Raw genomic sequence first — 56976 nt, 5'->3', positions numbered from 1 at the left:
CAGCCCATCTCGGTGATCAGGATGACGGTGAAGACCAGGATGCCCACGCCGACCAGCCCGAAGACCGGCCGGAGGATGGTGTACTGCTCGACGCCGTAGCGCTGGCTGGCGACGACGCTGGCCAGGATCATGAACCCGAGGCCGATCGCGTTGCCGATGATCATGGCGGCGATGCCCTGCTGGAAGCCGACGAGCAGCGCCGTCGACCCTCCGACGAGGAAGGCCCAGGTGGCGATGGCGAGGCTGATGTTGACGCCGGTGAAGTCGGCGCCGTTCCAGATGCGCTCCTTGCGCAGGAGCGGCAGCGAACCCAGCGATCCACTCGTCTCACCGGCGACGTCGGTGGATCCCTGGTGGTTCCGGCTCACAGCGCCAACACCAGGAAGCCCAGCAGGGTGATCCCGAGGGTCACCAGGGTGTACATGCCGAGGTCCCGGCCGGTGAGTGCGGCCCGTGAGGCGTCGCCCTGTTCACGGGCGGAGATCTCCTCGAGCCGCCGACGCAAAGCGGCTGCCGTAGACGCATCTGCAGAATCCATCGTTCCTACCCTCACTAATCGAATGTCATTCGGTTCGGGTCAATAGTTGTGCCTACCATGGGGCCTGTCAATGGATCGGTGCTGGGAATCTGCACCGCCGAGAGCGTTGATCGCCGTTCGAGAGGGAGGGCTCATGCCTGGACTGGCTGTACTGCAGGCCGACGGAGCCACCGGCGCCGTCGAGGAGAACCTGCGGCGCATCGATGCGCATGCCGCCCGCGCCGCCGAGCACGGCGCCGGAATCCTCGTGACGCCCGAACTCTTCGCCACGGGCTATGCGCCCGCCCTCGTGGCCGATTCGGACGGTCCCGGTATCCGGTCCGCGCTCGCCAATATCGCTCGCCACCACGGCATCGCGCTGGTCGGATCGACGGTCGACGCCAGTCCTGAGGGCCGCCACATCAGTGCCTCGCTCTTCGACCGGCAGGGCGCGGAGCTGACCCGCTACCGGAAGGCGCACCTGTTCGGGGCCGAGGAACAGTCCATCTTCCTGCCCGGCCACGAGCTTCCGGAACTGGTCCCCCTCCTGGGACTCACCGTGGCGCTCGGCATCTGCTACGACATCGAATTCCCGGAGTTCGCGCGCAGCGCGGCGCAGCGGGGCGCGGACGTGCTCCTCATCCCGACGGCCGTGCCGACAACGGGCGACGTCGGCGGTCGGGCGCCGGAGCACACCTACAACGCGGAGAGCATCTCGACCCTGCTCGTACCTGCCCGGGCCCTGGAGAACGGCGTTTACGTCGCCTACGCGAACCACACGGGCCCGGACTTCACGGGACTGAGCTGCATCGCCAGCCCCTACGGGACGTTCCTCGGGATGGCGGGGCACGACGAGGAACTGCTGTTCGCCGACGTCGACCCGGCGGACGTGCAGCGCGCCCGGGAGATCAACACCTATCTCACCTGCCGGCGGCCGGACCTCTTCATCTGACCGCTCCTGTATCCCCACGGGCGCCGCCACGCTGGAGACGCTGGATGTCCGGGGGTCTTGCTACATTCTGAGCAGCGCGGGAGCCGTCCCCGCGCACCACTGATGCCGGGGGCACCATGTTCTTGCTCGACCCGATCGCGCCGGCCCCTCAACCGGACCTGGTCTTCTCCGCGACCGACCTCGTCGCGGCGAGCGAGTGCGAGTACCGGACCCTGCGGATCCTCGACGAGAAGCTCGGCCGTGCCCCGAAGGCGGAGTTCGCCGTCGACGAGCTGCAGCAGCTGGCGGGTGCGCTGGGCGACGTCCACGAACTCCGGGTACTGGAGGACCTGACCGCGCAGTACGGCCACTGGGACGCGGAGCGGAACACCGGGGTGTACCGGGTGGAGCGAGGAGAAACCCTCGACCGCGCCGCACTGCTCGCCAAGCACGAGGAGACCGCCGCCGTCCTCACCGCGGGTGCCGACGTCGTCTTCCAGGCCACGTTCTTCGACGGCGGGTTCCTCGGCTACGCGGACTTCCTCGTCCGGCAGCCCGTTGATGCCAAATACGCCGGGCGCTACGCCGTGTGGGACACGAAGCTCGCGCGGCACGCCAAGGTCGGCGCGCTGCTGCAGCTGGCGGCCTACGGTGACCAGCTGATCCGCCTCGGCCTCGAACCCGCGCCGCAGGTCACCCTCGTGCTGGGCGACCTCGAGCGCAGCGTCCACTCCCTCACCGACTTGCTGCCCGTCTACCGCGAACGCCGGGACCGGTTCCGCTCCCTCACCGGTGCACACCGCGCGACGGACACGGTGCTGGCCTGGGGTCAGGACGGCATCGTCCACTGTGGGCGCTGCGCCTACTGCGCTGAGCAGGTGACGCTGCACCGGGACCTGCTGATGGTGGCCGGGATGACGTCGTCCCGGCGGAGGCAGCTCCTCAGCAAGGGCATCACCACGATCGACGCGCTCGCAGAGCTGCCCGACGCCGACACCCGCGGTCCCCTCGTGCGACTGCGGGACCAGGCCCGGATGCAGACGGACACCGCCGTCGTCGACGGTTCGCGCGCGTTCGTCAAGAAAGGCGTCGAGCACACGATCGGCTATCGGGTGCTCGCCGAGCACACGCTCGCGACGCTGCCTGCGCCGAGTGAGGGCGACATCTTCTTCGACTTCGAGGGCGACCCCCTCTGGCAGGACGCGGCCACCGGCAGCTGGGGGATTGAGTACCTCTTCGGCGTGATGGAGCTGGCCGCCGCGGGAGAGGAGCCAGTGTTCCGGCCCTTCTGGGCGCACTCCCGCTGGGAGGAACGGCAGGCGTTCCTCGCCTTCCTCGAGTACGTGGAGAAGCGCCGGAGTGCGCACCCGGACATGCACATCTACCACTACGCGCCGTACGAGAAGACGGCGCTGCGCACCCTCTCGCTGCGGCACGGCGCCGGTGAGGACATCGTCGACGACTGGCTCCGCGGCGGCCTGCTGGTGGACCTCTACGCGACGGTGCGGCACTCGCTGCGGGTCTCCGCCGCCTCCTACTCCATCAAGGAACTCGAACCCCTCTACATGGGCGACCATCTGCGCACCGGCGACGTGGCCGACGCCGGTGCCTCCGTGGTGGCGTACGCAAAGTACTGTGCGGCACGGGACGACGGCGACGAGGCAACCGCCGCGACGATCCTCGCCTCGATCACCGACTACAACGAGTACGACTGCCTCTCCACGTTGCGCCTGCGCGACTGGCTGCTGCAGCTCCCCCGGCCCGATGCGCCGACGGGTCCCGACCTTCCCGACAGGGTGCAGGACGTGCTTACAACGCCGGAGCCGAGGCGTGAGGATGAACCGACCCCGGACGAGCTCCGACTGCGCGACCACCTCGCCCAGCGTGCAGCGGACCACGCACCGACGGCGGAGGACCAGGCCATCGCGATGGTCGCCGCCGCCACGGGCTACCACCGCCGCGAGCGCAAGCAGTTCTGGTGGGAGCACTTCGATCGGCTCGAGAACGACCGGGACAGCTGGTCTGACCAGCGGGACGTCTTCCTCGTTGAGTCCGCGACCGTGCTGGAGGACTGGGCGAAACCAACATCGAGAGCGCGGACGGAGTCTCGGACGATCCAGTTGCGGGGCGTCCTCGCGGACGGCTCGGACTTCCGTCCGGGCTCGACGTGGTTCCGCATGTTCGATGCGCCGGTGCCCGATGGCGTGCAGACCTCGACAGGCGGCCCGCTCGGCCGGGGTGGGTGCTTCGGGACGGTGGTCGAGCGCGTGGAGACGGACCCGGACGTTCCCGGCAGGACGCTGATCACGGTCACGGAGAAGTCATCGGGGAACGTCCCGCCGTACCGTCAGCTGCCTAGTGCCCTGACGCCCGATCAGCCGGTGGCCACGGTGAGCCTGGAGGCGTCCCTCGCCGAGTTGGCGAACTCGGTCGGCGCCGCGCTACCGGGTCTCCCGCGGCACCCTGGGCTCGATGTCCTCCGCCGCGCGTCGCCGCGGTTGGCGACGCGGGACGCACTGCCCGTCGTCGCGCATGACGGCTTCGGGCAGGCGGATTACGTCACCGCCGTGACCGACGCCTTGCTCGACCTCGACTCCTCCTACCTCGCGGTGCAGGGTCCTCCCGGCACGGGCAAGACCTACGTGGGTTCGCGCGTCATCGCCCGGCTCGTGGCGCAGGGGTGGAAGGTCGGCGTCGTCGCGCAGTCCCATGCCGTCGTCGAGCACTTCCTCACAACAGCCGTCGCAGCGGGCGTGGACCCGGAACGGATCGGCAAGAAGCTGCAGAAGGAGCATCCTGTCCCCTGGCCGCATACCTCGGACAGTGCCATCGGTGCCCTGCTCACGGGGGATGATGGCTGCCTGATCGGCGGGACGTCGTGGTTCATGACCGGCAGGTTCGTAGCGCCCGGGTCGCTGGACCTGCTCGTGATCGACGAGGCCGGACAGTTCTCGCTCGCCAACACGCTTGCAGTTTCCCGGGCGTCGTCACGCCTGATGCTGCTGGGTGACCCGCAGCAACTGCCGCAGGTCACGCAGGGTTCGCACCCGGAGCCTGTGGACGAGTCGGCTCTGGGCTGGCTGTCCGCCGGACACGCGACGCTCCCCGCCCGCCTCGGCTACTTCCTCGCCGACTCGTGGCGCATGCACCCGGATCTGTGTGGCGCCGTGTCACGGCTCAGCTACGACGGGAAGCTCGCCGCCGCACCCGCTGCCGCGGAACGCCGACTCGAGGGGTTGCCGGCCGGGGTCGATGTCGTCCTCGTCGACCACACCGGCAATGTCGTGGCGTCGGACGAGGAGGCGGCGGAGGTCGTGGTGCAGGCGCGCGGGCACCTCGGTCTGCCGTGGCATCCCGGCGAGGACGAGTTGCCCCGGCCGCTGGCGCAGGGCGACGTGCTGGTGGTCGCCGCCTACAACGCGCAGGTGCAGAGGATCCGTGCTGCCCTCGACGCCGCGGACCTCCCGGACATCCGGGTGGGGACGGTCGATAAGTTCCAGGGGCAGGAGGCCGCGGTGGTGCTGGTCAGTATGGCCTGTTCCTCGGTGTCCGAGGCGCCGCGCGGCGTGGAGTTCCTGCTGAACCGCAACCGCCTCAATGTGGCCGTCTCGCGGGGCCAGTGGCGTGCCGTCGTCATCCGCTCGCGTGAGCTGACGAACTTCATGCCCGGCCGTCCCTCCGGCCTCGAGGAGCTGGGCGCGTTCATCGGCCTCGGCGCCGGGACTGCACACCAGGTCACCGCAGCGAGCGGCTGACGCCCGAAGGGCCGCCTAGGCTGAACCCGACCGCCAGTTCCCTCTTTAAGGAGAGCCATGACCTACGAACTTCGCACCTACACCGCCTCGCCGGGCAAGATGGACGCCCTGCTGAACAGGTTCCGCGACTCCACCATCAACCTGTTCATCGAGCACAACATGAAGAGCCTGGGCTATTGGACGCCCGTCGACTCCCCCGACGTCCTCGTCTACCTGCTTCAGCACGACGGCGATCCGAAGGCCAACTGGAAGGCATTCGGCACGGACCAGCGCTGGATCGACGCGAAGTCGGCATCGGAGACGGACGGGCCGCTCGCGGCCAAGATCGAATCGGTGATGCTGGAAGGGACGGACCTCTACCCCATCGCCGTCGCGCGGTAGCCGGTTGAAGGACATAAGCGTCGATAGACGTGTCCTACACCTCGAGCCACGGTTCGGCGCCTATCCGGCGGCGGGTGGTTGCTCGATGCCCGGTATTGGCTGAAAAGGATTTGTATAGGACTCTGCGAAGCTCTGCAGGGCTCCTACCCCAATCCAAAGCACCAGGACTGTCACCACCAAACGCCACATGGCACCGAAACAGCTCAGTTGATTCCCTCGGCGCGGCCGCCGGGCGGGTGTAGCTGGACGCATCGTCGTCGCCGGTCGAGACTGAACGACAGGAGCGGGCCTCGCTGCTGCCACACGCCGGGCTGCAAGGGCGGAGGACGCAGCGTTCGACGGGTCGAGGAGCGCAGTCGTTGCCACAGCAGGGCTGCTCGGTCCTGCCAGTAGCCCCTCGAGGTAGTCGTGAATGGCGTTGACGAAGGGCTGCTCGAGTACCGGCGGTAGAGCGAGCACCGCCTCAACCAGCCTGTTGATGCCTGCGACGGTTACGCCGGCGGTCGTCGGCCCTGCGAGATCCGGCTGTCCCACCAAGCAGATCCACGCCTGCACCATACTGCGATGTTGCGGTTCGAGAAGAACAGCGACCGCGCTGCATTGTTCGAGCGACGATGACGCTTCACGCTTACGCGGGTAGCCGTTCTGGTACAGCTCGCCGTCACGCAGTCGCACGTCCCCTGACCAGTTCTTGGCATCGATCACCAGGACACCACCAGGACCCACCGCAATGTGGTCGATGTTCGCCTTCGGTCGGCCGGGCCAGTGCACGTCGTGGAGGATCCTCCAGCCATGAAGCTCGAGTTGGCGTAATTGCTCGCCGACACGCGCCTCACCTTCGGCTCCGGCTTCCCAGGCCTGCTGTGCCTTGCGCGCTTTCTCAAGCTCCTCTTCGAGCCGAGAGACCCGTTCACCTAACCGCCGTGCCTGTTCTGCGGCGCCCTGCCCTGCTTCCATGCTTCCCCCCCAAATGGCTGCTGAATCAGCCTAGGGTTCAGGACAGGAGGGCGGGCGAAGCATTGGCGAAGTAGTGCGGCAGGGTTTACCGACCCGATCTCGACACGGAGCCGGAATGAGCGTCCTCCGCACCGGTGGAAGTTCACCGTCACGCGCCACACGGATGCCAGGTGCGCGTCATCTGCGGCACCGGCCGTTCCGCACCGCCAGCCCGCAGATCTACAGTGATGCATGGCCGGGATCGTCCTCCAGCTTCTCGGGCCTCCCTCCATCACGCACCCCGATGGGGAGGGCCGTCAGCCGCGCGGCCGGAAGTCCTGGGGACTGCTCACCCACCTCCTCCTGCATTCGACCCCTACCGCCCGTAACCACTTGGCAGCCCTGCTGTTCGCCGGCGCGGACGACCCGCTCGGAGCCCTCCGCTGGCACCTCGCCGACCTGCGGCGCGTACTCGGACCGGATACCGTTCTCAGCGGGAACCCCGTCGCTCTCGCGTTGCCGCCGGGCTTCCGGCTCGATACCGATTTGAGGGCCCCGCTGCTCGGCGAGGTCGATGCCGAACTGCTCGACGGCCTCGACTTCACGGACCACCCGCCCTTCGACGCCTGGCTGACCATGGAGCGGCACCGGCTGCGGCACGCGGTGGAGACGCTCGTGTACGAGGGCGGACTTGAAGCGCTCGCCGACGGTGACACAGGAACGGCAGTGCGACTCGGAGCCCGCGCGGTGGAACTCGACCCGCTGAACCCCGACTTCCATGCCCTGCTCGTCCGCTCGCTTGTGGCCGCGGGCGACCGCGCCGCTGCACGGACCGCGGCGGCCCACTGCGGCGACGTCTTCGAGGAGCAGCTCGGCATGGGCCTGCCCGCCGAGGTTCAACACGCGCTCGCCGCCCCGGACACCAGCACCGCCGGACTCCCCGCCACGCCCACCGCCGTCGCGTCCTATCTCGAGGCGGCACAGGCATGCCTCTCCGCGGGTGCGACCGCCACCGCCCTGACCCATCTGCGGGTCGCCGGAAATCTGGCGGAGCGGCTCGGCGACCGGACCCTGCAGGCGGAAGCCCTGCTGGCCCTGGCCGGGGCGCTCATCCACGGCGCCGGTGGCCGAGGCGCGGAGGTCGCCGACCTGCTCCACCGCGTGGTGTCCCTATCGGGCGGCGGCTCGCCGGCCATCCGCTCGGCGGCGTACCGCGAGCTCGGGTTCCTCGCCGTCCAGCGAGGCTTCCCCGACAGTGGAGCCCGATGGCTGGCCCGTGCGACGGCGGCTGCCGAAGACCTCCCCGACGAACGCGCCAGGGCGCTCGGCGTGTCCGGGATGCTCGCGACCGACACCGCCGACTACCCGGGCGCCGTCGTCGCCCTCGAGGAATCGGTGCGTCTCAGCGCCGCCCTCGGGCGGACACGAGAGGAGGCCTTCTCGCGGGCGATGCTCGGTCGGGTCCACCTCCTGACCGGGGACCGCGAGCGCACCGCAGTCGAGCTCGATACAGTGCTGGCCCTTGTCGCCGCCGAACACTGGACGGCGTTCACGCCGTTCGTCGAGGCCCTCCGGAGTGAACTGCACCTGGCCACGGGAGACGAGTCGGGCGCCGACGAGATGGCGGATCATGCCACCGCACTGGCATCGTCGTTCGGTGACCGGTGCTTCCTGGACGCGGCGGCACACGCCAAGGCCCAGGTGCTGCTCGCGCGCGGAGACACCGATGGAGCGAACACCTGGATCCGCCGTGGTGTGCAGCCCAACCCCTGGTACCGCTGGTTCCGTGGCCGGAACCTCGACCTCGCGAGCACCGCGGCACTCGCCACGGACCCGTCCCGCGCATGGGACTTCGCGCGGGAGCTCGGCGATCGGTCCAGCAGGTACGGGCACCGCGAACTCGCGGTCCGCGCCTATTCTGCGCGCGCCGCGCTCGGTGATGACGCCGTCCTGCCGGCCTTGACGCTGCTGGCCCGGAGCATCGAGAACCCCCTGCTGAACGAGGACCTTGCCGCGCTGCACCACCTGTAGGAGGGAGCCGTCACACGCCCGTGCACACGGCCCGCGAGAACACTGGTGCCGTCAGGAAGACACCGCGCCGCACGCTTGAGCGGCCCAGCACACGACAGGATCCACCATGACCGACACCACGACCTCCACCGACGCGGACAAGGCGCTGAAAGCCAAGCACCGCGCCATGTGGGCGCAGGGCGACTACGCCGCGATCGCGTCCGAGATCATTCCCAGCCTCGGGCACGTCCTCGTCGACGCCCTGGGTGTCACCGAGGGCCAGCACGTCCTCGACATCGCAGCCGGCACGGGCAACGCCGCCATTCCCGCGGCCCAACGCGGTGCCCACGTGACGGCATCGGACCTGACGCCCGAACTCCTCGACATCGGCGGGCACCTCGCGCAGGAACGGGGTGCGAACCTCGACTGGCGCGTCGCCGATGCCGAGGCCCTCCCCTTCGACTCGGCGTCCTTCGACACCGTGATGTCCTGTGTGGGCGTCATGTTCGCGCCGCATCACCAGCTGACGGCCAACGAGATGGCGCGGGTCTGCCGGTCGGGCGGGAGCATCGGCCTGATCAACTGGACGCCCGAGGGGTTCATCGGCCAGATGTTCATGACTATGAAGCCCTACGCTCCCCCGCCGCCTCCCGGTGCGCAGCCACCGCCGTTGTGGGGCAACGAGAACCATGTGAGGTCGCTGTTCGACGGGCAGGTGTCCGACCTGCAAGCCGAGCGGCGGGTTGTGCGGGTGGACCGTTTCGACTCCTCCGAGGAGTTCCTCGACTTCTTCAAGTCGAAGTACGGGCCGACCATCAGCGTCTACGCCTCGCTGGGCGGCGACGCGGATCGGGCGGCAGCGCTCGACGACGACCTGAAGGCGCTGTTCACGCGGTTCAGTAACGGCGGCACTGCCGTGGACATGGAGTACCTCCTGGTCCTGGCCCGGCGGAACTAGGGTCCGTTTCCAGGCCCTTCGCACCCCATGACGATGTCCGGTACTTCGGAGCCGGGCCTCGTCATGGGCGGTGGGTTACCGGCCTGAGGACGAGACTCGAAGTGCCCGGGATTCCTTGACAGGACGGAGCGGCGACTTCATATTCGGCGTGTACGTCGAACGAAGGAGCGACCGTGGCCACCCTTGACCCTCGTGACAGCCTGGTGCAGAGGCTTCGGGACCTGCTGGCCTCGCACCGGAACGTGCGTGAAGTACGGATGTTCGGACTCCAGTCGTTCATGGTCGACGACAGTCTGGCGGTCGGCGTCGGCCGGAACGGGGACCTGCTCGTCCGCACCGATCCTGGCCAGTACGACGATCTGCTGGAGCGAGGCGGTATACCGGCCCAGATGGGCGGCGACCGGCCGATGGGTCGCGGGTGGCTGACCGTGCCGGGTGAGCGGATCACGGACGATGCCGACCTCGCCTTCTGGCTCCGGGTGGGCACCGACTCCCGCCGGCCACAGACGTCGTCCGGCACGCAGTAGCACCCGACATACGGGATGCCGGCAAGGGCGGAGTGCATCAGCCCCCGGCCCGGGATACGACGATGCCCGGCACAGCGTGCCGGGCATCGTTGCTACTGGTCGGGATCAGCGTGCGGTGACGTCCCCGCCCCGACGGCGCCGCACCAGCAGCAGCGCCCCGCCGAGCAGCGCGAGCACCACACCCGCTCCGGCGATCAGCAGCACGTTTGCACCGGTGTCGGCGAGGTTTCCGCTGACTCTGTAGGAGCCGCCGTCGTTGCCGGAACCGGACCCGGAACCGGAGCCGTCGCCGCCGCCCGGACCGCCGCCGCCCGAACCGTCCGAGTCGCCGTCGTCCGCTATGGGATCACTGGTGGGACCGGGAGGAGGAGTCGGCGTCGGGGTAGGAGTAGGCGTCGGCGTCGTGCCCGGGTCCGCCCCCACCACCGCACGGCCGACCGCCCCCGGCTCCACCGGGCTGAATGCCTCGAAGTACTCCACAGCGGCGATGAGGTCGATCTGCCCCGAGTCCGCCGGGTTGGCGCCCTCGGTGAAGACCGTGAAACCGTCACCGCCGCCCGCGAGGAACGAGTTGGTGGTCACGCGGAACACCTGCTCGTCCGTGATCGCCGCACCCTCGAAGCTGATCGAGGTGATGCGCTGCCCCAGCGGGGCCTCGGGCTGGTAGGTGTAGCCGAAGCCCTCCGAGACGCCGAGGTGCAGCTTGTCCGCCGGATCCTCCGACCGCCACTGCTGCTCCAGCAGCTGCTTCAGCTGGGCTCCCGTGAGGTCCAGGGTAAAGAGTGTGTTGCCGAAGGGCTGCACGGCTGCAACCTCCGCGTAGGTGACCACACCGCCGTCGTCCCCGAACAATAGGTCCGCGCGGACCCCGCCCGGGTTCATGAACGCGATCTGTGCGGGCTCACCGCCGAACGCAGCGTTCGACGTCGCCTCCAGCTGGATGTCCGCGATCAGGTTCGAGAGGGACGACTCCGTGGCGCGGTCCGCGGCCCGCGTGATGTCCGCCGTGATGGAGCCGACCGGGACGGCTCCCTCGACATCGGCGGCAGCCTTCGCCTCGGCGACGATCGCTGCGACCTCGGGGTCCGCCGGGTACAGCGGCACATTGTCCGCGGTCAGCGGCAGGAGTGCCGCCTCGACCGAGACGACGTCCCGGGTCTCGCGGTCCACGCGCACCTGCAGCTGGTCCAGCATGGTCCCGTACTGACCGGCCTGCAGCACCGGACGCTCGCGGCCCTCCAGCCCCGCGACCGGGAACGAGCAGTTGTACGCCTGGTGGGTGTGCCCCGAGAAGATGGCGTCGATGCCGGCGGTTGCGCCGCGGACCAGCTCGCCGTACGGCGACTGCTCGGCGCCGATGGTGGCGCAGTCGGTGCTACCTGAGCCGTCGTGTGCGAGGAGGACGACGACGTCGGCCTCACCGTTCGCATCGTCGCCGTCGCGCAGCTGGGCGGCCACGCGGTTCGCGGCCTCCAGCTGGTTGCCGAAGTCGAGGTCCGCGATGCCCGCCGGGGAGACGAGCGTCGGCGTGGCCTCGGTGACGGTGCCGATGAAACCGACCCGGACGCCGTCGACCTCCTCCACGTGGTACTCGTCCAGCACAGGGTTCTTGGTGCCCTTGGCGTACACGTTGGCGCCGAGGCCGTAGCGTGTGTCGCCGTAACGAGGCAGTACGCGGTCCGTGAGGTCCGCGAAACCGCGGTCGAACTCGTGGTTGCCCACCGCGGAGACATCGAGGCCCGCCGTGACGAGCGCGTCGATGGTCGGGTTGTCCTGCTGCGAGAAGGACGTGAAGGTGGATGCGCCGATGCTGTCGCCCGCCGAGACGAAGAGGGTGTTCGGGTTCTCCGCCGTCAGGGTGTTCACCGCGCCACCGATCACGGCGGCACCCGCCTCGGCCCGGTTCGGCTCGAGGCGCCCGTGGAAGTCGTTGATGCCGAGCACCTGCACCGTGGTGGTGTCCGTCGTGATGTCGAACAGCGTGGTGGTGCCCGAGACCTCGTTGCCGACCGCGATCATCGGCTTGCCCGTGGGCGAACCGTCCGCCGGGATGAAGGTGAGGCCCTCGGGGCCGAGATCGCCTGCGAGCGCCAGGTTGCCGCCGTCGCCCACGGACTGCGAGAAGTCGCGGTTGTTCACATAGGTGACGAAGGTGCTGGTGGCGGGGTCGGTGATGTCGTACACCATGATGCCGCCGACGCGCTCGAGGCCGATGAAGGCGTAGGTGTGGCCGTCGATCACGCCGATGGTGAGGTTCTCGGGCTCGGGGCCCTTGTCGTCACTGCGGCCCTCGAGGTTGGACTCCGTGTGGTTGGAGTTGAAGAAGCCGGGGTTCGCGGCGGCGGTGATGCGCTCGAAGTCCTCCCCGGAGTCGAAGACCTGCTCGCCGCCGGTGGTCCAGATGGAGAAGCTGCGGCTGCCGAAGGCGAAGAGCTCGTCGTAGCAGCCCTCCGGGGTGAGGCCGCTGGCCGTGCTGATGTTCAGGCGGCCGAGGTCGGCGTCGCCGGTCAGCCCCGCGAGGGGGCTCGTCCCGCAGAGCGGTGCCAGACCGTCCGTGCCGAGGTCCTTCACGCGGGCGGGCTCCGCGTAGTCGCCCCACTCACGGGCGTCACCCTCGTTCGCAGTGACGAGGTACGTCTGCTCACCTGCGGTGTAGGCGTTGATGCCGTCCGGCATGTACAGGCCGTTGAGGCCCTCGTACGTGCGGATGTTCACGGTCGGCGCGTCCCGCGGATCGCGGTCCGACGCGTCGAGTCCGTTGCCGGGAAGGCCGTGGTCCTTCGTGCCGAGCGGCCAGATTTCTGTGACCGTTGCGGACGCGAGATCCACGACGGCGACGGCGTTCGCCTCCTGCAGTGCGGCGTACGCGGTGCCGCCGTCGATCGCGATGTACTCGGGTTCGAGCCCCTCGGACACGGGTCGCGTGGAGCCTTCGACGCCCGCGAAGACGCGGACGCCGTCGGGCAGTACCCTCGTGCCGCCGTTCTCCGGTGCCTCGAACGCCCCGAAGCCCGCCGTGCGGACGGCTTCCTGGGCAGGTGCGGCCACCGTGGCGGGCAGCGAGACGACGCTGATCGAGCCTTCGGGGTCCACCGTGTAATCGTCGTTCGGCTCGCCCTCGTTGGCGACGACGGCGAGCGTGCCGTCCTTCGAGATGCTCACCATGTCCGGCAGTGCACCGACCTGCACGGAACCGAGGATGGCACCGTTTCCGGCGGCGTCGAAGAAGACGAGGGATCCGGCGTCGGTCTTGGTGGGCGATTCCAGCGCGATGACGCCGAGGCCGTCGGAGCGGATGGCCACGGAGTTCGCGACACCGGCTCCCGCGATGGTGAAGAGCTTGACCGGTGTGGTGGGGTCGGCGACGTCGAGCACGTCCACGGCACCCGCCTGCGCGTTGACGACGAACAGGCGCTTGCTCGCAGCGTGGTAGGCGACGATCTCGGCCGCGGATTCGTCGAAGACCCCGCTCTCGTACGAGCCGATCGGGGTGAGGCTGAGCGCGGCGTCGGGTGCCGAGGAGCTGATGGGCTCCGGGACGACGGCGGCGCTCGCGGGTAGTGCCAGCAGCAGGGTGCCGGTCACGGCGACGGCGGCGACGGCGGCGACGGCGGCCTGCGCGCGCAGTCGGCGGGTGGGACGGGACGGAGTCATGGTTCTCCCGGGCGGACGAGGTGGGTGCGAACCTCTCCTGTCTACGAACCGAACGTGGCGGTGTGGTGAACGCACGGGGGTTTCGGGATGTCGGTCGCGGGGCGATTCGGCCGCGCTACGGCCGTCGGCCGGTACGGCTCCACAAACGGGCCCGCGGAGGCCCAGTGCTGAAGGCTCAGCCCTTGTTCCGCCTCACGCCCGTCGAGGACGGCCGGAGCGTCCGGCGGTCCCGCCACGCCGCCGTCGACCACAGCGTCCAGAGCACCAGTACCGGCTGGAAGAACAGGCGGGCGAGCCGCGCACCGTCGGAATCCAGCCCGAAGGCGCTGACGCCGTCGACGTACTGGGCGATGTTGCCCGGGAAGACGGCGATGAAGAACACCGCGACCACCCACCCCACGAGCACGCGGTACCTGCCGAGGAGCACCAGCGCGGCACCCAGCACCAGTTCGACGACGCCGGACGCCAGCACCACGACGTCGGCGTCGAGTGGCAGCCACCCGGGGACCTGCGCGGCGAACTCCGACCGCGCGAATGTCAGGTGGGCTGCGCCGGCGAACAGCAGGAACGCCCCGAGCACCAGCCGGGCGGCGGTCCGGGGCGCCGAGGTACGGGCTGGAGGCGTCATCTAGCGCACAATAGCGGCAATGCGCAGGACTCGGATAAAGTCGGGGTGCTGTCATCCGCAGTCTCCAGCATCGTCGAGCCCGACCAGGTAGGAATCCGTCCCGTGGGACGGCGTCCTCCGGGTGCGGACTGCAGGGGCATGGTGGACGACGGATTGCCGCCCGCCCCACGAAGGAGACCGCCATGGCCCCCCGGAACCGCACCAACGACCGACTGCGCACCACCCTCGCCCTGCTCGCCGCCCACCAGGCCGCGGGCACCGTCGTCGCACCCTCCGAGCTGATGGCGCAGGCCGTGGCCGAGGTCCCGTTCGACGACAAGGAATCCGAGCTCCTCGCCGGCGGCGTCCCCCGCGGCTTCAAGGCGCTCACGACGGCGACGTCGAAGCTCGTCAAGGCCGGCTGGCTCGTCAAGGGCCGCGGCGGCTGGACCGCCACCGACGAGGGCGTCCGCGCGGTCAGTGCGTTCACCGACTCCGAACAGTTCATCAACGCCATGATCAGCGGTGCTCCCGTGCCCGAGACGGCTCCTGCAGCTCCGGTGCACGCGCCGGCGGCTCCCGAGCAGCTGGGCGAGGAGTCGCAGGCCGTGCAGGCCGAGGTGGAGGTCGATCCGACGGAGGTCGCCCAGGCCAAAGCTGCCCTCGCCGAGGACGCCGCGCCCGCCGAGGACACCACGCCGCCGGATGTCACGCCGACCCTCGAGGTGACCTCGGACGGCGTCGTCTCGCCCGCAGAGGGAACCGCCGACGACGCCTGGCACGGTCAGCCGCAGTCCGTCGCTCTCTCCGGCGACTTCGACCCGCTGTTCGGCGAGGCCGGGCACTGGAGCTCGGACCTCCGAGAGCTGCAGCTGGACTACGACGCCGCCTCGAACACCTGGAAGCAGACGCTCCAGCTGCCCGCCGGCACCTACCAGTTCAAGATCCTGGTCGACGGCTCCTGGGAGGAGAACTACGGCCGCTTCGGTGTGCGCGACGGCGCCAACCACGAGCTGCACCTGCTCTCCGACACCTCGGTGACGTTCCGGTTCGACTACGCCTCGAAGGACATCGAGACCTCCTAGGTCCTGGTTCCCTCCTCGGCCCCGCCGGTTGCCCTCGGGCGGCCGGCGGGGCCGTCGTCGTTCCCGGCACGTGTCCGTCTCCGGTTCCCGGCAGCCTTCGCGCAGCATTGCCCAAGGACCCCTCAAACCACGACGGGACCCCCTTGCCCGTGCCGCACGATGGACCTGGATCTGCCGGGACGGGGGAAGCGCAGCACATGGGGACACTGGATCGCGAGTGGTATCACGAGCGGGGCGATGCCGCGCGGGACGTGCGGCGGTCGCCGTCGGGCCGAGTACCGCGGTGGGCGATGGACGAGGCGTCCGGTCAACCGACAGCACCACCGCTGTGGTGTGGTGGGGCGCCGACCGGTCGACACCCGCGGCGGGGCGCGCGGAACCACCCGGGGTGCACATCGCCGAGGCGCAGGGGCCGCATACCACCGCGCCTGAGGCTGCGGCTCGGCACCGCTGCCGTCCTCGCGCTCGTGGTCTTCCTCTATGCGACGCCGTCGCTGTTCGATCGTTTCGTCCTGCCTGTCGCCCTGCCGCACCTGCCCGGCGCGAACGTCCCGCCCCGCGGTGTCGGAGCGAACGAGGTGCCGCTCGGCACCCCGCCGCCCGCTCCGGCGTCGACGGCGTACCGGCTCTTCGAGTCACCGGTGGAGGATCAGGAGTGGATCGCCTACGACCCCTGCCGCCCGGTGCACTACGTGGTGCGTCCGGACAACGCACCGTCGGGGTCGGAGGGACTGGTGCAGGAGGCCGTGGCCGAGGTGTCCGCGGCCACGGGGCTGCAGTTCGTGGACGACGGCACGACGACGGAGGCACCCTCCGAGGAGCGCGACCTGTATCAGCCGGAGCTGTACGGCGAGACGTGGGTGCCGGTGCTCATCACCTGGAGCAGTCCGGCGGAGATCCCCGGACTCGCCGGCGATGTCGCCGGATTGGGTGGAAGCGACTACGCCCAGTCGCCCGGCCAGCCCCTCGTCTTCGTGGGAGGGCAGGTGCAGCTCGACGCACCCGATGCCGTCCAGACCCTGCTGATCCCGGGCGGTCGCGCATACCTGAAGGCACTCGTCATGCACGAGCTCGCACACGTTGTGGGACTCGACCACATCGATGATCCACACGAGCTCATGTTCGAGGAGAACACAGGCCGGATCTCCTTCGGCGAGGGCGACCGCGCCGGGCTCGCACTCCTCGGCACCGGACCCTGCGCGCCCGGGCTCTGACCCCGTGATCACCGGAGATGGGACTTCTGTCAAGAGGCACCCAAGTGGGTGCCCGGACCGGTTTCCGCCGCAGCCTGACCACCGCGTAGATTTATTCAATGAGCAATGACGCCCCCTCGACTGTCATCCGTCCGTTCGATCCCGACGGCGGCAGCGACCAGCCTGCGGAAGCACTCGAGGCGCTGATCGCGAAGGTCGAGGGCGAGGTCGCCGAACTCCAGTTCACCCGCTTCACCAACGACGACGCCGTGGCCCTCGGACAGTTGCTCGTCCAGCTCGGAGTAGGGCGGAACCTGCCGATCGCCGTCAGCATCTGCCGGCCGGACCACATCCTGTTCCGGGCGGCGCTCGACGGCGCCACCCCCGACAACGACTTCTGGCTCGACGCGAAGGCCCGCACCGCACAGCGCTACTACGTGCCGTCCCTGCTCGTGGGTCTTCGTGCGCGACGGAACGGCGGCCGCATGGAGGACAACCCGATGTTCGACGCCACCACCCACGCCGCCCACGGCGGCTCGTTCCCGCTCTACATCCGGGGCGTGGGACCGGTGGCCACCGTGACGGTGTCGGGACTGCCGCAGCTCGAGGACCACAGGCTCGTGGTGGAGGCGCTCCGCACGTTCCACGCGGCGGACGGCCTGTAGGCGCTCCGGCGTCGACCCCGGCCGGGTCTGTCCACACCCCCTTTCTATGTGGACAACCCGGCGCACTTCCCCTCCACATTCGCCTCCCAGACGCACGAATAGTACGGGTGTTCTATAAAATCGGGACATGGCCATTGCACCGCTCGAGAACCTCCCCGACGCCCCTGCGGCGTTGGACTCGGCATGTGAGGCGCTCGCTTACTGCGGCCAGCGGCTGAGCGGGAACCACCGTCTTCTGTCGGGGAGCGAGGCACTGCAGGTGATCCTCGACGTCGAGCGTGCCTCCAGACTGGTGGATCACCTGAAGATCGTCGCCGCCCGATTGGCCGACGAGCATCGTTTCGCCTCCCCTGACGGCTTCGGCGACCGCCCGTCCCCCGGCGCTCCGGCGTGCTCTCCGGGCGGAGACGGCGTCGTGGACATCGACCCGGCCGATGCCGCCGCGGCTGGGTCGCCTACGGCGGCTACGACGGTGGCAGCGTCGGCGGTGGCAGCGTCGGCGGTGGCAGCGTCATCGGCTTTGGCGGCATCCTCACCTTCGTCGGCGCTATCGGCGTCATCGGCCTCGGCGGCGTCCTCAGCTTCGGCGGCGCTATCGGCTTCAGCGGCGTCCTCACTTTCGGCGGGCGCCGGCTACAGGGACTGTGCCGACTTTCTCCGCGCCACGCTCGGCATCGGCCGGACCGAGGCGAAGCGCCGACTGAAACTCGCTGACGTGGTACTCCCCACGATTTCACCGACGGGGGCAGCGGTTCCCCCTCGATTCAAGGTCCTGTCGCGAGCGGTCGGGTCGGGTGCGATCAGCGGGAGGGCTGCCACGCTTGTCGTGCAGTCGCTTGAGCGCGTGCACTCCTTCGCAACGCCACGTCAGCTGGAGGGGATGGAGCGCCACCTGACGAAACACGCTGTGGAGTCCGATGAAGACATCCTCTGGGCGCTCGCACGGCGCTGGGAGGGTGTGCTCGATCAGGACGGACAGGAGCCCACGGAGAGGGTGCTGCGTGCACGGCAGGGCGTGTTCCTGAAAGGACGACGCAACGGACTGCATCTGCTGGAGATCGGCGCGACCGACGATCAGTTCGAGCACCTCGTGACCGTCATGAATTCGACTGCCAACCCCAGGCTTCAGGACGGCAGGTCCAGGGGATCCATGGGAGGTGCTTCCCGGGACTCGGCAGCGGGACCCGGCACACCTGCGTCAGACGCAGACGAGACGACTGACCCTTCCGCTCCCACGAGACCCCAGCGGCTTCTCGATGGCCTCGTCTCCGCCTGCAGGATCGCCCTGACGACAGGTGCCCTTCCAGCGACCGGCGGTCACCGTCCGCAGGTCATGGTCACCATCGACTACAAGGATCTGATCGGTGAGACGCAGCGCGCAGGGCACGCCGTGTTCGGCCAGCAGATCAGCGCCAGGACCATCCGCAGGATGGCGTGCGACGCCGACATCATCCCGTTGGTGCTGGGCGGACAGGGCCGGATTCTCGACGTCGGGCGGGCGCAGCGACTCTTCCCACCCCATCTCCGGCGCGCGCTCGTAGCCCGGGACAAGGGCTGCGCCTTTCCCGACTGCTCCATCCCGGCCAGTTGGTGCGAAGCGCACCACATCAGACCCTGGACTCGAGGTGGCCCGACCAGCATCGACAACGGCGTACTTCTCTGTTCCCGGCATCACCACATCATCCATCAGGGAACATGGGTCGTCGAAGCACGCAGCGGCATTCCGTGGTTCACCATGCGAGGTAGACCGGGCCGGGCAGGCGCCCCACGACGAAACACCTACTGGCAGGCAGGGCTATCGGTCGAACAGGAAGTCGTGCGTCACGGCGTCGAAGCCCCTGCATCCCGCCGGAGCCGGTCCACTGGATGAGCAGCGCCAGCAGCCGACGGGGAACGGGAGCGCTACAGCGAAGCCTGAATGGCCTCCGCGATGGGGGTGTTCCCGTTGTTGAACCGGATGGTCTTGTCCACCGTCCCGAGCTCACCGAGGACCACGGCCACCACGTGTGCTACGTCCTCGCGGGTCACGGAATCCTGCTGCGGCTCGTCGGAGACCTCGATCTTCCCGGTGCCGGGGTCGGTGGTGAGTCCGCCCGGACCGAGGATGGTCCATGCGAGCTCCGAAGTGCGCAGGTGCTCGTCCGCCGCGGCCTTGGCCTCCGCGTAGTGGAAGAAGCCGTTGTGCTCGGGGACCCCGTGATCCTTGCGGGAACCGATGTAGGACACCATGACGTAGCGGCCCACCGACGCTTCCTGCGCAGCATCCATCGAGCGGATCGCCGCATCGCGGTCCACGGCGTAGGTGGCCTCCACACTGCTGCCGCCTGCACCGGCGGACCAGACGACGGCGTCGTGCCCGCGGAAGACGTCGGCCATCTGTGCCACGGACAGTTCGGCCACGTCCACCACCACGGGGGTGGCGCCGAGCTCCTCGATGTCGGCCGCGTGGTCCTTGTTGCGGAAGATCGAGGTGACCTGGTGGTCCTGGCTCGTCAGGATCTTCGTCAGATGCAGTGCTACTTTTCCGTGCCCACCGATGATGGCTACGCGTGACATGGGAACTCCCTCTTCTCGTCGGATGTCTTCCCTTCGACGCTAGCCCCTGGGCCCGGCACTGGCCACCGGTCATCCGGTGTTCAGCCCCCAGCGCAGGCCTATTCCCGGCCCGCGGCGGAAGAGTGCGAGGACGGGAACGCATCTACCGGAGGTATGACGCCCCGTTGGCATCGACCACCGTACCGCTGACCCAGACCGGTGCGTCAGTGGCAAGCCAGGCCACGGCCCGAGCGATCTCCTCCGGCGTCGCCACGCGATTGAACGGACTCTGCGCCCTCACGGCGTCCCCGCCCGGACCGTCGAGCACGGTCCTGCCCATGTCCGTCTCCACGAAGCCCGGAGCGACCGCCGCGGCGAGGATCCCATGGGGCGCGAGCGCGACGGCCAGGGACTGGGTCATGGAGTGCAGCGCCGCCTTGCTGGCGCCGTACGCGGGGTTGACGGGCTCGCCCCGGTAGGCGCCGCGCGACCCGACGCTGACCAGCCGGCCACCCTCCGGGCCGGCCTCCCGCTGCAGGAGGTGACGCGCCACGAGCCACGCGAGGTTCGCGGGTCCCATCAGGTTCACGTCGAGTGTGCGCCGCCACGCGTGCTGCCAGTCCTCGTAGGACGTGCTCGCGATCGGGTGCGCCTCGAAGATCCCGGCGTTGTTGACCAGCACATCGATGCCCCCGAGGTCCTGCACGGCGGCGTCGACGATACCCCGGCACGCCTCCGGGTCACCCACGTCCCCGACCACGACGGCATGCCCGGACCCGGGGAGATCCGCCAGGACGCCCTGAGCCGCTGCGGCATCGCGCCCGGCGTGCACCGCGATGTGATGACCGCGCCCCGCGAGTTCCCGAGCGATGGCAGCGCCGATGCCGCGGCTCGCTCCTGTCACCAGAATGCTCAAAGTCATGCCATGACGCTACCTCCTGCATGTCAGAGCGGGCGGGCGTGGACAGGACTCCGGCCGCGCAGCCGCTGCTTGGTACGCTGTCAAGCCATTACCCATGCCACTTCCCGTGAAGGACCGAGATGGACCCGTTCAGTGCGCACCTCGACAGGGGCGTCCTCACGCTGCGCTGGAACCGCGGCGTCGAGATCACCCACGCCGTCGCCGTCGCCGCCGCGCGTGCCCTGGCCAAATTCCACGGCCCTGCCGCCCTCCCCCTCCTTGTGCACATGCATGGTATTTCCGGTGTCACTCCGGAGGCCCGCGTGGGCATGGCGTCCTACCGCGGCTTCTCGAGGGTCGCACTGGTGGGTGCCGACGCCGTCGACGAGGTGATGTCGGGCTTTTCGCACCGCTCCCCCACTACCACGCGCTTCTTCACGTCCGAGATTGAGGCCCTCACCTGGTTGCGCAGCAGCGCGGGCGAGCAGGACGGGGTCGAGGAGGGCACGGTCGAGCGGGGCACGACGGCATCCCGGTCCGACTGACGGCTGTCAGATCCGCGTGGGAGGGAAGCGTTGACCGCCCTGCGCGGCGGGTGCCACAGTGACATCATGAGCACCGAGAACACCACCGACAGCGATGTACAGGTCAGCAACAACGAGGCCAAGAGCCGCTACGTCGCCACCCTCGACGGCGAGCAGGCCGGCATCGCCGCCTACGAACGCTCCGGGAGCACGATCACCTTCACGCACACCGTGGTGGACGAGGCGGTCGAGGGCCACGGCGTGGGCAGCACCCTGGTCCGGTACGCGCTCGACGACGCACGTACCGAGCACCTCACCGTGGTGCCGCAGTGCGAGTTCGTCGCGGCGTTCATCGAGGAGCACCCCGAGTACCAGGACCTGGTGGGCTAGGCCGCCCTGCTGCTCCTGCCGCCCAGCGCAGTATCGATCAGCACCTCGGCCGCGCTCCGCGCCTGCCGTGCGGCGTCGGTCGTGCCGGCGATCGCCGCCGTGGTCTGGGCGCCCTCCGCGAGGATCGAGAGCTGTGGCGCCAGGTACGGCGGCGCACCCGCCTCATTCGCGAGGCGCACAACGTAGTCCTGGAATGACGCCTTGTGCTCCCGCGCGTACTCGGCCACCTCGGGACTCACGGCGCCGAGCTCGGCGAAGCTGTTGATGAATCCGCACCCGCGGAACGAGTCCTCACAGAACCACTGGGCGAGGTAGTCGAAGATGGCGAGGAGGCGCTCGCGCGGTGTTGCGGCCTGACGGACCGTGGCCTCGAGCCCCTCGGCCCAGGACCGGTGACGGCGTTCGAGCACTGCCATGACGATGCTGCCCTTCGACGGGAACTCCTGGTACAGCTTCTTGAGCGAGACGCCTGCCGCCGCACGCAGCTCGTCCATCCCGACGGCCTGGATGCCGCGCGCGTTGTAGAGCTCGTCGGCGGTCGCGACGATGCGGGTCCGCGCCTCGGAGATATTCATCCGTCCATTCTACTTGAAAAGAGAACGAGCGTTCTATACGCTGTGAGCACCGAGCGAGAACGAACGTTCTCCCCTCTCGAGACAAGGACTGCATCATGGCTTTCATCACTGTCGGCACCGAGAACAGCACGGACATCGAGCTCTACTACGAGGACCACGGAGCGGGCCAGCCCGTGGTCCTGATCCACGGCTATCCCCTGGACGGCGGATCCTGGGAGAAGCAGACCGCGGCACTGCTGCACGCCGGGTACCGCGTCATCACGTACGACCGCCGCGGGTTCGGCAAGTCCAGCAAGCCCACCACCGGCTACGACTACGACACCTTCGCCGCGGACCTCAACACCGTGCTCGAGACCCTCGACCTGAACGACGTCGTCCTCGTGGGCTTCTCGATGGGCACCGGCGAGGTGGGCCGCTACATCGGCACCTACGGCGAGGCACGTGTGGCGAAAGCGGCCTTCCTCGGCTCGCTCGAGCCCTTCCTGCTCCAGACCGACGACAACCCGACGGGTGTGCCGTCCACGGTGTTCGACGGCATCCGCAGTGCCGCGATCGAGGATCGCTACGCCTGGTTCAGCAACTTCTACAACGACTTCTTCAACACCGACGCCTTCCTCGGGAACCGGCTCAGCGAGGAGGCTCTGCGCAACGCGTGGAACGTCGCCGCGGGCTCGTCCTGGTACGCCTCCTTTGCTGTCGTCGACTCCTGGCTGACCGACTTCCGCTCCGACGTCGAGAAGGTGACCGTGCCGGCCCTGATCGTCCACGGCACGGAGGACCGCATCCTGCCGATCGACTCGACGGGCCGCGAGTTCACCAAGCGCCTGCCCTCCGCCGAGTACGTGGAGATCGAGGGCGCACCGCACGGCATGCTCTGGACGCACGGCGCTGAGATCAACGAGATCCTGCTCCGGTTCCTCTCCAAGTAACCGACCGAATCCAGCAAGCGAACCGAACGAAGGGCGCCGGTGCATCCGGCGCCCTTCGCCGTTCGGCATGCGGCGTGCAGCGCGTCGTCCGGCATCCGGCGTGCAGTGCCAAACGCCAAGCACCAAGCACCAAGCACCAAGCACCAAGCACAGGGTCTACAGCTGGATGCCGCGGGTGAGTCCGCCGTCGACCAGGATGTTCGCGCCGGTGGTACGGGCCGACCGCGGGCTGGCAAGGAACACGACCGCGTCCGCGACCTCCTGCGGCGTGCCCATCCGGCCGGTCGGGTTCAGCTCCATCGCCGTGGCGAAGAGCTCCGGGTCCCCCTGCTCGATCCCCTCCCAGACGCCGCCGGCGTGGTAGGTGTTCCCGGGCGAGACGGTGTTCGCCCGGATACCCTGCTCCGCGAGCTGGAAGGCGAGTCCCGCCATGTAACCGATGAGAGCCGTCTTCACCGTGCCGTAGGGGCCCGAGGCGAAGTCGACCTCGCGGCCGGACACGCTCGAGATCGCCGTGATCGAGGGCAGGGCGCTTCGGGCGAGATGGGGCAGAGACGCCTTGACGAGGCGCACGGTCCCCATGAGGTCCACGCGGAGGCTGGCCTCCCAGTTCTCGTCGGTGTCGGCGATCGCGAGGGCGCTCACGTTGCTCACGACGGCGTCGATCCCACCGAATTCCGAGGCCACGGTGTCCACCCACGCGGTGAGCGCCGGTCCGTCGCCGACGTCGATTACGTATCCCGTGACGCGTCCCGGCAAGGAGGCGAGCGCCGCCTCGGTGGCCGCCACCTCAGCGGCATCACGCGCGCAGAAGGCGACATCCGCTCCTTCCCGGGCGAAGGACTCGACGATGGCGCGGCCGATGCCCTTCGTGCCACCCGTGACGAGGGCTGTCGCGCCGGTGAGGTGCAGGTCCATGGGTATCCTTCGGTCGGGATCGGGAGTCAGCGCAGTTCCGCGGCCTGCCGCCGGAGGTGGGCGTGGAGCCCGCCGTAGGCATCCGCCGTGGGGAAGAGCGCCTTGGGCGCCTTCACCACCACGCTGTAGTTGACGTCGACGGCGTTCGCGATCGGCGCGAGCGCCGTCTGGGTGAGGAGCTGGTAGGCGTCGAGTGGGTGCAACCCGAAGAGGTCACCGAACCAGCGGACCATCTCCAGCTGTCCGATGCGCCAGGAATCCTCCATCGGACGCGAGGACCCGACGGCCATCCAGTGGTAGTCGGTCTCCAGGCGCGGCCATGCGGGAGCGCCGCCCTTGATGAGCTCCACGATGATGGTCGAGTGCATGGCCCCCTCGACGGCGGTGCCGCACGCCTCACCCTCGCCCTGGCGGTAGTGCCCGTCGCCGATGGAGAACAGGGCGCCCTCCACGTTGACGCCGAGGTAGACCGTGGTGCCGGCTTTCACATCGGGGGCGTCCATGTTGCCGCCGAACCGTTCGGGCACGAGGGCGGAGCGGACCTCTCCTCCGGGCGGAGCCACCCCGATGGTCCCCAGCATCGGCTCGAGCGGCAGAGCCACCTCGAAGTCGCCGAGCCGCGACTGGAAGCCGACCGTCCGCCGCTCCGTGTCGACGTGGTAGATCCAGGTGATGTCCGGCAGGGGCTCCTGCAGGGTGGCCGTGCGGTCCGTGCCGGTCAGTCCGCCGAAGAAGGGGATGGTGGCGGAGGCACCGTAGGAGCGAGCCGGCGTGAGGTCCACGACATGGAGGGCGAGGGTGTCACCGGGCTCGGCGCCCTCCACGTAGAACGGGCCGGTCTGCGGATTGACGAAGTTGAGGTCCACCTTCTCCCCGGACACATCGTCCACGGAGGTCAGCGCGTTGTTGAAGGCGTCCTCGGTCCAGAGCCTGAGCGCCGTGCCGGGCTGCACCGTCAGGACGGGCGCACTGCCTCCGAAGGTGTACACGAGTTGGTCACGCCGCGGGTGATACTCGATGATCTCCATGACGGGATGCTACGGGGAGGCCCCAGCCCGGACAAGGGCCGGGACCGCCCCACGCTCGCGCATCAGGTCGTGTGCCGAGCCGCCCCGGCAGCCCGCTTCTCAGCTCGTCACGGAGAGTGAGGACAGCACGACGTCGAGCCGCTCATAGCCCTCGTTGACCCCGACCTCCATGCCGCTGCTGATCATCGCGTCACGGGCCTCGGGGGCGAGGAAGGCAGACCGGCCCGAGCACCGCGTCCGGCCGTCCCCCAGGTCCTCGAAGGTCATGCTCTCGAGACTCACCTGATGCGGAGCGCCGTCGAACTCGAAGGTCTGGATGATCCGCTCGGGGGCCACGACGGTGTGGAAGATGCCGCGGAAGCCGTAGGCGCCGCCGTCGTCGTCGCGGTGCACGTAGGAGTAGGCGCCACCGGTGACGGCGTCGAACTCGCGGATCTCCGTGGTGATCCGGTGGGGGCCGAGCCACTGGCGCACGAGCTCCGGTTCCGTGAAGGCGCGGAACACGAGATCGCGGGGTGCGTCGAACTCCCGGACGATATCCACGAACGACTGGCCGGGCTGTGCGGTGATGGTGGTGGGATTGCTCATGACTGATCCTTGCTGTGCTGGTCCTTCAGGGTTGCGAGGACGCCGTCGAGCCGGCGGTACTGCCGCTCGGCCTCCAGGCGGTAGGTGTCGATCCAGCCGGTCAATGCTTCGAGGGCAGCCGGGTCGAGATGGCAAGGGCGGCGTTGCCCGTCCCGCGTGCGCGTGATCAGGCCGGCCTGCTCGAGCACCTGAATATGCTTCGAGACGGCCTGCTTCGTGATGGTGAAGGGTTCCGCGAGCTCGTTCACGGTCGCGGAACTGCGCGACAGCCGCGCCACGATGGCCCTGCGTGCCGGGTCGGCGAGCGCGGAGAAGGCGGCATCGAGAGCCTCGTCCCGCATGATCCACCTCCTTGTTGATCAACTTATCGGTTGATTATCTGAGTTTAGACCCGCCGTTCAGGTGGGACAAGGGGGCGGACTCGACGACGGCGGCGCCTCAGCGCCGCCGTCGTCCCTTCGCGGGCGGTCAGTTGGCGTAGACGTCGACCAGGCGCAGGTCCGGCGACCACAGGCCCAGGGAATCGCCCGTGTTGTTGAGTACCGACGCCGTCAGCCCGTTGAAGTAGGCCGAGGACGAGCTGGTGCCCGGGCCGGTGTGGACGCGCAGTTCGGTGCCGGGCTGCAGGGTGTACCCCTCCCCTACCCGGAGGATGTTGTTCGCGGCGTCGCGGAGGAAGTAGCCGCTGACATCCACGGCCGAGCCCGACACGTTCCGCAGCGTCACGTACTCGCCGCCCTCGGGCCGGACGTCGTCGCCCGCCGGGTTGTTCACGGCTCCGCTGATCTCGACGGCCGCTCCCGGGAAGACGGGGATCCCGCGGAGGTACCGGCCGTTCTGGATGGGGAAGTCGGTGGTCACGGCGTCGACGCCGAGGTCCACGACGGCCTGCACGGCCTCGGGTGAGTTCACGGTGTAGACGCTCATGACGAGTCCGGCGTCCTTGACGCGGGCGACGTCCTGCGCGGTCAGGCCACGGTAGTTCGCGCCCACGGAATCGACGGAGCCGGCCCACCGGGCCAGCACCTCGGCGCCCGGCACCACGCCGGTGAGCTGCTGCAGCGGCACCTCGGGGGCCAGTGCGGCGAACGTCCGGTTCGAAGCCTCGTCGAAGCCGATCACCTGCACCTTATCGGCGGCGACGAGCTTCTGCCATGCGGGGTCGGTGCGCAGCTCGTCGGCCACCAGCGCCTCGACGCCCGGCGAGTTCCGGGGCGACTTGATCTCGATGTACACGCCGGTGGAGCGGGTCGCGATGGCCGCGGCATCGTCGAGGTGCGGGATCCGCTCGCCGGTGAAGCGCACGTCGAAGTAGGAACCGGCGTCGAGCTGCTGCAGTTCGGCCCAGGTGAAGGACGTGATGGGATCGCCGGCGCGACCCGGGAAGACGTCCTCCACGTTGGTGGTGCGGGCGGGGGTGTCGTCGTGGAAGAGGAACGGGACGCCGTCGGCGCTGAGCTGCACGTCGATCTCGATGAAGTCGGCCCCGGAAGCCCGGCCGTCCTTGAAGGCGGCCACGGTGTTCTCGGGCGCCGTCCCCCCGGCGCCGCGGTGCCCGACCAGGACGGGTCCGGCTGCGGGCTGCTTCGTGGCGGACCGGGCTTCCGCCGTGGAGGCGGTCGTGGGGACGGCGAGCAGCGAGAGTCCGACGGCGACGGCGGCCGCCGAGCGGATGGAGCGGACGATACGGGGCATGGGATGTCCTTCGGGTGGAGGATGCGGGAAGCGCTGCGCGCTCGCTCCGATCCAACCGGCCGGATCCGACGTGACCGTCAACGGCGGGTGAACGCCCGGTGTCGGCTCGTCTACCCACCGGCACCCGACCCACGCGGCCGGCGGTGCCTCAGCGCATCAGGCGCGGCCCTTGAGGATGAGGTTCCAGTAGACCTTGGGCAGCACGATCCGGTCGGCGACGTACGTCAGCCTCCGCTCGCGCGCCAGGTTGTTCCAGCCCGGGATGGTGGGCATCGGCGAGTACTTGTCGTCGAACTCCGAGAAGACCACGGTGCCCCGGCTCACCACGAAGGGGCACGCGGAATAGTGGTTGTACTTCGCGGTGGGCTTCCTGCCCTTCAGCACGGCCTTCAGGTTCTTCGCGAGGACCTTGGTCTGCATCCTCAGCGCAGCGCCGGACTTCGAGTTCAGCGTGGACGCGGCATCTCCCAGGGACCAGATCTCCGGGAACCGCGTATGCCGCAGGATGACGGGGTCCACCTCCACGAAGCCGCCGGGGTTGCCTGGCGACGGCAGGTCCGTGGTCTTCAGCCACTCGGGGGCGGACTGCGGCGGGACGGCGTGCAGGACGTCGTAGGCCAGGGTCTCGGAGGCGCCGCTCACGGTGTTCGTGAGGTCCACCGTGCGACCCTCGGGGTCCACGGACGCGAGCTCGGTGCTGTACCGGACCTCGATCCCGTACTCCTCGATCTTCCGGCCGAGTTCCTCGTCGATGATCTCCATGCCGAAGATGGTGGGGGTGGAGACGGCGAGGACCACCCGGATGTCCTTCAGGACGCCCTGGCGCCGCCAGTAGTCGCACGCGAGGTACATGGGTTTCTGCGCGGCACCGTCACATGATGCGGGTCCTGGCGGCTGCGTGAACACGACGGTGCCGTGCGTGAGGTCCTTGAAGAGCTTCCAGGCCTTCGGTGCGAGCTCGTACTCGTAGTTCGACGCCCCGTGCGGCCCCTCCATCGCCTGCTTCAGGCCCGGGATGGCGGTCCAGTCGTTCTGGATCCCGGGGCAGACCACCAGATGGTCGTAGGTGACGGCGGAACCGGACTCCAGCAGCACTGTCCGCGCGTCCGTGCTGACATCCGTGGCCTTGTCCTGGATCCAGGTGATCCCGCGGGGCATCACCGCGGACTGCAGCCGGACGGCCTCGAGGGCGTCGGCGGTGCCTCCGGCGATGTGCGAGAACAGGGGCTGGTAGAGGTGGCGGCTGCGCGGCTCGATCACCGCGATGTCCTTGACGCGGTACCGGCGGAGGCGCCCGGCGAGGGACACTCCGGCATTGCCGCCGCCGATAATGAGCACCCGGTGGTGCCGCTTCTCGCCGGGCGCGGGGATCACCGGCACCGTGCGGGCCGCTGGAGTGGTGCTCGTGCTGGAACCGATGGCAGCTACCTCTTCCGTGTCGCCCTGTCTGTTCCACGACAGTACAGCGCGGCACCGACGCGCGACAGGAAGTGTTCACCGGGCTGCACCTGTCTCCGACGAGGGATGCGATGCGGTACGCACCCACCGGATACGGCGCGGACTGTAGGGCGGGACTCCTACGCAGCTGGGGACGGGAGCGAGACGGATGCGATGCGGTACGGACCCGCCGGATACAGGGCGGCCCGTAGAAGCAGACTCCTACGCAGCTGCGGAAGGAGGCGGGACGGACGCGGGCAGGTATGTAGCGGGCATGGCAGGCACGGACGGAGAGACGGACGGGTGCAGCAGGTCACCCGCGGCGGTGACGTCCGGGGTCCCGTGCGCGAGGGCGACGAGCAGCAGGTAGAAGGCGACGAGGCAGAGCCCGACGGCGACACCGGACGGCCCTCCGCGGCGCCGGACTTCCCCGCGCGGGGACCCAGGGGCGGGATCGGCCTCGGCAGGCTCCTCGGAAGGGACCGGCCGGCGTTCGAAGAGCTCGAGTTCGATGCGCGCCCGCGTCAGTTCGGCACGCAGCTGGTCGGCACGTTCCGCTGCGCGGTCCGCCTGCTCCTGCTGCGCCTCCCGCTCGCGCCCTGCGGCCTTCATCGCCCCTGATCACCCACTCCTCGATCGTAGGGTGCATAGGCGCGGACGACCCTCAGCTTTGCGACAGGATCAGCGCAGACCGGTACACCGCAGGCGCAGGCGCTCGCGGTGTACCGGTGACCGTCAGTCCCGGGCGTACCGCGTGACGAACGTGCGCAGGATGACGTGGGGCTGGTCCACCACGGTGGCGCGCGCCCGCTCCATGTACTCGTCGGCCTGCTCCGCCGGGAAGTACCCCGCATGCCGATAGGTGTCGATCCTGCCCACGAGCGCCTCGACGTCGAGCTCCGGATGGAACTGCGTGGCGTACACGTTCCGGCCCACACGGAACATCTGCACGGGACACGTGGCCGACGACGCGAGTAGCACCGCCGATCCCGCCAGCGTGGCACACGCCTCCTTGTGCCCCACGTAGGCGGCGAACGACGACGGCAACCCGGCGAGCAGCGGATCGGTGGCACCGTCCGCGGTCAGCGTGACCTCGACGGTACCCACCGGCTCCGCATAAGTGGTGTCGATGACGGCTCCCTGGTGACGACCCAGGGTCCCGACGCCGTAGCACGCACCGAAGAACGGGAAGTCCTCGGCGACCACCCGGTCCAGCAGCAGCCCGAGCTCGGCCTCCACCCGCAACTGGACGGCGCTCTTGGACTCCTCGGGATCGGAGGAGTTGAAGGGACTCCCGCCGAGGAAGATCCCGGAGTAGTCCGCGAGGTCCAGGGCCGGAAGTGGCTGCGCTTCCACGCGGATGCGCCACAGGTCGTCGTCGTCGAGCCCGCCGTAGCGCAGGAAACTGCGGTATTCGGCGTCGGCCGCATAGTCTTCGGCACGGGTACCCAGCAGGAGGAACGGTTTCACCCTCCGATGCTACTGGTCCCCAGCTCCGCGGCGCCGTCGTCGGACGCCACCTCCCCGCCCCCGGCGAGGCGGGCGCGGAACGCGCTGCCGTCCGGACCCGTGATGCGATAGCCCGTCGCGGAGCGCGACACCCGGAACTCGCCCCCGGTCCCTGACGGGGTGGCCACGCGGACAGTGGTGCCGTCGGTCGCACCCGGGTAGACGGTGATTAGAGGGTCGTCCAGGTAGTCGTAGTCGGGGCGGTCCGAGGTGCTGCCGGTGACGAGGACGGCGCCCCCGCGCACCCACAGGGGCAGGCTGTCGAAGCCGTGCGTCTCCCGCCGCCATGCACCACCGGTGACCACCTCCCCGGTGAGCAGTTGCGTCCACGTCCCGGCGGGGAGGTAGTACTCCACCACGCCGTCCGCGGAGAACACGGGGGCCACGAGCAGGTCGGGGCCGAGCATGTACTGCCGGTCGAGGTGGGCGACGGCGGGATCGTCGGGGAAGGCGAGCTGCAAGGGCCGCATGAAGGGCGTACCCCGCTCATGCGCCTCGAGGCCCACCGCGTAGAGGTAGGGCATGAGGGAGAGCTTCAGTCGGGAGAAGACCCGGGTGACGTCGACGGCGCTCTGACCCTCGGGCTCGCCGCCCGTGTCGAACAGCCACGGGACGCGGTAGTTGGTGGAGCCGTGCAGGCGTGAATGGCTCGAGAGGAGGCCGAACGCGAGCCACCGCTTGAACACGGCCGGATCCGGGGAGCCCTCGAATCCACCGATGTCATGGCTCCAGTACCCGAAACCGCTGAGTGCGAGGGACAGCCCGCCGCGCAGCGTCTCGGCCATCGATTCGAACGACGACGAGTTGTCGCCGCCCCAGTGCACCGGCATCTGCTGCCCGCCCGCAGTCGCGGACCGGGCGAAGAGGACCGCCTCCCCCGTCCCGCGGACCTCCTCGAGGACGTCGAACACGGCCCGGTTGTAGAGCTGAGGGTAGAGGTTGTGCATGGTCTCCGCCGGCGTGCCGTCGTGCCAGCGCACACCGAGCGGGACGCGCTCTCCGAAGTCGGTCTTGATGGCATCGACGCCCTGGCCGAGCAGTGTGCGGATCTTGTCCTGGAACCAGGCGGTGGCGTCCGGGTTCGTGAAGTCCACGAGGCCCATGCCCGCCTGCCACAGGTCCCACTGCCACACCGTGCCGTCGTCGCGCTTCACGAGGTAGCCGGCGCGTGCTGCCTCGTCGAACAGCTTCGAGCGCTGGCCGATGTACGGGTTGAGCCAGGCGCTGACCCGCAGGCCCTTGCCGTGCAGCCGTGCGAGCATGCCCTCGGGGTCCGGGAAGACCCGCGGGTCCCACTCGAAGTCCGTCCAGTTGAACTCCCGCATCCAGAAGCAGTCGAAGTGGAAGACGCTCAGCGGCAGATCCCGTTCGGCCATGCCGTCGACGAAGCGCGACACCGTGGCCTCGTCGTAGTCCGTGGTGAAGCTCGTGGACAGCCACAGCCCGTAGGACCACGCGGGCACCTGTGCGGGACGTCCGGTCAGGCGCGTATAGCGCTCGAGGATGTCGGCCGGCGTGGGACCGCAGATCACGAAGTACTCGAGTGTCTCCCCCGGCACCGAGAACTGCACGCGTTCCACGGCCTCGGAACCCACCTCGAAGGACACGTGCTCGGGGTGGTTCACGAACACCCCGTACCCGCGATTGGTCAGGTAGAACGGCACGTTCTTGTACGACTGCTCACTGGAGGTGCCACCGTCGGCGTTCCAGATGTCCACGGTCTGCCCGTTCTTCACGAGTGGGCCGAAGCGCTCCCCCAGGCCGTACACCAGTTCGCCCACACCGAGGGAGAGCTGGGCGTGGAGGTACGACGGCGACGGCGCGCGCCCTGTCTCGGTCACCCCGGCGACGCCGGCCGGCTCGGCGGTCACGGGGGCGTCCGGCGCGAGACCCATACGGCCCACCGACTTGTGGCCGCTGGAGGTGAGCGTCCGCCCGTCCGCCTCGAAGGACAGGTTCCACGGCGCCCCGCGGCTGATGCGTGCAGTCAGTGGCCCGGCGGTGAGGACACCGCCGTCGTCGTCCGCCTTCGCCGCGCCGAGCCCGTCCACCGCACCGACGAGCTCGAAACCCCGGTGCGGGGTGTCGCCGCGGTGGTTCTCGATCCGCACGCCGATCACGCCGTCGAGCGGGGTGCTGAGCGTGACCGTCAGCAGGGCTCGGTTCAGCGTATCGCCGCGGCGCCCGATGACCCTGGTGGGGGCCGAGACGACGAGGCGCCGGTAGTCCACCGCCTCGATGTCGTAGGCCTCCTGCGCGTACTGCGCGTCGACGCCGGGGCGGACATGCCAGAATCCATCGGTGAATTTCATGGTTACTTGACTGCTCCTGCGGTGATGCCCCGGGTGAGGGTGCGTTGGAAGATGAGGAAGAAGATGAGCGTCGGAAGAAGTCCGAGGAGGGCTGAGGCGCTCGTGGTGGTGACGTCCATGAGGCGATCGCCCTGCAGGACGGTGATCGCCACCGGGACGGTCTGGTTGTCGTTGCCCACCAGGAACGTCAGCGGGATCAGGAACTCGTTCCAGGTCCAGATGAAGAAGAAGATGAGCAGCACGCTCAGCGTGGGCCGCGAGATGGGGAAGATGACCCGCCACAGGATCTGCCAGCGGCTCGCGCCGTCGAGCGACGCCGCCTCCAGCAGCTCCTTCGGGAACGTCCCGTACACCGACGCCAGCAGGTAGGTGCCGAACGCGCTCTGGATGACGGTGAAGATGATGATGACGGCCCATACGCTGTCGTAGAGGCCCACCTGCCGGAACATGAAGTACAGCGGGTAGAGGAGCACCTCCTGCGGCAACATGTTGGCGAGCAGGATCAGCAGCACCAGCCAGGTCCGTCCGCGCACCCGTCCGATGCCCAGGGCGAAGGCGTTGAACATCGAGATCCCGACGGCGAGCACCGCCACGACGGCGCTGATGAAGAAGCTGTTCCAGAGCTTCCGGGGAAAGTCCACGCGCTCCCAGAACGCGGTGATGCCGTCGAAGTAGAGAGCCGAGGGCAGGGACAGCGGACCGCCCTGCGCGTAGTCGGTGGGCGACTTGAAGGAGTTGGCGAGGATCAGCAGGAACGGGACCGCGATGAGCAGCCCGATCAGGACCGCCACGGCCAGGATGAGCCAGTCACCGACGGTCTTGCGGGACCGGCCGGAACGCCGTCGTTGGCGGGGTGGTTCCTGGACCACCTCAGGGGCGGTCAGGGTGGGAACGGCCATCAGCGTGCCTCCTCGCTGCGCTCGAGCCTCGTCTGCACGAGGACGAAGATGATGCTGACGGCGGCGATGACCACTGTCAGTGCGGTGGCGATCGTCGCCCCGTAACCCACCTGCTGGGACTGGAAGAACTCGCTGTACGCGTAGTACGCGGGCACGATCGTGGAGGTGCCGGGTCCGCCGCCGGTCAGGGCATAGATGGGACCGAAGACCTTGAGTGCGGCGATCGCGCACGTGAGGGTGACCACGAAGATCTCGGGCCGGATGATGCTGACGGTGATCGCGCGGAAGCGCTGGAACCAGTTGGCGCCGTCGAGCTCGGCGGCCTCGTAGAGCTCGGGGTCGACGCGCTGCAGGGCCGCCATGAAGATGACCACGGGGTAGCCGAGCTGCACCCAGACCATGATGACCATGATGCTCGGCAGCGCGGTGTCGGGGTCGCCGAGCCAGTTGCCCTGCAGGCCGCCGAGACCCATGGCGGCGAGCACCTGGTTCAGCGCGCCGTTCTCGGGCCGGAGGATCCAGCCGATCACGATCGCCGCGATGACGCCGGGGAGGATCTGCGGCAGGTAGTAGGTGGCCCGCAGGAAACTCGCGAGGCGCCCGCCGAACTTCCGACCGATGAGGTCGAACAGCATCGCCGCGAGGACGAGGCCGAGCACCGTGGGCACCACCACCATCGCGACGATCATGGCGACGGAGTTGCGGAACGAGGTCCAGAACGTGGTGTCACCGAAAAGCTCCACCCAGTTCTCGAGGCCGATGAACTCCGGCGGGCGGATACCGCGGTAGGAGGTGAAGGTCAGGTAGACGTTCCACAGCAACGGCACCACGATGACGAGCGTGAGCAGGGCGAGACCCGGCAGCAGGTAGAACCAGAAGGAATTGCGGCTGGAGCCGGGGATGAGACTGGTGGTCGGGCGCGCAGTGCGCTCCTTCGACCGGGTTGCGATCGCCATGGGCGTGCACCTTCCAGGGCAGGGGTCAGGGGCCCGACCGCGCCGCCGCCGGGAGTGACGGGGCGCGGCCGGAGGGATGCTTCGGTCAGCCGACGATGTCGTCGACGCCGCTCTGGTACTGCTCGCCGATCTGCTGCTGGAACTCCTCCGGCGACTTCGTGCCGTTCATCAGCTCCTGGAGGCCGGCGTTCAACTCGTCGTAGAAGGTGGGCGTGGGCCAGTCCGGGTAGAAGGCGATGCCGTCCTTCTCGGTGAGGGCGTTGAAGTTCGAGATGAGCTCCGAGCTCTTCTCGTCGGTGATGTCCGCCGGATCGGCGGCGACCGGGACGCCGCCGTTGTTGCCGATCAGGTTCTGGATCTCGGGGCGCATGGTGATGTCGATGAACTCGTAGGCGAGGTCCTTGTTCGCCGCGTTCTCCGGCACGGCCCACATGTTGCCCGCGGACCCCGGGGCGAGCTCGGCCTCGGGGAAGAGGAATGTGCCCCATTCGAAGCCGGTGGCCTCGGTGGTGAACCGGTTGTGCCACCAGCTGCCCGAGAAGAAGATCGGGTTGGTGCCGTTGATGAAGGCGGTGCCCGCATCCTCCGCCGTCGAGCCGGTGGCGTTGGTCGAGATGTAGCCCTTGTCGGTCCAGTCCTTCACCGTCTCCGTGGCGAACGAGACCTCCTCGCCCTGCCAGTCCACCGGGTTCTTGTAGAGCTGGTAGTCCTCGACCCAGCCGCGGTCCGCCTTCGTCAGGGCGAGCTGGTACCAGAGCTGGCCCAGCGGGTACTCGGCAGCTGACTGCGCCATCGGGGTGACACCCTGGTCGGTGAAGGCCTGCAGCACCTGCTCGAATTCGGCCAGCGTGGTCGGTACCTCGAGGCCCGCCGCGGTGAACATGTCCTGGTTGTAGTAGACCTCGACGAACTCCCCGTAGTTGGGGACGCCGAACCAGCTGCCGGAGCCCATGATGCCCTGCTCGTCGTACTTCGCCGTGGTCTGCAGCGAGGGTGCGAGCTTGTCGTCCCACCCGTACTGCTCGACGGCGTCGTCAAGGTTGGTGAGCAGGCCCTGGCTGGAGAGCAAGCCGGCCGTCGCGTTGCCCTTGTTGTACTCGAGGAGATCCGGGGCCTCGTCCGAGTTCAGGACCTGGCTCGCGGTGGAGCGGATCTGCTCGAAGCTGCGTTCCTCGAACTCGACCGTTGCGCCGGTCTCCTCCTCGAACACCCTGATGGCCTCGGCCCAGGCGATGCCCATGGCGCTCGTCTCGCTCTCGAAGTGCCAGAGCTTGAGGGTGTCCCCCTCCCCTCCCGACCCGGGGTCCGAGCCCGAGCCGGAGCTCGAGCAGCCCGACAGGGCGAGGGCTGCGGCCGTCAGGGCTGCCCCCAGGATCATTCTGCTGTTCTTCATCGCTACTCCCTTGTAGTGGCCGGACGCCCTCTGGCGGGCGGCGCTTGTCGAAACGTTTCGATAGATGGACGCAGGACCCTCGGAGCGGAACCTGACAGTGGACAGGAGACCGGCCCTAGGGGCCCGGTCGGGGTGCCGCGACCGAGCCGTGATCGCGGTATCTGGGCGCGACGAGCTCGACGCGCGGGGCGACGGCGCCGTCGAGCTGCTGGACTGCGAGCTCGACCGCACGGGTGCAGGAATCCGCCGGGATGAGCGGTATGACGTTCAGTGGCGGGGTGAAGGCGGAGGTGTCGAAGGTCGGCACACCCGCGATGATGGACAGGTCGCCGGGGATGGACAGGCCACGCCCCGCTACGGCGTCGAGGAGTGTCTTATGGACGCCCTCCTCCGCGTGGACCACGAGTCCCGTGGGCGCCGGATGGGCGTCGAGGAGCTCGGCCAGGGCGGAGCGGACTTGAGCCGCCTCCTTCTCGACCATGGTGAAGGACGCGGCGACCTCGCGTTCGGCCGCCCGGCGCAGGAACCCGTCCCGGAAGCGCATGAGGAAGTTGGAGCCTCGCTCATAGACGGCCGCCGGGTGTCCGAGGAGCGCCAGGGAGGTGTGCCCGGCATCGACCAGCCGATCGACGGCGAGACCCGCCGCGGCCTCGAAATCCAGGTCCACGCAGACCAGGCCCTCCGCGTTCCGGGGCACCCCGATAAGGGCCGCAGGGACACCGAGCGATCGCACGAGATCTGCGCGCTCGTCGTTGATAGAGACGTCCAGCACGATGATGCCGTCCACGAGCCTGCTCGAGGAGACACGACGGAGCCCGTCCGTCGCCTCGTCCTCGGTGAGGAGCAGGACGTCGTAGTCGTACTTCCGGGCCGCCGTGACCACGGACAGGACGAATGCCATGTGGGCGGGCGCATAGGTGTCGCTCCTCAGCGGCGCCGTGAGCGCGAAGATCCGGGTACGCGTCCCTGCAAGCATCCGGCCGGCAGCGTTCGGCATGTAGTCGAGTTCGCGCACCGCGTCATCGATGCGCAGCCGGGTCTTCTCACCGATGGGGCGCTTGCCACTCAGAGCGTAGGAGACGGTGCTGATGGACACACCGGCGACGCGCGCGACGTCGTGGATATTCGCCATGCCGACTCCTGTGTCCGCTGGGATGAGGGCGTCGCACCTGCTCCGACGACCGGTCGTCTAAACGTTTCGACGACCGATGGCCAGTACGCTACGGCACACTGACCGACAGGGCAAGGGTTTTGCAGCCCTGCGGAACAAATAGTCCCGGGTCGGCACACGAACAGGCCACCGGGATCTCCCGGTGGCCTGTTCCGATCCGAGGACGAGCGACTAGCGGCGGGCGTCCGCGCGATCCGTGAGTTCGGCCTCGAGCTCGGTCAGCTCCCGGGCCACGCGGTCGACGTCGGCCTTCGAGATCTCGAGGGGTCCGGCACTGTGCCTGCCGTGGGACGGCTGCACGGCGACGACGTCGGACTGTGCGTGCCGCGCGCTCTCGACGCCTGTCTCATCGGCGGGGCGGGCAGCGGCGGTCGAGGACTGCGCCTGCGTTGCCGGGGCACCGGCGGCCGGCGACCCTGCGCCACCGGGCTCCGTCCCGGTGGCGGCCGGGGACACGGATCCGGCAGGACCCGCGGGGGCCGTCGGGGCGAAGTCGACGGTGCGGCGCAACGGCGACTCCTTGATGAACAGGACGCACACGAGGCCGATCACCGCGATCACCGCCGTGATGAGGAAGATCATGGCCGTGCTGTCGCCGTAGGCGGCGCGCACGATGTCGGCGATGGGCGCGGGGAGATCGACGAGGTCGAGCGAACCCCCTGCAGCGCCGCCGGTCGTGGGGATCCCCGCAGCCTCGAGGCCTTCGGTGGTCCTGTTCTCCACCTGCGTACCGAGGATGGCACCGAGGACGGCGACGCCCGCGGCACCGCCCATCGAGCGGAAGAACGCCACCGAGGCGCTGGCGGAGCCGATGTCCTTCACGGCCACCGTGTTCTGGACGGCGAGGACGAGGTTCTGCAGCATGAGGCCGAGTCCCAGGCCGAAGACGAAGGTGTAGATGCCCACGAGCCGGAGGTCGGTCAGGTGGTCGATGGTGCCGGCCAGGCCGAGGCCCGCGATGAGGAACAGGGCGCCGGCGACGATGTACCGCTTCCACTTCCCGAACTTGGTGACGAGCATGCCGGCACCGATGGAGCCGAGCAGGTTGCCGGCGATCATGGGCAGCGTGAGCAGGCCGGCCTCGGTGGGCGTGGCGCCGCGGGCCACCTGGTAGTACTGGCCGAGGTAGCTCGAGCTGGCGAACAGCGCGATGCCGACGGCGATCGAGGCGATGATCGCCAGGGCCGTGGTGCGCTCGGAGATGATCTTGAGCGGGATGATGGGCTCGGCCACCTTGGACTCGACCACGAGGAGGAGCGCCAGCAGGATGACGCTGCCGCCGACCATCAGGGCGGATTCTCGGGAGAACCACTCGTAGTAGCCCTCCTTGCCGGCGAAGGAGACCCAGATGAGCAGCAGGCTGACGCCGGCGGTCAGGAGGATGGAGCCGAGCCAGTCGATGCGTGCCTTGCGGCGCGTGTCGGGGAGCTTCAGCGTGACCTGCAGCAGGACCAAGGCGATGATCGCGAGCGGCACGCAGACGAAGAACGTCCAGCGCCAGCCCAGCGGGGAGTCGACGATGAAGCCGCCGAGGAGAGGCCCACCCGCGGTCGCCACGGCCATGACGCCGCCCATGTAGCCGGAGTACCGGCCACGCTCGCGTGGCGCGATGATGGTGCCGATGATGGCCTGCGCGAGGGCGGTGAGGCCGCCCATGGCCACACCCTGGATGACACGCGCCGTCAGCAACAGCGGGATGGTCTGCGCGAGGCCCGCGAGGACGGAGCCCGCCACGAAGATGACGATGCTGGCCTGCACCAGGATCTTCTTGTCGAACAGGTCGGCGAACTTGCCCCAGATGGGCGTGGTGGCCGCATTGGCGAGCAGCGCGGCCGTGATGACCCAGGCGAAGTCCGTCTGGGAGCCGTTGAGGTCGCTCATGATCGTGGGCAGGGCGTTCGCCACGATCGTGCTGCTGAGGATCGCCGTGAACAGGCCCGCGAGCAGACCCGTGAGCGCCTGCAGGATCTGCTTGTGGCTCATGGGTTCACCGGCCGGGGGTTGGGGTGTCGATGCCGGTTGCGGCCCGGCGGCCTCGGCGGTCCTCGTCGTGGTGGGATGGGTGGCCATCAGCGTTCTTCCTTCGTGATCTCGGACGTGGGGTCCAGGTGATGACGGCCGTCATTGCCCGTGCGGTCTTCGGTGGTGCGGCGTTCGGTGGAGCGTGCTTCGGTGCGGTGTGCCCTGGGTGGTCCCGCACGGCCCGTCTGCCCCGTCCCGAGCGGGGCCGTGGAGCGGAGGGCGAGGGTGAGCTGCTGGACCGATCGCGACGCCGCCTCGGCCTCGCTCTCGGTCCAGTCGGACAGGACCTCCCGCAACGTCTCCGCCCTGCGCTCGTAGGTGTCCGCGAGGTACCTCTGCCCCTCCCCGGACAGCGAGAGCAGGCACGCCCGGCCGTCCAGGGGATCCGGGGTGCGCAGCACGAACCCGTACTGCTCGAGGTCCGCGAGCTGCCGGCTCAGGGCGGACGGCCCGATACCGAGCTTCGCCGCGAGGGCCGACGCCCGCAGGGGGCCGCCCTCCCCGATGAAGAACAGGACGCCGGTGTGCGCCGGACCCAGCTCGGAGTACTTCATGCCGGCCGCCGTGACCCCGCGCAGGGCGCGCTGCAGGTCAAAGATGTTGTGCACCAGCTCAGCGGCGGTGTGCTGCGCGACCGACATGAAGGGCTCCCGGGCTCGAATACTTTGTTGCTCTAAGTAACAGTACGCTTCTTATTTCGTTAGGTCAACTAAATAAGCCGCGGGCGCCCCTCGCGCTCCACCACCCGCCGGACCCGCCCGGATCGCCGGATCGTGGGTCTGCCCGACTCGCATACCGCGCCGTTCAGGAGCGCCGCCCGCCGCGCGGACAGGGCATCCAGGCGTCAAGCCGCCGTGGAATCTGCTCAGGATGCTTGCGGTTTGGACCGACACCCTGTTAGGCCTGATACACAAGGGCAGTTGGATCACCTGTCGAGGAGCGCCCGGGCCGGGCCGCGGAGAAGGACGTTCGCCATGACACGCAAGGAACCCCGGGTAGTCGAGCCGGACGAGAAGAACCTCACGGTCGAGGACCGGCCCAAGGAGTGGGCGGCGGGCCTGCCGGGCGTCTACTACTCCATGAAGCCCGCCATCGAGCACATGGGCGTGGAGCGCACGCTCAAGACCGTCCTCAAGATGAACCACAAGGACGGTTTCGACTGTCCCAGCTGCGCCTGGCCGGACCCCGCCAAGCGCAAGACCTTCGAGTTCTGCGAGAACGGCGCCAAGGCCGTCACCTGGGAAGCAGCCCCGGTGGTCATCTCCCCGGAGTTCTGGGCCGAGAACTCCATCAGCGATCTCCGTGAGCGGTCCGAGTTCTGGCTGGGCATGCAGGGCCGTCTCGTCGAACCCGTCTACAAGCCGGCCGGTGAGGACCACTACCGGCCCGTCAGCTGGGACGAGGCCTTCGAGATCATCGGCAACAAGCTGAAGAGCCTCGACTCCCCCGACGAGGCCGCCTTCTACACCAGTGGCCGCACGTCGAACGAGGCAGCGTTCCTGTACCAGCTCTTCGCGCGCGGCTTCGGCACCAACAACCTGCCGGACTGCTCCAACATGTGCCACGAGTCCTCCGGCTGGGCCATGGGCCAGACCATCGGCATCGGCAAGGCCACCGTCACGTTCGACGACTACGCCAATGCGGACCTCATCATCGTCATGGGCCAGAACCCCGGGACCAACCACCCCCGCATGCTCACCGAGCTCGAGGCGTGCAAGGAGACCGGCGGGCAGATCGTGGCCGTGAACCCGCTGCCCGAAGCGGCCCTCAAGCGGTATAAGAACCCCCAGAAGGTCAAGGGCATCGCCGGCAAGGGCACCGAGATCGCCGACCAGTTCCTCCAGATCCGGCTGGGCGGTGACATGGCGCTGCTGCAGGCCGTGTCCAAGCGCGTGTTCGAGGCCGAGGCGAGGAATCCCGGGACGGTCCTGGACCACGCGTTCCTCGAGGAGCACTGCGAGGGCCTCGACGAACTCCGCGAGTACCTGCTGACGCTCGATGACGCCACCGTCGTCGAGGCCACGGGACTCCGGATCGAGGAGATCGACGAACTGGCTGCCCGCTACCTCGCGGCCGACAAGGTGATCATCACCTGGGCCATGGGCATCACGCAGCAGAAGAAGGGCGTGGCCACCATCAAGGAGATGATCAACCTCCTGCTGCTGCGCGGCAATATCGGGAAGCCCGGGGCCGGCGCCTCGCCCATCCGCGGTCACAGCAACGTGCAGGGCGATCGCACCATGGGCATCTGGGAGCAGATGCCCACCACCTTCATGGATGCGCTCGGCAAGGAGTTCTCCTTCGAACCGCCCCGGGAACACGGTGTCGACGCCGTCGAGTCCATCAAGCGCATGCGCGACGGTCACATCAAGACGTACATCGCCCTCGGGGGGAACATCGTCTCCGCCATCTCGGACACGCAGGTTGCCGAGGAGGCGTTCCGGAAGACCGACATGACGGTGCAGATCTCCATCAAGCTGAACCGCTCGCACCTGATCACGGGCGAGGAGGCGCTGATCCTGCCCTGCAAGGGCCGCACGGAGATCGATCGCCAGGCCACGGGTGAGCAGTTCGTCTCCGTCGAGGACACGGTGTGCGCAGTGCACCCCTCCCGGGGCAGCGTGGAGCCGGTCTCCGACAACCTGCTCTCCGAGCCGGCGATCATCAGCCGCCTCGCCCGCGCCACCTTCGGCGGGAAGATCGATGCCGACTGGGAAGGCTTCGAGAAGGACTACGACCTCATCCGTGACCACATCTCCCGCGTGGTCGAGGGATGTGAGGACTACAACCGCAGGATCCGCCTCGACGGCGGTTTCGTGATGCCGAACGGCCCGAGGGATTCACGGACGTTCAACACGCCCACCGGCAAGGCCGTCCTCACCGTCAACGACCTCGAGTACCTCGAGCGCCCCGAGGGCACGCTGATCCTGCAGTCGCTGCGCTCGCACGACCAGTGGAACACCACGATCTACAGCCACAACGACAGGTACCGCGGCATCAAGAAGGGCCGCCACGTGGTGTTCATCAACCCGGAGGACATCGCCGACCTGGGCCTGAAGGACGGGCAGAACGTGGACATCCACGGCGTGTACGACGACGGCATCCAGCGCGTGCTGCGCGCCTACCGCGTCGTCTCCTACCCGACGGCGCGTGGCTGTGCCGCCGCCTACTACCCGGAGGCGAATGTCCTCGTCCCGCTGGACGAGGTGGCACAGGGCAGCAACACGCCGACGTCGAAGCAGATCATCGTGCGGTTCGAACCGAGTACACACACCGCGCCCACCGAGCACTACGCGGCAGCGACGGCCCCGGTCCCCGAGGCGGAGGCTGACGGCTTCCCGGCTGCCCGCACGGAGGAGACACCGGCGAAGGAGGCTGCGGCCACGATCGCCTGACGCCCCTCGACGACCGACATGCCGACCGCCCGACCGGATGTGCCCGGCCGGGCGGTCGTGTGATCCGGGTCGGAGCCGGCACATGATCGACCCTCCCCCGGCAGGACGGGCCCTGCGATCCGCCGTAGACTGCTGCGGTCACAGTGACCGGGGGCGACATGGACCAGCAGGACCAGCAGCAGGATGATCAGCAACGCCACGTCATCCGCGTCCTCGTCGTGGCCCAGATCCTGGGCGGGATCGGCGCCGGGGCCACGCTGTCCCTCGGGGCGCTCCTCGCGGCCGAGACGTCGGGCTCCAGCGCATGGTCCGGGATGGCCGCCACCATGGCCACGCTCGGGGCCGCCGCGGCAGCCGTCCCCCTGGCGACGCTCGCCCAGCGCAGGGGGCGCCGCGTGTCCCTCGCGGCGGGCGCCGTCGTCGCCTGCTGCGGAGCGTTGCTCGCGATCACGGCGGCCTCGCTCGCCCTCTTCCCGCTCCTGCTCGTGGCCCTGGTGCTGCTCGGGGCAGGAGCCGCGGTAGGACTCCAGGCTCGCTTCGCGGCCACGGACCTCGCCACCGACGCGACACGCGGGCGCAGTCTCGCCGTCGTGGTTTGGTCCACCACGATCGGCGCCGTCCTCGGCCCCAACCTCTTCGAACCGGGTCAGGCCCTGGCCGGGGTCCTCGGTATCCCTGCACTCAGCGGCGGTTTCGTCTTCACAGCGGCGGCCCAGGCGGCAGCGGCGCTGGTCTATTCGCTGGGGCTGCGCCCGGATCCGCTGCTCACCGCCCTGCGCCGCGATGCCGAGGACCGTCCGGCCGACAGTCCCGCCCCGGTGCGGAGGCGCGGCCTCGCCATCCTCGCGCGGAATTCCACCGCACGCTTCGCCGTGGTGACCATCGCGGTGAGCCACGCCGCCATGGTCTCGCTCATGTCCATGACCCCCGTGCACCTGCACGACCACGGCGCCGGCCTGTCGATCGTCGGACTGACCATCAGTCTGCACATCGCCGGGATGTACGCACTGTCGCCCCTGTTCGGCTGGATCGCCGACCGCGCCGGCCGGGTCCAGGGCATCCTCGTGGGGCAGGTCCTCCTGGTCGCGGCCCTTCTGACCGCGTGGCGCGGTTCCGGTTCGGAGTTCTGGGTGACGGTCAGCCTGATCCTGCTGGGTCTCGGCTGGTCCGCGTGCGTGGTGTCGGCGTCCGCTCTGCTCGCAGGAGCCGTGGACGTCTCCGAACGCGCCCCCGTGCAGGGCTCCTCGGACCTCGTCATGAATCTGGCCGGTGCGCTGGGCGGTGCCGTCGCGGGCCCTGCCCTCGTCCTGCTGGGCTACTCGGGCCTCGGCGGAGCAACCGCCGTGCTCGTGGCCGCCGCACTGGCCTGGACAGTCGCGCGCCTGCCGAGTTCGCGGACGCGCACGCCGGTCCCGGCCTGACGGCGCCCGTGGGCGGTGTCGACGGGCGCCGGGATTCGGACCGGGACGGCAGGCCCTACTGCGCGGACCCCGTCCAGCCCTTCTGCTCCTGTGTCTCCTCGTCCTTCACGATGACGGTGGTGACGGTGTTCGCGGCCTTCTCGACGGCGGCGCTCGTCTCCTCGCGGTCCTTCGTGGTGACGGTGCCCGCGGCGTAGCCGACCAGAAAGGCGCTGATGACGCCGGCATGCGGTCCCACGTGGTGCGATGAGCGTTCGGCCAGCTCCACGATCCTCGGGTGATCCACGTCGAGATCGAGGATCTGCAGGGCCTGCGTCAGGGTCCGGCTCCACTCGTTGAGGGTGCGGTCGTCGTCGTCGGGCGTTGCCATGGTGTCTCCTCGTATCGGGTGCAGTCCGTGGCTGCCGACTCGCGCCGGCAACGGTCCCCCAAGCTTTAGCATCGGTGCTCCTACGCTTCAAGGACCCTCGGCGCATGTCCGGTGGTTCTTGACTTCGTCCCGCGGAAGCCCCCGCAGGACAGCCGTGCCGATGGTCCCCTAGGCGTCCCGTCCGCCGGCGCGCAGCGCGCTCGGCGTCGCGCCGTACCACCGGCGCACGCACCGCGTCAGCGCCGACTGCTCCGACAGTCCCACGAGGCCTGCGACCTGCTGCAGCGGAAGATCCGTGCGGGTGAGCAACCGCAGCGCGGCGTCCCGGCGGGCGTCGTCGAGCAGGGCCTCGAAGGAGGAACCCTCGGCGGCCAGCCGGCGCTGCAGGGTCCGCGGGTGCATCCCGAGAAGCCGGGCGGCGGAGTCGATCCGCGGCGGCGAGGTGCCGAGCACGCGGTCTATGGCGTTGCGCACCTGCGGGGCGACGACGCGTCCCGGCTCCGGGAAGTGGCTGTGCAGGTAGTCGAGGGCGATCTCCCGGAGGGTGTCGTCCACTCCTGCCAGCGGCCGGTCGAGCAGGCTCCGCGGCACACGCAGCAGCGATGCCGCTTGCCCGAACCGCACCTCGGCGCCGAAGAACTCGGCATAGCGGGCGGCGGGGGCCTTCGGCTGGTGCGAGAGGTGGACCGAGTGCAGGGCGTAGGGCCCGTCCACGAGGAAGCGGATCATGCGGTGCGCGAAGGCGAGGATCGCGTCCGTGGCCTGCCGCGGCGGCGCGCCCTGGGAGGATCCGTAACACAGGCCCACATCCCCGGCACGCCCCTCGGGGTCGGGGATGATCGTGAAGCGGAGCACGGGGCTGTGCAGGAACAGGAACTGGGAGGCGCACGCGAGGGCCGCGCCGACCGTCGGCGAGTTCTGCACGGCCACGGCGAGAGGACCGAGGATGCCGATGTCCTGGTACTCCGACATCCGCAGGCCGAGGTCCGGGCAGGGCAGGTCGCGCGCCGCACCCTCCAGCAGCTTGGCCATGGCGACGTCCGAGACGAGGACGTCGTCGCTGCCGATGGCCTCCAGCGGGACCCGGTACCGCGCCGCGAGCGCATCGGGGTCGCCGCCGAACTGCTCGACGACCTCGCGGAAGCCCCGCATGCCGGCGGATCGGATGACGGAGCCCATGTCGTCCAAGGGTAAAGAGGTGTCGCGTGGAGTCAAGTGCGGGTCAGGGTGCAGCCCGAATAATGGAGGGATGGACTCTTCTCCCGAACACCTCGACGTCGTGATCGTGGGCGCCGGTCTCTCCGGCATCGGCGCCGCCTACCGCGTCTCCACGGGGCTGCCGGGCAAGAGCTTCGCCGTCCTCGAGGCGCGTGCGGCGATCGGCGGCACCTGGGACCTCTTCCGGTACCCCGGTGTCCGCTCCGACAGCGACATGTTCACCCTCGGCTACCCGTTCCGCCCCTGGACGGAGGCGAAGGCGATCGCCGACGGCTCCTCCATCCTGCAGTACATCCGCGAGACCGCCGAGGATCCCCGCATCCGCGAGCGCATCCGCTTCTCCACGAAGCTCGTCGGCGCGGCCTGGTCCTCCGCGGACGCCCGCTGGACGCTGGAGCTGGACGTGACGGACGACGACGGCGCCGGCCGGGCCACGACGACGCGGCGGCAGCTCACCTGCGGGTTCCTCTACCTGTGCACCGGCTACTACGACTACGAGCGCGGATACGAGCCGTCCTTCCCCGGCCACGAGTCCTTCCGGGGCGAGACCGTGCGCCCCCAGTTCTGGCCGGAGGACCTCGACTACGCGGGCAAGCGCGTCGTCGTGATCGGCAGCGGCGCCACCGCGGTCACGCTCGTGCCGTCGATGGCGGAGGACGCCGCGCACGTGACCATGCTGCAGCGCTCCCCCACCTACATCACCGCCGTGCCGAGCCGCGACAGATTCTCCGACGCCGCACGCCGCCGGCTGCCCGCCGGGATGGCGCACCACGTGGCCCGGGCCAAGAACGTGCTGTTCACGCAGGCGTTCTACCAGCTGTGCCGCCGGCGTCCGGAGATCGCGAAGAAGCTCATCCGGACGCAGACCGCGCGCATCCTCGGGGACGAGAAGACCGTCGAGGAGAACTTCACGCCCGCCTACAACCCGTGGGACCAGCGCCTGTGCGTGGCGCCGAGTGCCGACTTCTTCAAGGCCCTGAAGTCCGGCAAGGCCTCCGTGGTCACGGACACCATCGACACCTTCACCCCGACCGGCATCCGCCTGGCCTCGGGGCAGGAACTCGAGGCCGACGTCGTCGTCCCGGCCACGGGCCTGGCGATGCTGCCGCTCGGCGGCGCCACCTTCACCGTGGACGGGCAGCCGGTGGACCTCGGCGACTCCTGGGTGTACCGCGGCCTGATGGTCAGCGGCGTCCCCAACCTCGCGCTTTGCGTCGGCTACACCAACGCCTCGTGGACGCTCCGGGCCGACCTCAGCTCACGCTACGTCTGCCGCCTCATCCGCTACATGGACCGCCACGGGCACCGCTACGGCGCCCCGGTGCCCGACGACGCCATGAAGGCCCGCCCGATCCTGGACCTGACCTCCGGGTACGTGCAGCGCGCGGTCGGGGCGTTCCCCAAGCAGGGCGACCGGCAGCCGTGGACCATGCGGCAGAACTACCTGCTGGACGCCCCCACAGCGCTCCGCGGCAACCTCGCCCGGAACATGGTGTTCGATGCCCCCGCCCCGCCCGCCGCCCCGGCGCCCGACCTGCAGGAGATCCACGCATGAGCCTCCGCCCCTTCCAGTTCAGCGGTGCCACCGCCATCGTCACCGGAGCCGCCGGTGGCATGGGCGAGCACCTCGCCCGCGGCCTCGCCGAACGCGGGAGCACCCTGCTGCTCGTCGACCGGGACGCCGGGAGGCTCGAGGGCGTCGCGGCGTCCATCCGCTCCACCTTCCCGGGCAGCGCCGTCACCACGTTCGTCGCGGACCTCGCCGAGCGCGACGCCGTCGAGCGCCTCGCCGCGGACCTGCTGGCCGCGACCGACCGCGTGGACCTCCTCGTCAACAACGCCGGTGTGGCACTGGCCGGCACGTTCGACCAGATCAGCCTGGACGACTTCGACTGGGTCATGGCCATCAACTTCACCGCACCCGTACGCCTCACCTACCACCTGCTGCCGAGGATGGTCCCGGGCGCGCACATCGTGAACGTCTCGAGCCTGTTCGGCCTCGTGGGTCCCAGGGGACAGACCGCCTACTCGTCCAGCAAGTTCGCGCTGCGCGGTTTCACGGAGGCGCTCCGCAACGAACTGCTGCCCCGGGGCATCGGCACCACGACCGTGCACCCCGGCGGCATCCGGACGGACATCGCCCGCAATGCGCGGATCGGCGGCAACCTGAGCGGGGTCGATGTGGCCCGCGCGCAGGCCGACTTCGACAAGCTGCTCACGTTCCCGGCCGAGAGGGCCGCCGAGCTCATGCTCGAGGCCGTCAAGGCCCGCAGGCCGCGCCTGCTGATCGGCCTCAGCGCGAAGGTGCCCGACGTCGTCGCCCGCCTGGCCCCGATGTCCTTCGGTACCCTCGAACGCGGCGCCACCAGGCTCGTGCGCCTCGCCGGGAAGGTGCGGCGGTGACAGCGCGCCACATCGGCGTCGGCGGCGCCCCGGGCACGGACGCGGTTCCCGCAGGGCCCGACGACGGCTACCTGCGCGTGCACGGGATCCGCGTCCGCTACCGGGACCAGGGCGCGCGGGACCGGTCCCCCGTCCTCCTGCTGCACGGCATCGGGCGCAGCCTGGAGGACTGGGAGGGGCTGTACGGCAGACTCGCACCGGACCACCGCGTCATCAGCGTGGACCTCCCGGGCTTCGGCCTCTCCGAACGGACCACCGGCCGGTACTCGCTCGAATCGCTCGCGCGGTTCGTCATCGCGGCCCTGGATCTCCTGGGCGAGCACCGGCCGCTGCACGTGGTGGGCAACTCCCTGGGAGGCGCGGTGGCCATGAAGATCAGCGCGCTCGAACCGGAGCGCGTACGGAGCCTCGTCCTGGCGAACAGTGCGGGCTTCGGCAAGGAGGTCACCATCGCACTGCGCGTCCTCGCGATCCGCCCGCTGGCCCGGCGGCTCATGAAGGACAAGTCGCGCAAGGTCGCGTACCGCACGGAACGCGCGCTGTTCTACGACAAGAAGTTCGTCACCGAGGAGCGACTCGACCACGCGCAGGAGGTGAGCCGGAATCCCGGGCGCGACGACGTCCTGATCGCCGTCGCGAGTCACCTCGGGACCGTCCGCGGAGTACGGCGGCGCTGGCGGACGCGGCTGCTCCGTACGGTCGCGGCGCAGCGGAAGCCGACGCTCGTGGTGTGGGGCGCCGAGGACCGCATCCTCCCGGCGTCGCACCTCGAGCACGCACGTCAGGTCTTCCCGCACGCTGAGTTCCACCTGTTCGAGAAGACCGGGCACATGCCGCAGATCGAGCGCGAGGAGGAGTTCGACGCCCTCGTGCGACGGTTCATCGGCGGACTCGAGGCGGGAGGGTAGGGTCCGGAGCGGCCCTTCCCGCGGCACGGGCGGCGTGGTGGAATGGCCCATGGCGCGCGTCATCTTCTACACGGCTTCCACCCTGAACGGCTTCATCGTCGACGAGCAGAACTCCCTGGACTGGCTGTTCGCCGTCGAGCCTCCGCCGCCCGAGCATTACGAGCGCTTCATCGCGTCCGTGGGCGTGCTCGTGGAGGGCTCGACGACGTACGAGTGGGTCCTCGCGTTCGAGCACCTCCTCGACGACCCGGGCAAGTGGCAGACCCTGTACGGGGACCGGCCCACCTTCGTCTTCACCACCCGGGAGCTCCCGATCCCGGACGGTGCCGACGTGCGGATCGTGGCAGGCGACGTACGCCCTGTCTTCGGGCGCATCAGCGAGGCCGCCGGTGACAGGGACATCTGGATCGTCGGGGGCGGCGACCTCGCCGGACAGTTCCTCGCCGCGGGGCTGCTGGACGAGATCCAGGTGGCGGTGGCCCCCGTCGCCCTGACCGGAGGCGCCCCGCTGCTGCCGCTGCGCGTCGAATCCGACCGGCTGAGCCTCCGCTCGGTGGAACAGCAGGGACAGTTCGCCGTGCTGACCTACGACGTCGGCCGCCAGGACGCCTGAGCCCTTTCCACCCTCCCTGCCCGGCCTGCGGATCCCTTGAAGACCGGCCGGCTGCGAGGACCGACGGGCTCCGACCCCGACTTCGGCCGTTCTTGAGGAAACCTCGAGCATCCCTCCGCCCCGGCTTCATGTTGCCGCGCGAGACTGGTCACCTCGGTGGGGACCTGGGGCACCCACCCGGGTGACCCCTCTGCCACCGGCCCAGCCTGAAGGGATCCGCGGTGCAGCCCATCATCGACACGGCAGCCTTCGCCACACTCGTGGCCGACGTCGGCTCCTCCAGGGCTGCGACCAGCTTCGTCTCCCGGTTCACGGATCTGCTGGACGAACACATCCTCACCATCGAGCGCTCCTTCCGGAGCCCGGATCCGCAGCAGTGGCACAGTGCCGTCGAGGGTCTCCAGCTCGCCGCGGCGCGGGCCGGGGCGGGCCGGCTCCGGGCCACCGCCGCCCTTCTGCTCGAACCGGGGGCACGGGACACCGAGACCGCACTGGCCCTCATCGGGCAGCTGAGGTGCGACGCCCGGGTCTTCACGCTGGCGCACTCCGCCCTGTGCGAGGAGCAGGCCCTCGCCGACAGGCTGGCGGCGTCCGCCCGCGTGCGGCACCACGTCCATGAGCGCGCCCGCGTGAGCAGCTGACCCGCGACGGATCGACGCGCGGCGCTGCCGGGCGCGGTCACCGTACCTCCCTGACCGTCCGCGGGTCACCGACCCCGGACCAGTCCCGGATCACCGGTCGCGGGTGACCGGACACGCATCACCGGGCACGGATCACCAGTCATCCGCCGCCGGGACATAGGCTTCCTGCCAGCGCGCGAGCTCGGCGAAGAACGCAGCCCTGGCCGGTTCGGGCGAGAGTGTGAGGTCGTGGATGCCACCGGCGATCCGCACCAGGGTGACGAGCCCGCCGAGCTTCGGCGCGCGGCCGGCGATGTGCCCGACGTCGAGCACCACGTCCGTGGACGAGACCCGCGCCGGTTCCCTGGCCGGGTTCGAGGTGGCGTCGGAACATGCGACGAGGACGGGGCAGTCGATGGCGAGGCCACGGTTGAGCTCGGCGTGGCCACGCCGGATGGCGCGCAACCAGCCTGCCACGACGGGGTACCCGCCGTGCGGCTTCCAGGCCAGGTCGTAGTCCCACGTGCCACCGGTGTCCCGGTGCAGGTATCGGCCGTAGGAGGATCCGAGCTTCCCGACGACCACGCGCGGCCGAAGCGTGCCGATCCGGTGGACCGCGGCTGTGCCGACCGTGCGCTGGAAGAAGCTCGCGTTGAGGTCGAACCAGGGGCTGTTGAGGACGAGTGCATCGACGATCCCCCGCCCACGGCGGCGGTTCGCCCACAGGGAGGTGATCAGCCCGCCCGTGGAATGCCCCATGACCACGAGGACGTCGTGCCCTTCCTCCTCCCGGATGATGCGGGCCGCCTCGTCGAGTTCCGCGTCGTAGTCCTCGAGGGACGTGACGTAGTTCGGGGTCTGGTGCTCGCGGAGGGACCGTCCGTACTTGCGGAGGTCCACGGCGTAGAAGTCGAAACCGGCCTCGTGCCAGGCATCGGCGAGGTGGGTCTGGAAGAAGTAGTCCACGAAACCGTGGACGTAGAGCACGGCCCTGCGCGACCCGCCGGGGACGGCGCTGCGGATCAGGGTGGCGACGACGTCGCCCTCCTCGTCCGGGCCCAGCGGGAGTGTCCGCACCTCGTACCCGGCACCGAGCACGTCCTCGCGGTACGCGTCCTGCTGTCCTGCCGTCGTGGTCATCCGCGGTCCTCCCGATACGGTCCCTGCGGGCGTCCAGGCCGGGGCGCCCGGTGCCGGCCCTCCCCCGTTCACCTGGAGCAAGGCCGCCGTCACCAGTGTGTCACCCGTCACCGGTAGGCTGCTGCCACCGCATTCCTACAGGAGCTGATTTCACGTGTCAGAAAGTTTCACCAGGGGACACCGCCGCGTCGCAGCGGCCGTCGCCCTCGGCTGCGTCGCAGCACTCGGCCTCGCACCCGCCGCCACCGCCGCACCCGGCGGAGGCAAGGGCCCCAAGGACCCGACGGTCTCTATCACCGTGATGGGGACCAGCGACCTCCACGGCTACATCGAGAACTGGGACTACTTCACCAACGCGGAGTACGACGACGCCGCGCACAACGACGTCGGACTCGCCAAGATCTCCACGCTCGTCAACCAGGTCCGCGCCGACCGCGGCGAGGAGTCGACCCTGCTGATCGACAACGGCGACACCATCCAGGGCACGTCCCTGACGGACTACTTCGCCAATGTCGAGCCGGTGACCGAGACCGGTGAGACCCACCCGATGGCCGCTGCGATGAACGCCATGGACTACGACGCCACCACGCTCGGCAACCACGAGTTCAACTACGGCGTGCCGCTCCTGCGTACCTACGAGGACCAGCTCGACTTCCCGCTGCTCGGCGCGAACGTCAAGGACGCCGTCACCGGCGAGGACGCCTTCACGCCGTACGTCATCAAGACCGTCAGGATCAAGGGCCAGAAGCCCATCAGGGTCGGCATCCTGGGTCTCACCACGCCCGGCAGCGCCATCTGGGACAAGAACAACGTCGAGGGCCGGCTGCGGTTCGAGGGCATGGTGGAGCAGGCCCGGAAGTACGTCCCGGAGATGAGGTCCGCGGGTGCGGACGTCGTCGTGGTCAGCTCGCACTCCGGCCCCTCCGGCACGTCCTCCTACGGTGGCGCGCTGCCGGTCGAGAACGCGTCCACGCTGATCGCGGAGCAGGTCCCCGGGATCGACGCGATCCTCGCCGGCCACGAGCACCAGGAGATCGCCGAGCGCTTCGTCACGAACAAGGAGACCGGTGAGCAGGTGCTGCTCACCGAACCCAAGAACTGGGGCATGCGCCTGTCCGTCCTGGACTTCGAGCTGACCAAGGTCCGCGGCCAGTGGGACGTCACCTCGGCGAACTCGGAACTGCTCAACACCAACACCGTGCCGGCGGACCCGAAGATCTCCGCGATCGCCGCCGACCAGCACCAGCGCACCATCGACTACGTGAACACCGCGATCGGCACCGCGACCGAGACCATGTCCGCCGCCGAGTCCCGCATCCGCGACACGGCCGTCATGGACTTCGTGAACGAGGTCCAGGCCGGTGCGGTGGACAGGGCCCTCGAGGGGACGCCGAATGCCGACCTCCCGGTCCTGTCCATCGTGGCGCCCTTCAACCGGGCCGCCGTCATCCCCGAGGGCCCCGTGACCATACGCGACATGGCCGGACTGTACGTGTTCCCGAACACGCTCTTCGGTGTGGAGCTGACCGGCGCGCAGGTCAAGGACTACCTCGAGTACTCGGCGAAGTACTTCACCCAGACCGCGCCGGGTGCCCCGGTGGACCCGGCGACGCTGACCAATGCGGCGGGGACCCCGGACTACAACTACGACATGATGTCCGGCGTCTCCTACGACATCGACATCAGCAAGCCCGTCGGTGAGCGCATCACCGACCTGAGCTACGCCGGCGCACCGATCGATCCAGCGCAGCGCTTCGCCGTGGCCACGAACAACTACCGGCAGTCCGGCGGCGGCAACTTCCCGCACATCGCGACGGCCCCGGTGCTCGTGAACCAGACCACGGAGATCCGCCAGCTCCTGATCGACTACCTGATCGCCGAGGGCACGATCGACCCGGCCTCGTTCTTCGACGAGAACTGGAAGCTCACGCGCAACGGGGAGCCGGTCTTCGGCTAGCACCTGCGCACCGGTGCCGGTCGACCGGCACGTCCCCACAGCAGGACGCGGACCCCGGTCCGCGTCCTGCTCGCGTTCGTCCTAGATTGGAAGCATGACCATCGACATCTCCCCGGCGACGGCCGACGACGCCGCGGGCCTCGCCGCGTGCGCCGCCGTCACGTTCCCCCTCGCATGCCCCGCGGACTCACGGCCCGAGGACATCCAGCACCACATCGACACGCACCTGTCCGCCGAACGGTTCGCGGCGCTCGCAGACCTGCCGGACCACACGATCCTCTGCATCCGCGAGGAGGGCAGGATCGCGGGCTGGAGCATGGTGGTGCTGGACCAGCCCGAGGACGCGGACGTGCTGTCAGCCCTGTCCATCTCGCCCGTCGTCGAACTCAGCAAGTTCTACGTGCACCCCGACCACCACGGACGGGGCTCGGCCTCGGCCCTCATGGGCGCGACCCTGGAGCTCGCCGCTGCCTCGGGGCTGCCGGGGGTCTGGCTCGGTGTGAACCAGGAGAACGCCCGTGCCATCCGCTTCTACGAGAAGCACGGATTCCGGAAGACCGGCACCAAGCGGTTCCGGCTCGGGGACCGCTTCGAGGACGACTTCATCCTGCAGCAGGCGCTCCCCGGGGGTGCGGGGGACGCCGCCTGACGGTTCGGCGGCTATGCGACGGTCAGCTCACCCATGCGGCCCCAGCCCTCGGCCCCGATGCGCTCGCTGATGATCTCGGGCGTCTCCACGAGGGCCTGGGGCATGTCCCGCATGGCCTGGGAGAAGTGGTCGCTGTTCACGTGGGCTTCCGCGGCGTCGTCCTGGAACGCCTCCACGAGGACGAACTGGTTCGGGTCCTCGACGCTGCGCGACCAGTCGAACCACAGGTTGCCCGGCTCCTGGCGCGTGGCCTCCGTGAAGTCGCGGGTGAGGTCGATCCAGCGGTCGCTCCACTCGGGCTTCACGGTGAACTTGACGACGATGAAGATCATGGGATGGTGCCTTCCTGGTGGGAGTCGGTACCCACCCAACCTATGACGTCCTCTCCCGGAACGCATGTGCACCCGGGGGCCCATGGACCCGGAGTTGTCAGATCGCGAGGCTCGGGTGCAGCTTCTCCAGCGACCAGGAGCGCCTGCGGTGCGAGGCGAGGACCGAGAGTCCCGCGGCGAGCGCGAAGAAGACCAGCAGCTGGGCCGCTGCCAGCCAGACGACGCCGGTGTCGCCGCCCGCGATGAGGTGGCGCAGCCCGTCCACGGCGTGCGTCATGGGCAGCAGCGGACTCAGGAAGCCGAAGAAGCCCGGCGCGGTGTCCACCGGATACGTGCCGCCGGCGGAGGTGAGCTGCAGCATCAGCAGCACGAGGGCCACGAGCCGGCCCACCCCGCCGAGGAGCGCGACGAGCGCCTGGTGGATGGCCGTGAACACGAGGGCCGTCAGGACGGTGAAGGCCAGCAGTCCCACCGGGTGGGGCGTGGTCAGTCCGACGCCCAGGACCAGGACGCCCAGCAGCACGAGGGCCTGCAGGACCGCGAACAGCGCGCCCTGCAGGTACCCGACGGCCGAGACACGCCAGGAGGTTGCCGTGGAGGCGAGGGCCCGCGGCGAGACGGCGCGGAGCACGGTGTAGGTGATGATGCCGCCCACCCAGAGCGCCAGCGGGATGAAGTACGGGGCCATGCCCTCGCCGTAGGCGTCCACGGCATTGACGTGTGTCCGCTCGATCGAGACGGGTGAGGCGGCGACCTCGGTCAGCTCGGCGCGCTGGGCGTCGTCGTAGTCCGGGACCTGCCCCGCGCCCTCGTCGAGCTGCTGCGCGAGGTCCGAGGATCCGGTGGACAGTGTCCCGAGCCCGTCCTCGAGCCGGGTGGCGCCGTCGTAGGCCTGGGCGGAGCCGTCGGCGAGGCCTGCCGCTCCCCCGGCCACCTGCGCGGCACCGCCGCTGAGCGTCGACGCTCCCGTGGCGAGCCGTGCGGCGCCGTCGGACGCGGACACGATCCCCTCCCGCAGCGCGGGGGTGCCGCCGGCGAGTGTGGCCGTGCCGGCCTGGAGCTGGGCGAGCCCGTCGGCGAGGCCGCTGGCGCCCTGCGAGAGCCGGGTCGCTCCAGCGGCGGTGTCGTCCGCGCCGAGCGCGAGGTCCGAGGCCCCGGTGCTGAGGCGGCCGGCGCCGGCGGCCGCGGCGGCAGCCCCGGTGGTGGCAGTCCCGGCTCCTGCGGAGAGATCCGAGGCCGAGGCGGCGAGACGGCCCGCGCCGGCCGTGACCTGCTCGGTCCCCGTGGCTGCAGCCGACGCGCCGGCGGAGAGCTGCTGGAGGGCGGCGAGCCGCTCCGCATCGGTGAGCGAGCCATAGGTCTCCGCAAGACCGGCGAGGCCGTCGGCCACGGCGCGTGAACCGGTCGCAGCCTGCCCTGCTGCGGACTGGAGCTGCGTGGCACCGCCTGCCAGGGCGCCCGCACCGCTCCCGACCTGCGCGACGCCCTCGGCGACGGCCCGTGTGCCGTCCGCCAGTGTGGCCGACGAGCCCGAGAGCTGCGCGGCACCGTCGGCCACGGCCTGCGTCCCCGTGGCGAGACTGCCCACACCGTCGCGCAGGGTCACCCCGCCCGTGACGGCGGAGGCGGCACCGTCCGCCAGCTGCTGCGACTGCGGCACGAGATCCGCCGTCGCCGTGTCGAGACGGTCGAGGCCGGTGGCGAGTTCGCCCGCGCCGGTCGCCAGGTCCGCGGCGCCACCGGCCACCCGGGTGGTGCCCGACGACAGCTCGTTGCTGCCGTCGACGAGACTCCCGAGCCCGACGACGAGCGAAGCCGATCCCTCGTCCGCACTGCGGGCACCGTCGGCGATCCTGCCGGCGCCCTCGCCGGCCTCGGTGAGGGAGCCGTGGAGCGAGGAGAAGCCGAGGTAGATGCTGTCGAGGTAGTCCGCGGTGGCGCCGGACTGCACCTGCCGCTGCAGGTTCGCGGCGACGGTGTTGCCGACCTGGCCCACGATGTAGCTGTCGGCGTCGTTGGTGGTGATGTCGAGCATGGCCCGGGCGGGCGCCTCGCCGCCCACGGATGCGAGGGTCGACGAGAACCCGGCCGGGATGGCGAGTGTGGCCGCGTACGTGCCGTCGTCGAGTCCCTGCTCCGCCTCGTCCCGGCCGACCTCCACCCAGGTGAACCCGCCGTCGTCGGACGAGGTGAGCGTGGCGGCGAGGTCGGCGCCGGCATCGATGCCGGTCGGGCTGCCGTCCGGTCCGACGGCGGCGGCCGGCTGGTCCTCGTTGATGACGGCGGCCGTCAGGTGGTCGAGGTTCCCCGTCGGGTCCCAGTTGGCGGCGAGATAGAGCCCGCCGTAGAGCGCGGGGATGAGCGCGACGACGAGCAGGGCGGCCTTCGACAGGAGGGTGATGCGGAAGCGGGAGAGCTCGACGCGGAGCAGGGAGAACACGCGTTACCTGATTTCGGGTGCTGGGGTCGGTTCGGAGGACGGGATGAGGGCGTGGACGGTGACGGGCCGCAGGGGCAGGGCAGCGAGGCGATGTCCGGCGTCCAGGACGTCGTCGAGCTCCTGCCGGTCCTGGCAGGTCGCGACGACGGTCAGCGGACGAGCGTCGTCGCGCGTGCGTCCCAGGGTGAGCAGCGCGGCCCAGGCGGCGCGGCGCTCGTGGACGGTGCGGAGTTGGTCGACGTCGTCCACCACGAGGATGTCGGGATCGGAGGCGAGTGCGAGGACGAGGCCCAGCGCGAAGCGCGCACCAGGGGCGGCATCGCGGACGAGTTCGCTCCGGTGAAGCCGGGCACGCACCAGGGAGGTCGCGGTGCCGCCGTCACCGACCACGCCCTCGAGGGCGCCGAGGAGGTCGTTGGCCGCCGTGATGGTGCGGTCCACCCGCCCTGGGGATGCGGAGGGCTTCCACCACGGGCCCGCCAGCTTCAGGGCCTCGGCCACATGGTGCT

At 69.5% G+C, this 56976-nt stretch carries 51 protein-coding genes (2 of these 51 only partly in view); 22 read left to right on the top strand and 29 right to left on the bottom strand.

What is annotated here, in order from left to right:
* Both ACX80N_RS09430 and ACX80N_RS09425 read right to left on the bottom strand, forming a co-directional pair.
* Positions 1-368, bottom strand: the start of a protein-coding gene (locus ACX80N_RS09430) for a purine-cytosine permease family protein (RefSeq protein ID WP_459339163.1). The gene continues 1090 nt to the left of window position 1, outside the view; 368 of the gene's 1458 nt are visible here — the first part of the coding sequence; its start codon is at positions 366-368; its stop codon lies off the left edge, out of view.
* A complete protein-coding gene (locus ACX80N_RS09425) occupies positions 365-538 on the bottom strand; it encodes a hypothetical protein (protein WP_459339162.1) in 174 nt (57 codons plus the stop codon). The genes ACX80N_RS09430 and ACX80N_RS09425 overlap by 4 nt, the downstream gene beginning before the upstream one ends.
* Positions 539-671: 133 nt before the next feature.
* Here ACX80N_RS09425 and ACX80N_RS09420 point away from each other — a divergent pair, with 133 nt between their 5' ends.
* From ACX80N_RS09420 to ACX80N_RS09410, 3 genes are all read left to right on the top strand, one after another.
* Entirely contained in the window at positions 672-1469 is a 798-nt protein-coding gene (locus tag ACX80N_RS09420) for a nitrilase-related carbon-nitrogen hydrolase (RefSeq protein ID WP_459339161.1), read from the top strand.
* A gap of 116 nt (positions 1470-1585) precedes the next feature.
* Positions 1586-5203, top strand: a complete 3618-nt coding sequence (locus tag ACX80N_RS09415; RefSeq protein ID WP_459339160.1) for a TM0106 family RecB-like putative nuclease — start codon at positions 1586-1588, stop codon at positions 5201-5203.
* A gap of 57 nt (positions 5204-5260) precedes the next feature.
* Positions 5261-5584 (top strand): NIPSNAP family protein, encoded by a 324-nt coding sequence (locus ACX80N_RS09410; protein WP_105031149.1) that lies wholly within the window; start codon positions 5261-5263, stop codon positions 5582-5584.
* Positions 5585-5644: 60 nt separating this feature from the next.
* Here the strand turns inward: ACX80N_RS09410 and ACX80N_RS09405 are convergent, their stop codons facing one another.
* Complete coding sequence (locus tag ACX80N_RS09405) at positions 5645-6541, bottom strand: nuclease-related domain-containing protein (protein WP_459339159.1); 897 nt, start codon at positions 6539-6541, stop codon at positions 5645-5647.
* 231 nt (positions 6542-6772) lie between these two features.
* On the opposite strand from ACX80N_RS09405, the gene ACX80N_RS09400 reads away from it, so the two are divergent.
* The 3 genes from ACX80N_RS09400 (at position 6773) to ACX80N_RS09390 (ending at position 10015) form a co-directional block, all read left to right on the top strand.
* Positions 6773-8551, top strand: coding sequence for a BTAD domain-containing putative transcriptional regulator (locus ACX80N_RS09400; protein WP_459339158.1), 1779 nt, complete (start codon positions 6773-6775; stop codon positions 8549-8551).
* Between the two features lie 106 nt (positions 8552-8657).
* Positions 8658-9488: a class I SAM-dependent methyltransferase gene (locus ACX80N_RS09395; RefSeq protein WP_459339157.1), complete on the top strand. Its 831-nt coding sequence runs from the start codon at positions 8658-8660 to the stop codon at positions 9486-9488.
* Between the two features lie 173 nt (positions 9489-9661).
* Positions 9662-10015, top strand: a complete 354-nt coding sequence (locus ACX80N_RS09390; protein ID WP_459339156.1) for a TfoX/Sxy family protein — start codon at positions 9662-9664, stop codon at positions 10013-10015.
* Positions 10016-10120: 105 nt separating this feature from the next.
* Here the strand turns inward: ACX80N_RS09390 and ACX80N_RS09385 are convergent, their stop codons facing one another.
* The gene (locus ACX80N_RS09385; protein WP_459339155.1) at positions 10121-13669 is read right to left on the bottom strand and encodes a choice-of-anchor I family protein; all 3549 of its coding nucleotides are present in this window, start codon (positions 13667-13669) and stop codon (positions 10121-10123) included.
* Positions 13670-13844: 175 nt separating this feature from the next.
* The gene (locus ACX80N_RS09380) at positions 13845-14297 is read right to left on the bottom strand and encodes a DoxX family protein (protein WP_459339154.1); all 453 of its coding nucleotides are present in this window, start codon (positions 14295-14297) and stop codon (positions 13845-13847) included.
* 182 nt (positions 14298-14479) lie between these two features.
* Between ACX80N_RS09380 and ACX80N_RS09375 the strand changes: the two genes are divergently transcribed.
* The 4 genes from ACX80N_RS09375 to ACX80N_RS09360 all read left to right on the top strand — a co-directional run bounded on the left by ACX80N_RS09375 (position 14480) and on the right by ACX80N_RS09360 (position 19089).
* On the top strand, positions 14480-15361 hold the full coding sequence (locus ACX80N_RS09375) for a pullulanase X25 domain-containing protein (RefSeq protein WP_459339153.1): 882 nt from the start codon (positions 14480-14482) through the stop codon (positions 15359-15361).
* 467 nt (positions 15362-15828) lie between these two features.
* Positions 15829-16575 carry a M10 family metallopeptidase domain-containing protein gene (locus tag ACX80N_RS09370; RefSeq protein WP_459339152.1) on the top strand — a complete coding sequence of 249 codons (747 nt, stop codon included), beginning with the start codon at positions 15829-15831 and terminating at the stop codon, positions 16573-16575.
* A 98-nt stretch (positions 16576-16673) separates the two neighbouring features.
* Positions 16674-17219, top strand: a complete 546-nt coding sequence (locus ACX80N_RS09365; RefSeq protein WP_459339151.1) for a heme-degrading domain-containing protein — start codon at positions 16674-16676, stop codon at positions 17217-17219.
* A 127-nt stretch (positions 17220-17346) separates the two neighbouring features.
* Positions 17347-19089, top strand: a complete 1743-nt coding sequence (locus ACX80N_RS09360; protein ID WP_459339150.1) for an HNH endonuclease signature motif containing protein — start codon at positions 17347-17349, stop codon at positions 19087-19089.
* A gap of 32 nt (positions 19090-19121) precedes the next feature.
* On the opposite strand, the gene ACX80N_RS09355 is transcribed toward ACX80N_RS09360, so the two are convergent.
* A complete protein-coding gene (locus tag ACX80N_RS09355) occupies positions 19122-19775 on the bottom strand; it encodes an SDR family oxidoreductase (RefSeq protein ID WP_459339149.1) in 654 nt (217 codons plus the stop codon).
* Positions 19776-19917: 142 nt separating this feature from the next.
* Complete coding sequence (locus tag ACX80N_RS09350; RefSeq protein WP_459339148.1) at positions 19918-20676, bottom strand: SDR family NAD(P)-dependent oxidoreductase; 759 nt, start codon at positions 20674-20676, stop codon at positions 19918-19920.
* 119 nt (positions 20677-20795) lie between these two features.
* On the opposite strand from ACX80N_RS09350, the gene ACX80N_RS09345 reads away from it, so the two are divergent.
* A complete protein-coding gene (locus ACX80N_RS09345) occupies positions 20796-21200 on the top strand; it encodes a SpoIIAA family protein (protein WP_459339147.1) in 405 nt (134 codons plus the stop codon).
* Positions 21201-21266: 66 nt separating this feature from the next.
* Positions 21267-21569, top strand: a complete 303-nt coding sequence (locus tag ACX80N_RS09340; RefSeq protein WP_105031299.1) for a GNAT family N-acetyltransferase — start codon at positions 21267-21269, stop codon at positions 21567-21569.
* Here ACX80N_RS09340 and ACX80N_RS09335 read toward each other — a convergent pair.
* Positions 21566-22144: a TetR/AcrR family transcriptional regulator gene (locus tag ACX80N_RS09335; protein WP_459339146.1), complete on the bottom strand. Its 579-nt coding sequence runs from the start codon at positions 22142-22144 to the stop codon at positions 21566-21568. The two genes, ACX80N_RS09340 and ACX80N_RS09335, sit on opposite strands and share 4 nt — an antisense overlap.
* A gap of 95 nt (positions 22145-22239) precedes the next feature.
* On the opposite strand from ACX80N_RS09335, the gene ACX80N_RS09330 reads away from it, so the two are divergent.
* On the top strand, positions 22240-23073 hold the full coding sequence (locus ACX80N_RS09330; RefSeq protein ID WP_459339145.1) for an alpha/beta fold hydrolase: 834 nt from the start codon (positions 22240-22242) through the stop codon (positions 23071-23073).
* Positions 23074-23229: 156 nt separating this feature from the next.
* Here the strand turns inward: ACX80N_RS09330 and ACX80N_RS09325 are convergent, their stop codons facing one another.
* From ACX80N_RS09325 to ACX80N_RS09255, 15 genes are all read right to left on the bottom strand, one after another.
* Positions 23230-23991 carry an SDR family NAD(P)-dependent oxidoreductase gene (locus tag ACX80N_RS09325; RefSeq protein ID WP_459339144.1) on the bottom strand — a complete coding sequence of 254 codons (762 nt, stop codon included), beginning with the start codon at positions 23989-23991 and terminating at the stop codon, positions 23230-23232.
* A 26-nt stretch (positions 23992-24017) separates the two neighbouring features.
* Positions 24018-25019 carry an acetamidase/formamidase family protein gene (locus tag ACX80N_RS09320; RefSeq protein WP_459339143.1) on the bottom strand — a complete coding sequence of 334 codons (1002 nt, stop codon included), beginning with the start codon at positions 25017-25019 and terminating at the stop codon, positions 24018-24020.
* 99 nt (positions 25020-25118) lie between these two features.
* Complete coding sequence (locus ACX80N_RS09315; protein ID WP_459339142.1) at positions 25119-25607, bottom strand: SRPBCC family protein; 489 nt, start codon at positions 25605-25607, stop codon at positions 25119-25121.
* Positions 25604-25948 (bottom strand): ArsR/SmtB family transcription factor, encoded by a 345-nt coding sequence (locus ACX80N_RS09310; RefSeq protein WP_459339141.1) that lies wholly within the window; start codon positions 25946-25948, stop codon positions 25604-25606. The genes ACX80N_RS09315 and ACX80N_RS09310 overlap by 4 nt, the downstream gene beginning before the upstream one ends.
* A gap of 127 nt (positions 25949-26075) precedes the next feature.
* Entirely contained in the window at positions 26076-27302 is a 1227-nt protein-coding gene (locus ACX80N_RS09305) for a glycerophosphodiester phosphodiesterase family protein (RefSeq protein WP_459339140.1), read from the bottom strand.
* Between the two features lie 156 nt (positions 27303-27458).
* The gene (locus ACX80N_RS09300) at positions 27459-28673 is read right to left on the bottom strand and encodes an NAD(P)/FAD-dependent oxidoreductase (RefSeq protein WP_459339276.1); all 1215 of its coding nucleotides are present in this window, start codon (positions 28671-28673) and stop codon (positions 27459-27461) included.
* Positions 28674-28961: 288 nt separating this feature from the next.
* Positions 28962-29351 carry a hypothetical protein gene (locus ACX80N_RS09295; protein ID WP_459339139.1) on the bottom strand — a complete coding sequence of 130 codons (390 nt, stop codon included), beginning with the start codon at positions 29349-29351 and terminating at the stop codon, positions 28962-28964.
* Between the two features lie 123 nt (positions 29352-29474).
* Complete coding sequence (locus ACX80N_RS09290; protein ID WP_459339138.1) at positions 29475-30209, bottom strand: glutamine amidotransferase; 735 nt, start codon at positions 30207-30209, stop codon at positions 29475-29477.
* Entirely contained in the window at positions 30206-32560 is a 2355-nt protein-coding gene (gene yicI, locus ACX80N_RS09285; protein WP_459339137.1) for an alpha-xylosidase, read from the bottom strand. The genes ACX80N_RS09290 and yicI overlap by 4 nt, the downstream gene beginning before the upstream one ends.
* Positions 32561-32562: 2 nt before the next feature.
* Positions 32563-33459, bottom strand: a complete 897-nt coding sequence (locus ACX80N_RS09280; protein ID WP_459339136.1) for a carbohydrate ABC transporter permease — start codon at positions 33457-33459, stop codon at positions 32563-32565.
* A complete protein-coding gene (locus ACX80N_RS09275) occupies positions 33459-34415 on the bottom strand; it encodes a carbohydrate ABC transporter permease (RefSeq protein WP_105031171.1) in 957 nt (318 codons plus the stop codon). The genes ACX80N_RS09280 and ACX80N_RS09275 overlap by 1 nt, the downstream gene beginning before the upstream one ends.
* Positions 34416-34500: 85 nt before the next feature.
* The gene (locus ACX80N_RS09270) at positions 34501-35808 is read right to left on the bottom strand and encodes an ABC transporter substrate-binding protein (protein ID WP_105031172.1); all 1308 of its coding nucleotides are present in this window, start codon (positions 35806-35808) and stop codon (positions 34501-34503) included.
* A gap of 115 nt (positions 35809-35923) precedes the next feature.
* The gene (locus tag ACX80N_RS09265; protein WP_459339135.1) at positions 35924-36940 is read right to left on the bottom strand and encodes a LacI family DNA-binding transcriptional regulator; all 1017 of its coding nucleotides are present in this window, start codon (positions 36938-36940) and stop codon (positions 35924-35926) included.
* Positions 36941-37150: 210 nt separating this feature from the next.
* On the bottom strand, positions 37151-38962 hold the full coding sequence (locus tag ACX80N_RS09260) for an MFS transporter (protein ID WP_459339275.1): 1812 nt from the start codon (positions 38960-38962) through the stop codon (positions 37151-37153).
* 86 nt (positions 38963-39048) lie between these two features.
* Positions 39049-39642 (bottom strand): MarR family winged helix-turn-helix transcriptional regulator, encoded by a 594-nt coding sequence (locus ACX80N_RS09255; RefSeq protein ID WP_459339134.1) that lies wholly within the window; start codon positions 39640-39642, stop codon positions 39049-39051.
* A gap of 333 nt (positions 39643-39975) precedes the next feature.
* Here ACX80N_RS09255 and ACX80N_RS09250 point away from each other — a divergent pair, with 333 nt between their 5' ends.
* Positions 39976-42396: an FdhF/YdeP family oxidoreductase gene (locus ACX80N_RS09250; RefSeq protein WP_459339133.1), complete on the top strand. Its 2421-nt coding sequence runs from the start codon at positions 39976-39978 to the stop codon at positions 42394-42396.
* Between the two features lie 143 nt (positions 42397-42539).
* On the top strand, positions 42540-43817 hold the full coding sequence (locus ACX80N_RS09245) for an MFS transporter (RefSeq protein WP_459339132.1): 1278 nt from the start codon (positions 42540-42542) through the stop codon (positions 43815-43817).
* Between the two features lie 55 nt (positions 43818-43872).
* Here ACX80N_RS09245 and ACX80N_RS09240 read toward each other — a convergent pair whose 3' ends face one another.
* Positions 43873-44187, bottom strand: coding sequence for a DUF6457 domain-containing protein (locus ACX80N_RS09240; RefSeq protein ID WP_105031178.1), 315 nt, complete (start codon positions 44185-44187; stop codon positions 43873-43875).
* Positions 44188-44355: 168 nt separating this feature from the next.
* On the bottom strand, positions 44356-45366 hold the full coding sequence (locus tag ACX80N_RS09235) for an AraC family transcriptional regulator (protein ID WP_459339131.1): 1011 nt from the start codon (positions 45364-45366) through the stop codon (positions 44356-44358).
* A 70-nt stretch (positions 45367-45436) separates the two neighbouring features.
* Between ACX80N_RS09235 and ACX80N_RS09230 the strand changes: the two genes are divergently transcribed.
* From ACX80N_RS09230 to ACX80N_RS09210, 5 genes are all read left to right on the top strand, one after another.
* Positions 45437-46960: a flavin-containing monooxygenase gene (locus ACX80N_RS09230; RefSeq protein ID WP_459339130.1), complete on the top strand. Its 1524-nt coding sequence runs from the start codon at positions 45437-45439 to the stop codon at positions 46958-46960.
* Complete coding sequence (locus ACX80N_RS09225; RefSeq protein WP_459339129.1) at positions 46957-47808, top strand: SDR family NAD(P)-dependent oxidoreductase; 852 nt, start codon at positions 46957-46959, stop codon at positions 47806-47808. Before ACX80N_RS09230 ends, ACX80N_RS09225 begins: the two co-directional genes overlap by 4 nt.
* Positions 47805-48716, top strand: coding sequence for an alpha/beta fold hydrolase (locus ACX80N_RS09220; RefSeq protein ID WP_205753572.1), 912 nt, complete (start codon positions 47805-47807; stop codon positions 48714-48716). Before ACX80N_RS09225 ends, ACX80N_RS09220 begins: the two co-directional genes overlap by 4 nt.
* 49 nt (positions 48717-48765) lie before the next feature.
* On the top strand, positions 48766-49329 hold the full coding sequence (locus ACX80N_RS09215) for a dihydrofolate reductase family protein (RefSeq protein ID WP_459339128.1): 564 nt from the start codon (positions 48766-48768) through the stop codon (positions 49327-49329).
* A gap of 221 nt (positions 49330-49550) precedes the next feature.
* Positions 49551-49970 carry a hypothetical protein gene (locus ACX80N_RS09210; RefSeq protein ID WP_105031183.1) on the top strand — a complete coding sequence of 140 codons (420 nt, stop codon included), beginning with the start codon at positions 49551-49553 and terminating at the stop codon, positions 49968-49970.
* A 132-nt stretch (positions 49971-50102) separates the two neighbouring features.
* Here ACX80N_RS09210 and ACX80N_RS09205 read toward each other — a convergent pair whose 3' ends face one another.
* Positions 50103-51089, bottom strand: coding sequence for an alpha/beta hydrolase (locus ACX80N_RS09205; RefSeq protein ID WP_459339127.1), 987 nt, complete (start codon positions 51087-51089; stop codon positions 50103-50105).
* A 154-nt stretch (positions 51090-51243) separates the two neighbouring features.
* Between ACX80N_RS09205 and ACX80N_RS09200 the strand changes: the two genes are divergently transcribed.
* Together ACX80N_RS09200 and ACX80N_RS09195 are read left to right on the top strand one after the other, a co-directional pair.
* Entirely contained in the window at positions 51244-53046 is a 1803-nt protein-coding gene (locus tag ACX80N_RS09200) for a bifunctional metallophosphatase/5'-nucleotidase (protein ID WP_459339126.1), read from the top strand.
* A gap of 94 nt (positions 53047-53140) precedes the next feature.
* Entirely contained in the window at positions 53141-53695 is a 555-nt protein-coding gene (locus tag ACX80N_RS09195) for a GNAT family N-acetyltransferase (protein WP_105031185.1), read from the top strand.
* Positions 53696-53706: 11 nt separating this feature from the next.
* Here the strand turns inward: ACX80N_RS09195 and ACX80N_RS09190 are convergent, their stop codons facing one another.
* From ACX80N_RS09190 to ACX80N_RS09180, 3 genes are all read right to left on the bottom strand, one after another.
* Positions 53707-54027 carry a putative quinol monooxygenase gene (locus ACX80N_RS09190; RefSeq protein ID WP_105031186.1) on the bottom strand — a complete coding sequence of 107 codons (321 nt, stop codon included), beginning with the start codon at positions 54025-54027 and terminating at the stop codon, positions 53707-53709.
* A 97-nt stretch (positions 54028-54124) separates the two neighbouring features.
* Positions 54125-56467, bottom strand: coding sequence for a YhgE/Pip family protein (locus ACX80N_RS09185; protein WP_459339125.1), 2343 nt, complete (start codon positions 56465-56467; stop codon positions 54125-54127).
* Between the two features lie 3 nt (positions 56468-56470).
* A protein-coding gene (locus ACX80N_RS09180; protein ID WP_459339124.1) for an ATP-binding cassette domain-containing protein crosses the window boundary here: on the bottom strand, positions 56471-56976 show its 3' portion. It continues 334 nt past the right edge of the window; only the last 506 of its 840 coding nucleotides appear in the window; its start codon lies off the right edge, out of view; it ends in the stop codon at positions 56471-56473.

It is taken from the genome of Arthrobacter sp. MDT2-16, from assembly GCF_054510925.1.
This window is presented reverse-complemented; position numbering and strand designations above follow the sequence as displayed.

Excerpts from the sequence above, each read along its gene's own strand:
- ACX80N_RS09250 (WP_459339133.1), top strand. The coding sequence starts at position 39,976 with ATGACACGCAAGGAACCCCGGGTAGTCGAGCCGGACGAGAAGAACCTC.
- ACX80N_RS09345 (WP_459339147.1), top strand. The coding sequence starts at position 20,796 with ATGGACCCGTTCAGTGCGCACCTCGACAGGGGCGTCCTCACGCTGCGC.
- ACX80N_RS09420 (WP_459339161.1), top strand. The coding sequence starts at position 672 with ATGCCTGGACTGGCTGTACTGCAGGCCGACGGAGCCACCGGCGCCGTC.
- ACX80N_RS09260 (WP_459339275.1), bottom strand. The coding sequence starts at position 38,962 with ATGAGCCACAAGCAGATCCTGCAGGCGCTCACGGGTCTGCTCGCGGGC.
- ACX80N_RS09425 (WP_459339162.1), bottom strand. The coding sequence starts at position 538 with ATGGATTCTGCAGATGCGTCTACGGCAGCCGCTTTGCGTCGGCGGCTC.
- ACX80N_RS09305 (WP_459339140.1), bottom strand. The coding sequence starts at position 27,302 with ATGCCCCGTATCGTCCGCTCCATCCGCTCGGCGGCCGCCGTCGCCGTC.
- ACX80N_RS09240 (WP_105031178.1), bottom strand. The coding sequence starts at position 44,187 with ATGGCAACGCCCGACGACGACGACCGCACCCTCAACGAGTGGAGCCGG.
- ACX80N_RS09310 (WP_459339141.1), bottom strand. The coding sequence starts at position 25,948 with ATGCGGGACGAGGCTCTCGATGCCGCCTTCTCCGCGCTCGCCGACCCG.
- ACX80N_RS09415 (WP_459339160.1), top strand. The coding sequence starts at position 1,586 with ATGTTCTTGCTCGACCCGATCGCGCCGGCCCCTCAACCGGACCTGGTC.
- ACX80N_RS09215 (WP_459339128.1), top strand. The coding sequence starts at position 48,766 with ATGGCGCGCGTCATCTTCTACACGGCTTCCACCCTGAACGGCTTCATC.
- yicI (WP_459339137.1), bottom strand. The coding sequence starts at position 32,560 with ATGAAATTCACCGATGGATTCTGGCATGTCCGCCCCGGCGTCGACGCG.
- ACX80N_RS09315 (WP_459339142.1), bottom strand. The coding sequence starts at position 25,607 with ATGAGCAATCCCACCACCATCACCGCACAGCCCGGCCAGTCGTTCGTG.
- ACX80N_RS09270 (WP_105031172.1), bottom strand. The coding sequence starts at position 35,808 with ATGAAGAACAGCAGAATGATCCTGGGGGCAGCCCTGACGGCCGCAGCC.
- ACX80N_RS09330 (WP_459339145.1), top strand. The coding sequence starts at position 22,240 with ATGGCTTTCATCACTGTCGGCACCGAGAACAGCACGGACATCGAGCTC.
- ACX80N_RS09380 (WP_459339154.1), bottom strand. The coding sequence starts at position 14,297 with ATGACGCCTCCAGCCCGTACCTCGGCGCCCCGGACCGCCGCCCGGCTG.
- ACX80N_RS09230 (WP_459339130.1), top strand. The coding sequence starts at position 45,437 with ATGGACTCTTCTCCCGAACACCTCGACGTCGTGATCGTGGGCGCCGGT.
- ACX80N_RS09195 (WP_105031185.1), top strand. The coding sequence starts at position 53,141 with ATGACCATCGACATCTCCCCGGCGACGGCCGACGACGCCGCGGGCCTC.
- ACX80N_RS09385 (WP_459339155.1), bottom strand. The coding sequence starts at position 13,669 with ATGACTCCGTCCCGTCCCACCCGCCGACTGCGCGCGCAGGCCGCCGTC.
- ACX80N_RS09265 (WP_459339135.1), bottom strand. The coding sequence starts at position 36,940 with ATGGCGAATATCCACGACGTCGCGCGCGTCGCCGGTGTGTCCATCAGC.
- ACX80N_RS09225 (WP_459339129.1), top strand. The coding sequence starts at position 46,957 with ATGAGCCTCCGCCCCTTCCAGTTCAGCGGTGCCACCGCCATCGTCACC.
- ACX80N_RS09280 (WP_459339136.1), bottom strand. The coding sequence starts at position 33,459 with ATGGCCGTTCCCACCCTGACCGCCCCTGAGGTGGTCCAGGAACCACCC.
- ACX80N_RS09320 (WP_459339143.1), bottom strand. The coding sequence starts at position 25,019 with ATGGAGATCATCGAGTATCACCCGCGGCGTGACCAACTCGTGTACACC.
- ACX80N_RS09335 (WP_459339146.1), bottom strand. The coding sequence starts at position 22,144 with ATGAATATCTCCGAGGCGCGGACCCGCATCGTCGCGACCGCCGACGAG.
- ACX80N_RS09350 (WP_459339148.1), bottom strand. The coding sequence starts at position 20,676 with ATGACTTTGAGCATTCTGGTGACAGGAGCGAGCCGCGGCATCGGCGCT.
- ACX80N_RS09355 (WP_459339149.1), bottom strand. The coding sequence starts at position 19,775 with ATGTCACGCGTAGCCATCATCGGTGGGCACGGAAAAGTAGCACTGCAT.
- ACX80N_RS09360 (WP_459339150.1), top strand. The coding sequence starts at position 17,347 with ATGGCCATTGCACCGCTCGAGAACCTCCCCGACGCCCCTGCGGCGTTG.
- ACX80N_RS09275 (WP_105031171.1), bottom strand. The coding sequence starts at position 34,415 with ATGGCGATCGCAACCCGGTCGAAGGAGCGCACTGCGCGCCCGACCACC.
- ACX80N_RS09365 (WP_459339151.1), top strand. The coding sequence starts at position 16,674 with ATGAGCAATGACGCCCCCTCGACTGTCATCCGTCCGTTCGATCCCGAC.
- ACX80N_RS09395 (WP_459339157.1), top strand. The coding sequence starts at position 8,658 with ATGACCGACACCACGACCTCCACCGACGCGGACAAGGCGCTGAAAGCC.
- ACX80N_RS09190 (WP_105031186.1), bottom strand. The coding sequence starts at position 54,027 with ATGATCTTCATCGTCGTCAAGTTCACCGTGAAGCCCGAGTGGAGCGAC.
- ACX80N_RS09235 (WP_459339131.1), bottom strand. The coding sequence starts at position 45,366 with ATGGGCTCCGTCATCCGATCCGCCGGCATGCGGGGCTTCCGCGAGGTC.
- ACX80N_RS09400 (WP_459339158.1), top strand. The coding sequence starts at position 6,773 with ATGGCCGGGATCGTCCTCCAGCTTCTCGGGCCTCCCTCCATCACGCAC.
- ACX80N_RS09375 (WP_459339153.1), top strand. The coding sequence starts at position 14,480 with ATGGCCCCCCGGAACCGCACCAACGACCGACTGCGCACCACCCTCGCC.
- ACX80N_RS09405 (WP_459339159.1), bottom strand. The coding sequence starts at position 6,541 with ATGGAAGCAGGGCAGGGCGCCGCAGAACAGGCACGGCGGTTAGGTGAA.
- ACX80N_RS09325 (WP_459339144.1), bottom strand. The coding sequence starts at position 23,991 with ATGGACCTGCACCTCACCGGCGCGACAGCCCTCGTCACGGGTGGCACG.
- ACX80N_RS09205 (WP_459339127.1), bottom strand. The coding sequence starts at position 51,089 with ATGACCACGACGGCAGGACAGCAGGACGCGTACCGCGAGGACGTGCTC.
- ACX80N_RS09255 (WP_459339134.1), bottom strand. The coding sequence starts at position 39,642 with ATGTCGGTCGCGCAGCACACCGCCGCTGAGCTGGTGCACAACATCTTT.
- ACX80N_RS09295 (WP_459339139.1), bottom strand. The coding sequence starts at position 29,351 with ATGAAGGCCGCAGGGCGCGAGCGGGAGGCGCAGCAGGAGCAGGCGGAC.
- ACX80N_RS09410 (WP_105031149.1), top strand. The coding sequence starts at position 5,261 with ATGACCTACGAACTTCGCACCTACACCGCCTCGCCGGGCAAGATGGAC.
- ACX80N_RS09340 (WP_105031299.1), top strand. The coding sequence starts at position 21,267 with ATGAGCACCGAGAACACCACCGACAGCGATGTACAGGTCAGCAACAAC.